The organism is Acidovorax sp. GW101-3H11 (genome assembly GCF_001633105.1).
GTDB lineage: Bacteria > Pseudomonadota > Gammaproteobacteria > Burkholderiales > Burkholderiaceae_C > Acidovorax.
In genome coordinates, this window is record NZ_LUKZ01000012.1 from 286090 (window position 1) to 342530 (window position 56441).

Genomic DNA, 56441 nt, shown 5'->3' on the forward strand with positions numbered 1-56441 from the left:
GCTCGCGGTTCATGAACTTCTTCTCCAGCAGCACCTCGGGCTCCCAGCGGGGCGGGTGCGCAAACCGCGCGCGCAGCGCCTCGGGCGTCTGCGCCGCCGCAGGCACGGCGGGCAGGTGCGCGTCCACGCCCACCACCGGCACCAGGCGGGGGTCGAAATCAGGCAGGCTGGACAGCGGCGCAACCACGGACGAAACGGCGGGGGCGGGAGAAGAGGCGTTCACTCAAAAATTTCGGTTCGGGTTCAGGTTCGGATTCAACAGACCAAAAAAACAAAAAGCCGCTACAGGCTGACGCTGTAGCGGCTTGTCAGGGCAGGCCCTCGCCTTGCTGGGATTAAGCAGCGGTGGCGGCAGCAACCTTGACGCGTTGTGGCAGCTTTTCCTTGATACGTGCCGACTTGCCGCTGCGCTCACGCAGGTAGTACAGCTTGGCACGGCGCACGTCACCGCGGCGCTTGACTTCGATGCCGGCGATCAGCGGGCTGTAGGTCTGGAACGTACGTTCCACGCCTTCGCCGCTGGAGATCTTGCGCACGGTGAAGCCGCTGTTCAGGCCGCGATTGCGCTTGGCAATCACCACGCCTTCGTAGGCCTGCACGCGCTTGCGGGTACCTTCCACCACGTTCACGCTCACGATGACGGTGTCACCAGGGGCGAATTCGGGGATGGTCTTGTTCAAGCGGGCGATTTCTTCCGCTTCCAGGGTCTGGATCAGGTTCATGTTTGATGTCCAACGATCTTGTCCGCGCCAAAAATGGCTGCGTCGGGATTGACGGTTCAGTGTTTTGCGGGAGGAATCCCTGTCAAAACGGCCGGCCAGAGGATCGAAAAGCCTTTGATTATAACAATTCAGGCGAGCTTGGCCAATACGGCCTCATCGGCCGGGGCCAAACGCCCCGCCTGGCGCGCCGCGTCGATGAGATCGGGGCGGTGGCGGGCCGTGATGGCCAGCCGCTGGTCGCGCCGCCAGCGCTCGATCTGCGCATGGTGCCCGGACATCAGCGGTGCAGGCACCTGCTGCCCCGCCCATTCTTCCGGCCGCGTGTAGTGCGGACAGTCGAGCAGGCCATCGAGCGCGGGGTTGAAGCTGTCGAGCTGGTGGCTGCCTTCGTCGTTGAGCACGCCGGGCTGCAGCCGGGCCACCGCATCCAGCAAGGCCATGGCGGCGATTTCACCGCCCGAAAGCACAAAATCTCCCAGGCTCAGCTGCACATCCACATGCGCGTCGATGAATCGCTGGTCAATGCCCTCATAGCGGCCACACAGCAGCACGGCGCCCGCGCTGGCAGACCAGCGCTCCATGGCAGCATGGTTGAGCGGTGACCCGATCGGCGAAAAGAGCACCAGCGGCGCCCGGCCCTCTTCCGGCTCGGCCCGCTCAACACGGATGGCCGCAAGGCACCGCTGCAGCGGCTCGGCCATCATCACCATGCCAGGGCCGCCCCCAAACGGGCGGTCATCCACCCGACGGTAGTTGCCCTCGGCATGGTCGCGCGGGTTCCACAAGCGCACATCGACCTGGCCACTGGCGTAGGCGCGGCGCGTTACGCCGCTGGCCAAAAAGGGCGCGAACAGCTCAGGGAACAGGGTGATGATGTCAAAGCGCATGGTGCGTGCAGGGCGCAGGGGAGCGGCGTTCGGTCAGTAGTCCGGTTGCCAATCGACCGTGATGCGCTTTTCGGGCAGATCCACCTTGTCCACAAACGCCGAGACAAAAGGAATCATGCGCTCTTGCGCCTTGCCGTCCTGTTCGTAGGCCAGCACCAGCACAGTCTGGGGGCCGGTGGACATCAGCTCCTGTACCTGCCCCAGCGCCACGCCTTCGCGATTGACGACCGACAGGCCGATCAGATCGACCCAGTAGAACTCGTCTTCCGAAGTGGAAGGGAAACTCGACCGGGGCACAAAGATGCGCGCGCCGCGCAGGGCCTCGGCGGCATTGCGGTCATCAATGCCCTGCGCCCAGGCCACCACGGTGTCGGAATGGTCCTTGGCCTGGCGGATGGACAGCAGCACCGTGCCGGCAAATGCCTTGGCACCCCGCTCGGACGGCTGCAGGTACCAGCGCTTGGACGCAAACAGCGCTTCGGGGCTGCTGCTGTGGGACAGCACCTTGAACCAGCCCTTGACGCCCCAGGCATCGGCAATGCGCCCCACTTCAACGGCATCGGGCGGCAGCTCTGCGGGTTCGAGGGTCAGGGGAGTGGTGGCCATGGCGGGGGGATTCCAGAATAGGAAAAGGGCGGGTTCCGCCAGACAAGCCGACGGAACCCGCCCTTTTCAGGGAGCTTTAAGCAGCCTTCTTGGCGGCTTGCTTGATCAGGCGGTCCACCGTGGGGGAGGACTGGGCGCCAACGCCCACCCAGTAAGCCAGACGGTCTTGCACGATGCGCAGGCCTTCTTCGGTTTCCTTGGCGGTGGGGTTGTAGAAGCCGATGCGCTCGATGAAGCGGCCGTCACGGCGCACGCGCTTGTCAGCAACGACGATGTTGAAGAAAGGACGGCCCTTGGAGCCGCCGCGGGAGAGTCGAATGACGACCATGATTTATCCTTCGGGTGGTGAACTCCGGCAACATTTGCCGAAAGCCACAGTGTTCGCAACCATATTCGCAACGCTTGAGACACGCGACATGGCCACCCGGCCAGCGACACGCTGCAAAGCCCGCGATTATATCCATTTCCTCCAAAATGCCCACCATCCGTCCCAGCACCGACAGCGATATCCCTGCCATTACCGCCATTTACCAACACCACGTGCTCCACGGCACGGGTACGTTCGAGATCGATCCCCCCTCTGAAACCGACATGGCGGGCCGCCGCGCCGACGTGCTGGCGCGTGGCCTGCCCTGGCTGGTGGCCGAGCAGGACGGGCAGGTGCTGGGCTTTGCCTACGCCAACTGGTTCAAGCCGCGCCCGGCCTACCGTTTTTCGGCCGAAGACTCGATCTACGTGGCCGATAGCGCCCGTGGCATGGGCCTGGGCCGCCAGCTGCTGGCCGCGCTGGCCGTGCAGGCCGAAGCCGTGGGCGTGCGCAAGCTGCTGGCGGTGATTGGCGACTCGGCCAACGCGGGCTCTATTGGCGTGCACCGGGCGCTGGGGTTTACCGATGTGGGCGTGATGCGCTCGGTGGGCTGGAAGTTCGGCGCATGGCGCGACATCGTACTGATGGAAAAGACCCTGGGCGCAGGCGACACCACCTCCCCCGAATGACACGATGCCCCGCATGAAAAACAAGACCCTGGCGGCCTGGCTCGCGTTTCTGGGTGGGCCGCTGGGCCTGCACCGCTTTTACCTGCACGGCATGTGGGACCTGATCGGCTGGCTGCTGCCGCTGCCCACGGCGCTGGGGGTCTACGGTATCCAACGCGTGCAGCAGTTTGGCCAGGACGACCACACCAGCTGGATGCTGATCCCGCTGCTGGGCTTCACCATCGCGGGCTGTGCGCTGCAGGCCATCCTGTTTGCCCTGAAGACGCCCGAAGCCTGGAACGCCCGCTACAACCCCCACGCTGCACCCGACGCCGCGCCCGGCCGCACAGGCTGGATCACGATTGCCGCCATCGTGGCGTCGCTGATGATTGGCACGGCGGTGCTGATGGCCAGCATCGCGTTCAGCTTTCAGCGCTACTTCGAGCACCAGATTGAAGAAGCCCGCAAGATTTCTCAATGAAATCGGGGCCTTGCGCCTGATGGATAAGCGCAAGCAGCTATAAAAAATATAGCGATTGGCGACTGACAATTGCCAATTTGCAATTTGCAATTGGCAATCCACCATCCGCTGGCAACCAGCGGATGGTGGCAGGCCGTCAGAAGATCTGCAGGCTGATCCAGTAAGCCACGGCGGCCACAAACGCGCTGGCCGGGATGGTCAGAATCCACGCCCAGACAATGTTGCCCGCCACGCCCCAGCGCACGGCGCTGGCGCGCTGTGTGGAGCCCACGCCCACGATGGCGCCGGTGATGGTGTGGGTGGTGGACACCGGAATGCCCAGCGTGGTCGCGAGGAACAGGGTGAGCGCCCCGCCCGTTTCGGCGCAGAAACCGCCCACGGGCTTGAGCTTGGTGATCTTCTGGCCCATGGTCTTCACGATGCGCCAGCCGCCGAACATGGTGCCGAGACCGATGGCCACGTAGCAGCTCACGATGGTCCAGGTAGGCGGCGATGCATCGGTGGCCGACGAGTACCCGGTGGCGATCAGCAGCAGCCAGATGATGCCGATGGTCTTTTGCGCATCATTGCCGCCGTGGCCCAGGCTGTAGGCCCCGGCAGACACCAGCTGCAGGCGGCGGAACCACTTGTCCACCTTGCTCGGGCGCGTGCGCCGGAAGATCCAGGCCACAGCCACCATCATCAGCGACCCGAGCGCAAAACCGAGCAGCGGCGAGACGAAGATGAAGGCCACCGTCTTGAGAATGCCGGTGGACACCAGCGCGCCCGCCCCGGCCTTGGCAATCACCGCGCCCACGATGCCACCGATCAGCGCGTGCGAGGAGCTGCTGGGGATGCCGTAGTACCAGGTGATCACGTTCCAGGTGATGGCCCCCACCAGGGCACCAAACACCACATGCGTGTCCACAATGCCGGGCTGCACGATGCCCTTGCCCACGGTGGCGGCGACGCTCAGGTGAAAGACAAAGATCGCCACGAAGTTGAAGAACGCCGCGAACAGCACCGCCTGCGCGGGCTTGAGCACGCCGGTGGAGACCACCGTGGCGATCGAATTGGCGGCGTCGTGGAACCCGTTCATGAAGTCGAACAGGAGCGCCAACGCCACGAGCAGAACCACAACCCACAGGGCCGTCTGTATGGTTTCCATGCTGGTCAGCCTGCGGGGTTCAGGAGTTTTCGAGGACGATGCCCTCGATGCAGTTGGCCACGTCCTCGCACTTGTCGGTGATCGTTTCCAGCAGCTCGTAGATGGCCTTGAGCTTGATCACCTCGCGCACATCGGGCTCTTCGCGGAACAGCTTGCTCATGGCGCTGCGCATCACGCGGTCGGCGTCGGATTCGAGCCGGTCGATCTCTTCGCAGGTCTTGAGCGCGGCCTCGGCCACGGCCGGGTCGGCGATCTTGTCGAGCAGCTTCACGGCATCGCGCAGACGCTCGCAGCACTTGAGGCTCAGGTCCGTGAGGCGCGTGATCTCTTCCGTCATGTGGCGCACGTCGTACAGCGCCATGGTTTCGGCCGAGTCCTGGATCAGGTCGGCCACGTCGTCCATGGTGTTGATCAGCGTGTGGATCTGTTCGCGGTCGATGGGGGTGATGAAGGTCTTGTGGATTGCCTTGTTCACCTCGTGGGTCACGCGGTCAGCGGCTCGCTCGGCGTTGTCCACGTCCTGGTTGTACTTGTCGCGCAGGTGCGGATCACTGTAATTGGCCACCAGCTGCGAGAAGGCCCGTGCCGCCTCGACGATGCGATCCGCATGCTGGTTGAACATTTCGAAAAAATTGCCTTCGCGTGGCAACAGCTTGGCAAACAGCATGGGAGAGGCTCCTGGAACGGGATCGAATTTTGAAAAAAGGCAAAGCCATGACAGAACCATGACTTTTTCGTGACCCGGGGAGTTTAACCGTCCACCCCCGACGGGCCGATGCCTGCGCAGCATGCGGTCATGCGCCGGGGCAACCCCCTGGCGCGCGCGTGCGGCTCAGGCGCTGCGGAAGATGAAGTACACCGCCCCAACCAGGCACAGCCCCGCCCAGAGGTAGTCCCACTTGAGCGGCTGGCCCATGTAGAACACCGCAAACGGCACAAACACCCCCAGCGTGATCACCTCCTGCATGATCTTGAGCTGCCCCACATTGAACTGCGTGTAGCCGATGCGGTTGGCAGGCACCTGCAGCAGGTATTCAAACAGTGCGATGCCCCAGCTCACCAGCGCAGCGGTGTACCAGGGCGAAGACGCCAGGCTCTTGAGGTGCCCGTACCAGGCAAAGGTCATGAAGACGTTGCTGGCAATGAGCAGCAACACGGTCTGGAGCGAAACGGGCAGGGATTGGAGGGTGGACATCGACGGCCTCGGTCAGGAGGGGCTGGACAAGGGCTGAATTATGAACAAAAAAGGCACTTTGCGCGCGACAGGTATGCGCTTTAAGCTATCAATACAATAGCAAACATCGACTTCCCCACTTGCAGGGGCCAGAAAAAAAGGCACTGCCCGAGGAGGCAGTGCCTTTTTGTTTCCCCAGGTCCTGCGCCCTTTTTTGTCAGGCGGCAGGCGGGGCCAGTCGGGGCCGGTGGTTCGCTTTATTCGCCCAGGTAGGCAGCGCGCACCTTGGGGTCGTTCAGCAGCTGCTGGCCGGGGCCGGTCATGGTGATCAGGCCCGACTCCATCACATAGCCACGGTCGGCAATCGCCAGCGCACGGCTCGCGTTCTGCTCCACCAGCACGATGGTCACGCCCAGGGCGTACACGTCGCGCACCACTTCAAAGATCTTGTCCACCATGATGGGCGAGAGGCCCATGGAAGGTTCGTCCAGCAGCAGCACCTTGGGCTGGCTCATCAACGCGCGGCCCATGGCCAGCATCTGCTGCTCGCCGCCGGACATGGTGCCGGCCAGCTGGTCCTTGCGCTCGCGCAGGCGCGGGAAGATGGTGAACATCTTCTCGATGTCGGCCAGGATGCCCGCCTTGTCCTTGCGGATGTAGGCGCCCATCTGCAGGTTCTCGGTGATGGTCATGCGCGCGAACACGCCACGGCCTTCCGGCACCATCACCAGGCCCTCTTTGACCAAGTCCCAGGCGCCCTTGCCCTTGATGCTCTTGCCCAGGTATTCGATGTTGCCATCGTTCATGCTCAGGGTGCCGGTGATGGCCTTCATGGTGGTGGTCTTGCCCGCACCGTTGGAGCCGATCAGCGAGACCAGCTCGCCTTCGCGCACTTCGAAGTCCACGCCCTTGACGGCCTGGATACCGCCGTAGGCCACCTTCAGGCCCTTGACCTGCAGCAGTACCTTGTTGGATTTTTCGGCCATTCTCAATGTCCTCCGGTGCCCAGATAGGCCTCAATCACTTTTTCGTTCTTCTGCACTTCGGCAGGGTTGCCTTCGGCGATCTGCTTGCCGTAGTCGAGCACGGTCACGCGGTCGCACAGGCCCATCACCAGCTTCACATCGTGTTCGATGAGCAGGATGGTGCGGTTGTCGTTGCGGATGCGGTCGATCAGCTCGCGCAGCTGCACCTTTTCGGTGGCGTTCATGCCGGCGGCGGGTTCGTCCAGCGCAATCAGTTGCGGATCGGTGGCCAGGGCGCGGGCGATTTCGAGGCGGCGCTGGTCGCCATAGCTCAGCGTACGCGCCTTGTAGTCGGCAAACTTGCCAATGCCCACATAGTCCAGCAGCTCCTGGGCACGCTTGGCAATGGCGGCTTCTTCGGCCTTGAAGCCCTTGGTGCGGAACACCGCGCCAAACAGGCCGGAGCCGGTGCGGATGTGGCGGCCGACCATCACGTTCTCCAGCGCCGTCATTTCGGCAAACAGGCGAATGTTCTGGAAGGTGCGCGCAATACCGGCCTTGGCCACTTCGTGCACGGCCGTGGGTTCGTAGGGCTTGCCCGCCAGTTCGAAGGTGCCCGCGTCGGGGGTGTACAGGCCGGTGATCACGTTGAAGAACGTGGTCTTGCCCGCGCCGTTGGGACCGATCAGGCCATAGACCTGGCCGCGCTTGATGGTGATGCCCACGTCGGACAGGGCCTGCAGGCCGCCGAAGCGCTTGGAAATACCGGCGACCTTCAGCACCACTTCATTGGATTTCTCTGTCATTGCTAACTTTCGGTGGTGTTCTGCTTCAGGTCTTCTGCGTCAGGCTCTTGCCGTGCTCAGGCGACGGCCACAGACCACGGGGGCGCAGCAGCATGATGATGATCATGGCCAAGGCAATCAGCAGCTGGCGCAGGATGGCGGAGTCCAGGCGACCGTCCGTCATGGCCTGCAGCGGGCCCGCCACATAGCGCAGCACTTCGGGCAGGGCCGACAGCAGCACGGCGCCCAGGATCACGCCGGGGATGTGGCCGATACCGCCCAGCACCACCATGGCGACGATCATGACCGACTCCATCAGGCTGAAGGACTCGGGCGACACGAAGCCCTGGAAGGCACCGAACATCGCACCCGACACACCACCGAACGAAGCGCCCATGCCAAAGGCCAGCAGCTTCATGTTGCGGGTGTTGATGCCCATGGCCTTGGCGGCGATTTCGTCTTCACGGATGGCCATCCAGGCGCGGCCGATGCGCGAATCCTGCAGGCGATAGCAGATGATCACGGAGACCACCACCAGCACCAGGAACAGGTAGTAATAGAGCGTGACGGAGTTGATATCGAAGCCGAACACCTCCAGGCGCTTGCCCAGGTCCAGGCCAAAGACCTTGACCGAGTCGATCTGGCCCAGGCCCTTGGGGCCGTTGGTCAGGTTGACGGGGTGGTCCAGGTTGTTCAGGAAGATGCGGATGATTTCGCCGAAGCCCAGCGTCACGATGGCCAGGTAGTCCCCGCGCAGCTTGAGCGTCGGCGCCCCGAGCATGGCGCCGAAGAACGCCGCCAATAGCGCCGCCACCGGTATCACGATCCACAGCGAGGTGTGCAGCCCGTTGGGGAACATGGCGGCAAACGCCGCAAAGTTGTCCGCAAGGTGCGGCGAGGCCATCAAGGCAAACAGGTAGGCGCCCACGGCGTAGAACGCCACGTAGCCCAGGTCGAGCAGGCCGGCGTAGCCGACCACGATGTTCAGGCCCAGGGCCAGCAGCACATACAGCAGGGCCAGGTCGGCAATGCGCACCCAGGCGTTGCCGAAGGATTGCAGGATCAGCGGCAGCACCAGCAGCGCGACGGCGCCGATGATCCAGTTGGTTTTGGTGTTCTTCATGGTGTGAGGCTCCTCAGGCGCGATCCGCCACACGCTCACCCAGCAGGCCCGAGGGGCGCAGCGTCAGGATGATGATGAGCACGATGAACGCAAAGATGTCGGTGTAGTGGCTGCCCAGCAGTCCGCCCGTGAGCGTGCCGATGTAGCCCGAGCCGATGGCTTCGATGAGGCCCAGCAAAATGCCGCCCACCACCGCACCGGCCAGGTTGCCGATGCCACCGAACACGGCCGCCGTGAAGGCCTTGAGACCCGGCAGGAAACCCATGGTGTGCTGGGCCGTGCCGTAGTTGGATGCATACATGATGCCGGCGATGGCCGCCAGCACGGCGCCGATGATGAAGGTGGCCGAGATCACCATGTCGGGCTTCACGCCCATCAGGGACGCCACACGGGGATTTTCTGCCGTGGCCCGCATGGCGCGGCCCAGGTTGGTGTGGTTGACCAGGTAGACCAGCGAGGCCAGGGCCACCGCCGTCACGCCCAGGATCAGGATCTGCGTGGGGGTGATGAAAGCGCCACCGATCTCAAACGGCGAGCTGGGCAGCATCGTCGGATAAGGTTTGTAGTTGGGCTTCCAGATGATCATGGCCAGCGTCTGCAGCAGGATCGACATGCCGATGGCAGTGATCAGCGGCGCCAGGCGTGGACTGCTGCGCAGGGGGCGGTAGGCCACTTTTTCGATCACGAAGTTGAGGGTTGCAGCGACCACGCAGGCAATGATGGTAGCGAGCAGCAGGATGACCCAGCCGGGGGCGCCGGGCATTGCGCCCTGCATCATTCCTATACAACTCCAGCTGGTGAGAGCCCCGATCATGAGCACCTCGCCGTGGGCGAAATTGATGAGTTGAATAATGCCGTACACCATCGTGTAGCCCAAGGCTATCAAGGCGTACATGCTGCCGAGAACCAGACCGTTGATGATCTGTTGCAGCAAAATGTCCATAAGAGAAGTCCTTCGTTTGTGACGCACCCACCGCTTAGGCACCGGAATCGGTACAGCCTTGTGGGCCCGACTGCCATCTAGCAAAAAACCCGCCAGGCATTCAACTGTGCGGGTTTGTGGACGGGATTGTAGCGAGTAGTCTTCTCTGCCCCCACCCGCGCCGGGCGGGGTTTTCCCTCGGGTTTTCGTCCCATCAGCGCGCCACGCACTTCATAAGGAAAAATGATCCACGCAGGATCATTGATGTGCAAACTTATTACCGCATTCATGCAAAATCAGCATAAAGCGGCAAATACACCCGGCATGGGCCCTCTCCAGGCCTGCGGCCTCACCCCCCCTCGCCGGGGTCTAGGCCATCGCCCGCTGCGGCATTGCGTACACGCAACTCGCGCAATTTCTGTGCAATCTTGATTTCGAGCCCGCGCTCCACCGGCTGGTAGAAACCGGGCTCCGGCATGCCCTCGGGCAGGTAGTTTTCGCCTGCGGCAAAGCCGCCCGCTTCGTCGTGGGCGTAGCGGTAGCCCTTGCCGTAGTCGAGCTGCTTCATGAGCTGCGTGGGTGCATTGCGCAGGTGCATGGGCACGGGCCGGGTGCCGTCCTGCTTCACCCACGCGCGCGCCGCGTTGTAGGCCTTGTAGACCGCGTTGGATTTGGGCGCCACGGCCAGGTACACCACACATTCGGCCAGCGCCAGTTCGCCCTCGGGGCTGCCCAGGCGCTCGTAGACCTCGCTCGCGTCCAGCGCCAGGCGCAGGGCGCGCGGATCGGCCAGGCCAATGTCCTCGCTGGCCATGCGCACCAGGCGGCGGGCCATGTAGCGCGGGTCGGCACCGCCGTCCAGCATGCGCACCAGCCAGTACAGCGCGGCGTCGGGGTCGGAGCCCCGCACCGACTTGTGCAGCGCGCTGATGGTGTCGTAGAACTGCTCGCCGCCCTTGTCGTAGCGGCGCATGCGCTCGCCCAGCACCTTGAGCAGCCACACGTCGGTGATTTCGGCGAGCTTTTCCTGCGCGGCCGCCATGGCCAGCGTCTCCAGCGTGTTGAGCAGGCGGCGCGCGTCGCCATCGGCGTAGGCCACCAGGCGGTCAATTGCTACGCTTTCGATAGCTGGAAAGTCTTTTTCATCGCGCGCAAGGGCCACAATTTGCTTCAATTCCTCTTCCGACAGCGGCTGCAGCACGTAGACGGCGGCACGCGACAGCAAGGCGGAGTTGACTTCGAACGAGGGGTTCTCGGTGGTGGCGCCGATGAAGGTGAACAGGCCCGATTCGACATGGGGCAGGAAGGCGTCCTGCTGGCTTTTGTTGAAGCGGTGCACTTCATCGACAAAAACGATGGTGCGCTGCGATTCGTGAATGAGCGAGCCCTGCGGTCCCGCGTGCAGCCCGTCGCGCGCGGCCTGGGCCTTCTCCACGGCCTCGCGGATGTCCTTGACCCCGCCCAGCACGGCGCTGATGCTGATGAACTGCGCATCGAACGCATCGGCCATCAAGCGCGCGATGGTGGTCTTGCCCACGCCCGGCGGGCCCCAGAGGATGCAGCTGTGCGGGCGTCCCGATTCAAACGCGAGCCTGAGCGGCATGCCCGGGCCCAGCACATGCTGCTGGCCAATCACCTCGCCCAAGGTGCGGGGCCGCAGGCGCTCGGCCAGGGGCTGGTGGGTGGAGGCCTGCGCCGCTGGGGAGGTGGAGGCACTGCGTGTGGCCATGGTGGAGTCGGTCCTGTCTACATCACGCTTATCAGGCAAAACTGCCCTTTGCGCCTGACCAGCTTGCGCTGGTAGCTATACTATTTATAGCAAATCACTGCTTCACCACGTCCGCCCCGGCAGGCGGCTTGAACTGGAAGCTGCTGGCGGGCAACGCCGCATTGGCCTGCATGCCGGTAAAGCGGATGAGCGAGCGCTGGCTAAAGCTGTCCAGGATATCGAGCGCCGTCAGCTGTTCGCCCGCAAAACCCACACGCACGCTCTTGAGCTGGCCGTCCTTGGCCTTGGGGCTGGCCAGCACCCACTGCAGGCCGTCCGCATCGGGGGCGGCCTCCAGCGTGAATTCGGCCTTGAGCGCCGACAAGTCTGGCGCCGACGCCAACAGCGCAGCGGGCGTGCTGCCCAGCGCCTGCGACTGGGAGCGCTGCGTGACCTGGTTCAGGTCTACGTCGTACAGCCACAGCGTTTGCCCGTCGGCCACGATGGTCTGCTCAAAAGGCTTCTTGTAGACGAACTTGAAACGCCCGGGGCGCTGGAATTCGAAGCTGCCGCTTGACTGCTTGGTGCGCGCGGTCTGGCCCTCTTTCGGGGGCGAGGTCACGGTCTGGGTGAAGTCAGCCTTGCCCGTCTGGGTGCCTTTCATGAAGGATTCCAGGCTTTTCAGGCCGTCAGCGCTTGCTGCGCTTGCCGCAGCAGCTATCAAAATTGCAGTAGCGATCTTTTTCAACAGAAACTCCTGTGGGGTGCGGGCCGGGCGTGCCGCCCGGTCCTTCATTCGCTGCGGTTGGGTACCAGCACTTCGCGCTGGCCGCTGGCCGTGAGGCCGCTGACCAACCCGGCTTTCTCCATGTCTTCCAGCAGCCGCGCCGAGCGGTTGTAGCCAATGCGCAGCTTGCGCTGCACGTACGAGATGCTGGCCTTGCGGTCCTTGAGCACCACTTCGACGGCCTGGTCGTACATGGGGTCCTTCTCGCCGCCTTCACCACCAGCGCCGTCCCCTGACAGATCGCCGTCACCATCCACAGTTCCGCCTTCGAGCACACCCTCGATGTAGTCCGGCTCCCCTTGTTCCTTGAGGTAGCTGACGACACGGTGTACTTCTTCGTCCGACACAAAGGCGCCATGCACCCGGATCGGCAGGCCCGTGCCGCTGGCCATGTAGAGCATGTCGCCCATGCCCAGCAGCGCCTCGGCGCCCATCTGGTCGAGGATGGTGCGGCTGTCGATCTTGGAGCCCACCGAGAACGCGATACGGGTGGGGATGTTGGCCTTGATCAGGCCGGTGATCACGTCCACGCTGGGGCGCTGGGTGGCCAGGATCAGGTGGATACCCGCCGCACGCGCCTTCTGCGCCAGGCGGGCGATGAGTTCTTCGATCTTCTTGCCCACCACCATCATCAGGTCGGCCAGCTCGTCGATGATGACCACGATGTGCGGCAGGCGCTGCAGCGGCTCGGGCTCCTCGGGCGTCAGGCTGAAGGGGTTGTAGATGAACTCCTCGCGCGCCTTGGCTTCGTCGATCTTGACGTTGTAGCCCGCCAAATTTCGCACGCCCAACTTGGACATGAGCTTGTAGCGGCGCTCCATCTCGGCCACGCACCAGTTCAGGCCGTGGGCGGCCTGCTTCATGTCGGTGACCACGGGCGCCAGCAGGTGCGGAATGCCTTCGTAGACCGACATTTCCAGCATCTTGGGGTCGATCATCAACAGGCGCACATCCCGCGCCTCGGCCTTGTACAAGAGCGACAGGATCATGGCGTTGATCCCCACCGACTTGCCCGAGCCCGTGGTACCGGCCACCAGCACGTGCGGCATCTTGGCCAGGTCGGCCACCACCGGGTTGCCCACGATGTCCTTACCCAGGCCCATGGTGAGCATGCTCTTGGCCTCGTGGTAGACCTGCGAGCCGAGGATCTCGGACAGGCGGATCGACTGGCGCTTGGCATTGGGCAGCTCCAGCGCCATGTAGTTCTTGCCGGGGATGGTCTCCACCACGCGGATGGACACCAGGCTCAGCGAGCGCGCCAGGTCCTTGGCCAGGCCCACGATCTGCGAGCCCTTCACGCCGGTGGCGGGCTCGATCTCGTAGCGCGTAATCACCGGGCCGGGCATGGCCGCGACCACGCGCACTTCCACGCCAAAGTCCTTGAGCTTTTTCTCGATGAGGCGGCTGGTCATCTCCAGCGTCTCGGGCGCCACGGTCTCCTGGCGCTGCTGCGGGCCATCGAGCAGGTCTACCAGGGGCAGCTTGCTGTCGGGCATCTCGGTGAACAGGGGCTTTTGCCGCTCTTTCACCACACGCGTGCTTTGGGGCACGTCCACCAGCACGGGTTCGATGATCTGGATGGGCTCGGGGTGGTGCACCTCGCTCTCGGTGCGCTCTTCCAGCACCACCACCTCGCGCTCGCGCGCGGCCTTGCGGCCCACGGCCACGTCCTTGGCCACCTCGCGTTTTGCCAGGCGAGATTGCACCAGCGCATCGATGCGCCCCCCCAGAAACTCCGCAACATGGCCCCACGAAAAGCGGAACACCAGCGCAGCGCCCAGCACGGCCAGCACAATGGCCAGCAGCCCCGAGCCGGTGAAACCCAGCCATTTCACACTGGCGGGCCCCGTGAGGTACCCCAGCACACCACCGGCATGGCCCGGCAGGAAGGATTCAAACCGGTACAGCCGCGACCATTCCAGGGCCGTGCTGGAACCCATCAACACCACCAGGCCCAGCCAGAACGTGGCCCGGCGTACCAGCGGGCTGGCAGCCCCGGCCACAGCTTCGCCACCGCGCATCCAGCGCGCCAGCGACGACAACCAGGCACGCACACCCGCCGCCACACACAACCACACCGAAAAGCCCATCGCAAAATAGCTGCCGTCAGCCAGCCAGGCCCCCAGCCGCCCCGCCCAATTGGCCACCGCGCGCGCATCCCGCGCGCCTGAGGTGGACCAGGCCGCGTCCTGGGCCGAATAGCTGACCAGCGCCAGCAGCCAGAAAACCAGGGCCAGCAGGCCCACCAGCAGGCCAATCTCATGGCCAAAACGGGCAGCGCCCGTGCGGGGCGGCGACTTGGCCGCCGCCGATGCATTCAAGGTATTGAGGGAATAGGTCATAAGCGTGCCGGGCGAGCTTACCCCAAGCATCCCGGGACCGTGGGCTTGGCCCGCCGCAGGGCGGTACCGTCAGCCCAGCGCGTTAAGCCGGTCGCGCAGCAGCGTGGCGCCGCTCGGGAGCACCTCGATGAAACCACGCTCCTCCAGGTCCTTCATCACGCGGCTGACCATCTCGCGCGAGGCGCCCACCATCTTGGCCAGGTCCTGGCGCGATATCTTGTCCTTGATCACCTGCTGCCCCTGGGCATCGGGCACGGCAAAGTCCAGCAGGGCATGGGCCACACGGCCATACACATCCAGTAACGCCAGTGACTCAATCTTGCGATCGGCATGGCGCAGGCGCTTGACCAGGCCACGCATCACCACCAGCGACATGGAGGCGTTCTCGGTCAGGCAACGGGCGAACTCGGTGCGGCCCAGCATCAGCACGTCGGTCTGCACCTCGGCCCGCACTGTGGCGGAGTGGGGTTCGTTGTCGATGATGCTCATCTCGCCCAGGTAGTCGCCCTGCGCCAGGGTGGCCAGGATCACCTCGCGCCCCCGGCTGTCCGAGGTCATCACCCGGGCCCGGCCCGTGAGCAGGATGAACAGGGCATTCGACTTCTGCCCCTGCTCGACCAGGGCCTCGCCACGCTTGAAACGGCGCTTGATCACCGCGCCGCTGATCACCTCGGCCTGCGCCACCGTCAGCAGCGAGAACAAGGGCACCCGGCGCAGCAGGTCCAGGTTGGACAACATCGTGGACATGCAGACATCTCCTTTCAGGGGTGCGGCTCAACCGGCGCCGCAACGGGTTATCAATCGCTTCTTACAATCGCCGTGATTGAAAAACGGGCTGCATGCAGCCGCATCCGCCAGTTGATACTCGGCGGCTCAACCCCCAGCTTTCCCAACAGCGCCCCGTGTAGCGGGCGCAAAACACAGGCTTTTACCATGTCCACCACCCAACACGCGAAAGTTCTGATCCTTGGCTCGGGCCCTGCGGGCTACACGGCGGCCGTCTATGCCGCCCGCGCCAACCTGAACCCGGTGCTCATCACCGGCATGGCCCAGGGCGGCCAGCTGATGACCACGACCGAGGTGGACAACTGGCCCGCCGACGTGCACGGCGTGCAGGGTCCGGACCTGATGCAGCGCTTTCTGGAGCATGCCGAGCGCTTCAAGACACAAATCATCTTCGACCACATCAACAAGGTCGATTTCAGCAAGCGCCCCTTCACCCTCACCGGCGACAGCGGCACCTACACCTGCGACGCGCTGATCCTGGCCACCGGCGCATCGGCCAAATACCTGGGCCTGCCCTCCGAAGAGGCCTTCATGGGCAAGGGCGTGTCGGGCTGTGCCACCTGCGACGGTTTCTTCTACCGCGAGCAGGATGTCTGTGTGGTGGGTGGCGGCAACACCGCCGTGGAAGAAGCGCTGTACCTGTCGAACATCGCCCGCAAGGTCACGCTGGTGCACCGCCGCGACAAGTTCAAGGCCGAGCCCATCCTGGTGGACAAGCTCCACGAGAAGGTCGCAGCGGGCAAGATCGAACTCAAGCTGTTCAACACGCTCGACGAAGTGCTGGGCGACAACACGGGCGTGACCGGCATCCGTATCAAGAGCACCAAGGACGGCAGCACCGAAGACATCAAGCTGCAGGGCTGCTTCATCGCCATTGGCCATGCACCCAACACCGAGATATTCCAGGGCCAGCTGGAGATGGAGAACGGCTACATCATCACCCAGGGCGGGCTCAAGGGTTTTGCCACCCAGACCAGTGTGCCCGGCGTGTTTGCCGCAGGCGACGTGCAGGACCATGTGTACCGCCAGGCCATCACCAGCGCAGGCACGGGCTGCATGGCCGCGCTGGACGCGCAGCGCTTCCTGGAACAAGAAGCTTGATGAGTAGCAAGGCCCCCACGCTCCGCCGCTGCGCGGGTCGCTGCCCCCCAAGGGGGCTTTTTTGTCTTGGGGCGGCCCGTCGACAAAAATCGGGCAGCAGGCTATAATCTGCGGCTTTGCTGAATTCGGCCCGTTCTTGCGGTGCCTGAAACCAAGCAAATCGGGTTACCGCCACCCTTTCTGGCGAGGTGAGGCCGCAAGCCAACCCGGGAAATTGATCCCGGGACCCAGCAAACGGCCGTTAAAAGTATCGGAGTGTCCTCATGGCACGCGTCTGCGACGTAACGGGCAAGAAGCCCATGACCGGGAACAACGTTTCCCACGCCAACAACAAAACCAAGCGCCGGTTCCTGCCGAACCTGCAATACCGCCGTTTCTGGGTCGAGACCGAAAACCGCTGGGTTCGCCTGCGTGTTTCGAGCGCTGCCCTGCGTTTGATCGACAAGAACGGTATCGACTCGGTGCTCGCAGACCTGCGTGCCCGTGGCCAGGCTTAAGGAGTAGCACCATGGCAAGCAAAGGCGGACGCGACAAGATCAAGCTGGTGTCCTCGGCGGACACCGGTCACTTCTACACCACCACCAAGAACAAGAAGACGATGCCTGAAAAGATGTCGATCATGAAGTTCGACCCCAAGGCTCGCAAGCACGTCGAGTACAAGGAAGCCAAGCTGAAGTAATTCGGCGCCGCTCCCTCCAAAAACCGCCCTTTCAGGGCGGTTTTTTTATGCCTGCAGCAACAGCAACAACGACCTGCCTTCGGGCGGGCGACCTCAGCAACTTCAGGCCACCTTGCGCGGAACAGGCAGCTCCGCCACCTGGGCAGCCAGCAAGCCACCCAGCGTGCGATAGCCCGCCTCCACCTCGGCAGTGAACGGCATGCCGCAGCTCAGCCGCAGGAAATGCTCATACCGTCCCGTGTTGGAGAACATAGGGCCCGGGGCCACGCGGATGCCGTTTTGCAAGGCTTCGTCGTACAGGCGTGTCGAGGAAATGCCGATGGGCAGCTCCAGCCACAGACTCAGCCCACCCGGCGGCAAGCTCAGGCGCGTGCCTGCAGGGAAGTAGCGCGCCACGGCCCGCGCCGCCTGTTCGCGCTGGATGCGCAGTTGCGCCCGCATGCGGCGCATGTGGCGCTCGTAGGCCGGGGAATCCACGCTGCGCGCGGCCAGCAGTTGCGACCAAGTCTGCATGTTGCGCGTGCGTGCGAACTTGATCATCTGCACCCGCGCCTGCCAGCGGCCCGCACTCATCCAGCCCTGGCGCAGGCCAGGCGCAAAGCTCTTGCTGAGCGATGCGCAGTAAATCACCTGACCCGCATCGCCCGGCCGGTCCCAGGCCTTGGCAGGGCGCAGCACGTGGGGGGACTCCACAAACTCGCGGTAGATGTCGTCCTCGATGAGCGCCAGCCCATGCTCCACACACAGGGCCACCAGGCGTTCCTTGTGGGTGTCGGGCATCACGCTGCCCAGGGGCATCTGCAGGTGGGGCACCACCACCACGCCCTTGAGCCGGGGCTCATTGCGCGCGGCCAGTTCCAGCGCCTCCAGCGACATGCCGGTGTGTGGACTGCTCGGAATCTCCAGCGCGCGCAGCCCCCGCACCTCGATGGCCTGCAGGATGCCAAAAAACGTGGGCGACTCCACAGCAATCACGTCGCCCGGCTCGGCCACCGCATCGAGCGCAAGGTTCACAGCTTCAGAGTTGCCGTGCGTCGCACCAATGTCGGCAGGCGCCACACACACGCCAAAGGTGAGCGCATGGCGCGCCATGGCCTGCTGGAACTCCGGATGCGTGGTCGGCGCCGAGGGGCCATACACCAGGATATCGGGCTGTTCCCGCAGCAGGCCATGGGCCAGCCGGTTGAGCGCAGGCGCATCGAACAGGCTGGGCGAGGGCATGGCGCTGCCCAAGTCCAGCGGCAAAGGGCCGGCACGGCGCGCCTTCTCCAGAAAGCCCGAAATACGCTCGTTGATGCCCGCGAAGACGCGCGGATCCTGGGCCAGGGGCTCATGCAGGTCGGGCTCGCGCGCCCCGGGCAGCGCCAGGCCACCCGGCTCCCGCACAAAGTACCCCACCCGCTCGCGGGCCTCCACACACCCCTGGGATTCGAGCTGGCGCAGCACCTGCAGCGCCGTCGTCAGGCTCACCTGGTGCCGCTGGCACAACTCCCGCACCGAAGGCATGCGCATGCCGGGTGTGAGGCTGCCTGCGGCGATCGCCTGTTCATACAAGGCCGCCAGCTGGCGGTAGATCGGGACTTCACGGGGCTCGGAGGAATGTGACATGGCGTGGTGCGCCGCTGTGGGATGGGCTTGGCAGCAGGTCCGAGCATCGTGCACGAACACCGCTGGCGGGTACAGATACAGGAAAGGGGATCAAGCACCATAACAGCATTCAAAAAATCAACACTGTTCTGCCCTTCGGTGCTGGCGCCTGTACCTGTTGAACAGTAGCGGCTTTTTCTACGCTAATGCCTTCGCTGCAGCCCTTTCCTTTGTTCACCCGGAGCCCCTGCACCATGTCCACGCACAGCACCACCACGCCACCCCTCACCCAGCATCTCGCCCCCGGCCAGGGCATCTGGATATGCCTGCACCCCGGCAGCACACTGCGCACCACGCGGGGCGACGTGGCTGTCCACTGGGGCCCCCAGGCCTGCGGACAGGCATCGCAGACACCACCACCGCCACCCACCTTGCTGAAGGCCGGGCAGCACCTGCCGTGGAACGGGCAGGCGCAGGCCGCCTGGATCCAGTTGCACAACCCCCGGGACTGCCCCGCCGAAATCCAGCTCATGGAAGCCGCGCCCGCACCAGGGCTGTGGCAAAAGATCTGGCACGGGCTGCGCGCCGCCCTCCAAAGCCCCCGGAAAGTCGCCAAAGACTCCGGCCATGGCAGCGCGTTGCACGCTGCCCGATAAGCGAGACCCCCCAAAGAAAAAGGCCTTGCCAAGCGGCAAGGCCTTTGTGTGGTCAGGGCAAACCGCTTCAGGCCTGCGCCGCCCGCAGCCGCAGCGAGAACTCGCGCAGTGCGGAAATCCCGCTTTCTTCCGCCCGGCGGCACCAGGCCTGCAGGTCGGCTGTGAGCTGCTCACGCGATTGCGAGGTGTTCAGCCACAGCTGGCGCAGTTCTTCGCGCATCGTCACCATCTTGTCGAGCGCGGGGTGGGCCGCGCGGGCCTGGGCCAGTTGTGGCAGAGCGACGGCCGGAATCTTTTCGGCATCGCGGGGCAGCCAGCGCTTGGCGGCCTTGAGCACCGAGACATCCGCCTGGCGCGCCTTGAGCGCGGCGATCTCTTCCTTGCACGCCTGGCGCACACCCCGGGCATAACCGGCCATGACCTCGTAACGATTGGCGATCAGGGCCTCAAGCGTCTTTTCGTCGGCCACCGCCTTCACGTCGCCCAGCTGCAGCTTGGGCGGCACCTTCTTGACCGTGGCCCAGCCCACCTTTTTCATCAGGCTGATGTAGGCCCAGCCGATGTCGAACTCGTACGGCTTGACCGAGAACTTGGCCGATGTGGGGTAGGTGTGGTGGTTGTTGTGCAGCTCTTCGCCGCCAATGATCACGCCCCAGGGCGAGAGGTTGGTGCTCGCGTCCTGCGCTTCGAAATTGCGGTAGCCCCAGTAGTGGCCGATGCCGTTGACCACACCGGCGGCCCAGAACGGAATCCACAGCATCTGCACCGCCCAGACGGCTGCGCCCACCGCGCCGAACAGCGCCAGGTTAAGCACCAGCATCAGGCCCACGCCCTGCCAGCCAAAGCGGGTGTAGACGTTGCGCTCCATCCAGTCGTCGGGCGTGCCGTGGCCGAACTTCTTCATGGTCTCCAAGTTCTTCGACTCGGCCCGGTACAGCTCGGCGCCGCGCCACATCACGGTATCGAGGCCGCGCGTCTGCGGGCTGTGCGGGTCGTCCACGGTTTCACACTTGGCGTGGTGCTTGCGGTGGATAGCCACCCACTCCTTGGTGACCATGCCCGTGCCGATCCACAGCCAGAAGCGGAAGAAATGCGAAGGAATGGCGTGCAAGTCGAGCGCGCGGTGCGCCTGGGCACGGTGCAGAAAAATCGTGACCGCCGCAATGGTGATGTGGGTCGTCGCCAGGGTGTACAACACGATTTGCCACCAAGCCAGGTTCCACAGCCCATGGCCCAGCCAGTCAATGGCAGCGTTCAGCACAGCCCAATCGGGTAACAGCATATTCAACAAAAGCCTTACTACAAAGAACCCGCTCATCAGCGAAGCAGGCCACCCATTTTAAAGTGACACCCCTTTGAAAAACAGGGGGCATCCCTAGGATTTACGCTGATTTAGAGGGCATTCTCAGCTCATCTGTCGCCAACTGGTCATATCCCCAAGTTGGTGCAGACGAACCCGCCCTTCAGCGCTTGCGGGTCCAGACGGCCGCAAAGAAGCCGTCGGTCTGGTGCACATGGGGCCACAGGCGCAGATAACCACTGCCAGACGCGCCCCCGCTGCACAGGCCCTGGGCGCCTTCGACCTTGAGCTGCGCCAGCAGTTCACCCGCATCGAGCAGCTCAAAATCCGGGTGCGCGGCGCTGAAGGCTTCGGCGATCGCTTCGTTCTCCTCGGGCAGGATGCTGCAGGTGGCGTACACCAGCCGCCCGCCCGGCTTGAGCAGGCGTGCTGCACTGGCCAGGATGGACGTCTGCTTGGCAGTCAGTTCCTCCACCGCCTTCGGGCTTTGGCGCCACTTGAGGTCGGGATTGCGGCGCAGGGTGCCCAGGCCGGAGCACGGCGCATCCACCAGCACGCGGTCGATCTTGCCCGCCAGGCGCTTGACGCGATCGTCGCGCTCGTGCGCGATCGCGGCCGGGTGCACGTTCGAGAGGCCACTGCGCGCCAGGCGCGGCTTGAGCGCGTCCAGCCGGTGGCCCGACACGTCAAACGCATACAGCCGCCCGGTATTGCGCATGGTCGCGCCCACCGCCAGCGTCTTGCCGCCCGCGCCCGCACAGAAGTCCACCACCATCTCGCCGCGCTTGGCATCCAGCAGCAGGGCCAGCAGCTGCGAACCCTCGTCCTGCACCTCGATGGCACCGCGGGTGAACGCGTCCAGCTTGGTCAGCGCGGGCTTGTCGTCAATGCGCAGGCCCCAGGGCGAATACGGCGTGGGCAGGGCCTTGATGCCGGCCTTGGCCAGCTCTTTTTGCACATCGGCGCGCTTGTCCTTGAGCGCGTTGACGCGCAGGTCCAGCGGCGCGCTCTGGGCCAGGCTGCCCACCAGGGGCCAGAAGCCATCGCCCAATTGGTCCTTGAGGGGCTTGACCAGCCATTCAGGCACGTTGTGGCGGTGGCGCTCCATCAGGTCGTCCACCGTGACGGCATCGCACTGGTCCAGCCAGTTCTTTTCCTGGTCTGTCAGTGCACCTTTGAGGAAATCGCGGGGGCCGTAGAAGCCCAGGATGGCCAGACGGCGCTCCTTGGGGCCCGAGCCCGAAGGCGCCATGTGGTCAAACAGCAGCTTCTTGCGCAGCACGGTGTAGACCGTTTCGGCCAGCGTGGCACGCTCGCGGGGCCCCAGGCCCCGGTTGTCACGAAAAAAACGCGACACCACCGCATCGGCGGGGTGTTCAAACGTGAGGGTGAGCCTGACCAGTTCGGCGCAGGCGTCGAGAAGAACTTTGGGATGCATCCCCCGATTGTCCCACCCTGAAGCCCCCCTGAGTCGCCTTCGGCGCCTTCCCCCAGAGGGGGACGCCCCCAGCGCGGCGGGGCGGCCCTTGCGCGGGGACACTGGCCTGGGTCGCGCCAGTGGCAAAGACCTGCATCGTGGGGTTGAATCCGCCCAACCGCACGGATCTGAGCCCCCTCACCGCGTATAGATGGGCTCGAACGCCGAGCGCTGGATCTCCTGCAGCGTGGGCGATTCGCCCGCCCACAGCACCAATGCGGGGCCGGGCAGGCTCAGGTTGCGCTCCAGCGCACGGCACAGGTGGTAGCGGCTTTCGTCGTCCATGCCCGGCAGTTCCACAAACACCAGGTAGGCCCTGCGCTGCGGGTGTTCGCGCAGGTTCTTGCGCACCAGCCAGCAGCGGGTCAGGGGGGCGCAGCGGGCCAGTTCGGCCTGCAGTTCGGCCAGCTCGAAAGAACTCAGGTCATTGCGTGTGGTCTGGCTGAAGAACGAGGTGCCCGACAGCTCCTCCCAGGCCCGCTCTTCCGACTCCTGGGCACGTTCCAGGCGCTTGCGCCACTGTTTGAACGCGGCGGCGTCGTGGTCCAGCCCCAGGCGCGGGGTTTCCAGCTCGGCCAGCGCCGTGCGTGCGGCCCAGTAGCGGTCGCTGCTGCCGGCCTCCCACACCCGGTTTAGCAGCGCCAGCTTGGCTTCGCGATCGCCTTCGGGCAGGCAGGGCACCAGCCCGCGCAGGGCGGCCGGGTAATCGGTGCTGCGCTCCAGCGCCAGCTCGTACAGGGCGCGCACATCGGCATGCGGGTCCAGGTGGCGCTTGAGGCGGGCCAGCTCCACCAGATCCGCAGCGCTGCTTTGCGCCGTGGAGGCACCCAGGGCCTCGGCGCGGGCGCGCACGCGGCCCAGCCAGGCATGGTGCTGCTTCCACTCGGTGGCGTTGTCGCGGCACCATTGCTTGTCGAAATGGGTCACCCAGCGTTTGGCATCAGGGCCCAGCAGGGCCAGGGCGTTGCCACGCGACCAGTCCGGAACGGTGGGCGCCGCATCCAGCGCCTCCATGCGGTCGCGCAGGCCGGGGTGGGTGTCGTCCACGCTGCTCAGGCGCTTGAGCGCCTGGCGCAGCGCATCGTTGGCAAACACGGCGTCGGGGGCCTTGGCCAGCTGGCGGCGCATGCTGCGGTAGGGGCCCACCGGCACCGGGTTGTCGGCCGCCACACACCAGTGGTTGCCCCAGAACTCCGCCTGCAGCCAGGCGCCCCGGATCTCGATCTCGGCCAGGGCGGCGGCCGTCACGTCGCGGCCCAGCAGCTTGCCCGCAATGCGGTCTGCCTCGTATTCGTCCTGGCGGGCCAGTGCAAAGGTCTTGGCCGAAAAGCGCGGAAAGTACCAGCGCATGAAGGCCTGGGTGGCAGCCGCTACCGGGCCTTCGTCGTCGGCCAGGCTGTGATTCAGGCGCATCCACGACAGGCGTGTGCGGTAGATCCAGGCGGCAAACCGGCCATGGTCGCCGCGCAGGTGCCCGTATTCATGGGCCAGCACGGCCAAAAAGCGCGGCCTGTCCAGCGCCATCAGCAGGGGCAGGCCAATGCTCAGGTGGTTGACGGCGCCGCCCAGCAGGCCAAAACGCGGCAGCTGCTGGATGCTGGCGTTGAATTCGTCGGTGAGGGTGACCTTGTGGAGCGGCGGCCCCTTGATCTTGCGGCGGATGCGCGCCAGGGCTTCGAACAGGTCGGGCGCGTCCAGCGCCGTCACTTCCACCCCGGCGGGCTCGTCAAACCGCACCCACAGGGCCCGCAGGCTGACCCAGAGCAGCCCGCCCGCCCCCAGCAGGGCCCACACCAACGCAAAACGAAAGCGGCCCTGCAGCAGCTGCGGCACCACCCACATCAAAATACCCACGGCCAGCGCCAGGCACCCCAGCACCCACGCATAGCCCAGCGCCGCAAACGCCGCCACGCTGCGGCGGTACGCTCGGCTGTTGTCGGCACTGGCATGCTCACTCATGCGCACCAGATGCACAAAATCTGCCTGATCCACGGACGTCCCTCACTCTTGCTTGATTTTTATCAGCCGCCATCCTAACCACTCGCGCCCCCGCCCCACCACCATGACCGACGACGACCTGCCTGCACTCATCCACACGCCCCCGGGGCTGTACCGCCACTACAAGGGCATGCTTTACGAGGTGATCGACACCGTGCGCCACAGCGAGACGCTGGAGCCCATGACGCTGTACCGCGCGCTGTATGGCCAGCGCGGCCTGTGGGTGCGCCCCGCCGCCATGTTTGAAGAGCAGGTGCTCATCGACGGCGTGCTGCGGCCCCGTTTTGAAAAATGCGAGGGGGAAAAGCCCGTCGATTGAAGCCGGCCGGGGCCGGGCCACCGCGTGTCGCGCGCACAGGCGGCGCAGCGCCGGGCGCAATCCATGCCGCAGCGGGGGTGGGTACGACCCGACCAGGAAATCAGATGCGTGCCGAAAATTGAGGAAAACCACCTTCTCCGCGCAACCACATTGATTTTTTAGCTATACAAAATATAGCAAACAAATCCCCTGGGCTCTAAAGCGCCTGCGCCTGCACCAGCGCCCGCACGGCGCGGGGGTAGATCACATGCTCCTGGGTCAGCACCCGGGCCGCCAGCGTCTCGGCCGTGTCGCCTGGCAGCACCGGCACCACGGCCTGGTCCAGGATGGGGCCCACATCCAGCTCGGCCGTCACCTGGTGCACCGTCACGCCCGCAAACTTGCAGCCTGCATCAATCGCGCGCTGGTGCGTGTGCAGCCCGGTAAAGGCGGGCAGCAGCGAAGGGTGGATGTTGATCAGCCGCCCCGCATAGTGCGCCACAAACCCCGGCGTGAGGATGCGCATGAACCCGGCCAACACCACCAGGGCGGGCTGGTGGCGGTCGATGGTAGCGGCCAGCTCGGCATCAAACGCCTCGCGGCTGGCAAAGGCCTTGTTGTCCAGCGCCTCGGCGGCGATGCCCTGCTCGCGCGCAAACACCAGCCCGGCGGCGTCCGGTTTGTTGCTGATGACGGCCGCCACGCGGGCGCCGTAGCGCTGGGCCCAGTTCTCCTGCTGCGCAGTTCGGACGATGGTGGCCATGTTGGAGCCGCCGCCAGAGATCAGAATGACGATGTTCTTCATAAATTGCCACGGATTATCCCAGCCATGCCTTTTGATCCTGCGACCCGCCCCCTCACCCCCCACGAAGCCCGCGTACTCGCCACCCTGATGGAAAAAGCCCGCACCGTGCCCGACAGCTACCCCATGTCGCTCAACGGCCTGGTCACCGGCTGCAACCAGAAAACCAGCCGCGACCCGGTGATGAACCTGAGCGACGCCGAGGCCCAGGAGGCGCTGGATTCGCTCAAGCTGCTGACGCTGGCGTTTGAGAGCAGCGGCAACCGCACCACGCGCTGGGAGCACAACTTCCAGCGTGGCGTGGGCGTGCCCGAGCAATCGGCCATGCTGCTGGGCCTCTTGATGCTGCGCGGCCCGCAGACGGCGGGCGAGCTGCGCATCAACGCCGAGCGCTGGTACCGGTTTGCCGACATTTCCTCGGTCGAAGCGTTTCTGGACGAGCTGCAGGAGCGCAGCGCCGAAAAAGGCGGCCGGCTGGTGGTGCAGCTGCCCCGCGCACCCGGCGCGCGCGAGCAACGCTGGGCGCACCTGATGTGCGGGCCGGTGGACACCAGCAGCAGCCACGCCCCCCAGCCGGGCACCGGCGCCGCAGGGCCGTCCCCCGCCCTGCAGGCCCGCGTGGACGCGCTGGAGGCCGAGGTGGCCCGCCTCCGCGCCACCGTGCAGCGGCTGTGCGCAGAGCTGGGCATGGCCGCAGAGCCCGGGGCGATGTCGCCACCCGGACAGGAATAAAACGAACGACCGTGCTACAAACAGGACTTCTCAGGAGACAAGCCGCATGGATCTCGCATTCACCCCCGAAGAACAGGCCTTCCGCGACGAAGTTCGCGCATGGGTTCACGCCAACCTGCCCCAGGACATCTCGCACAAAGTGCACAACGCCCTGCGCCTGACCCGTGCAGACATGCAGGGCTGGGCCAAGATCCTGGGCAAAAAGGGCTGGCTCGGTTTTGGCTGGCCCAAAGAGTTTGGCGGCCCCGGCTGGACGGCCGTGCAAAAGCACCTGTTTGAAGAAGAGTGCGCGCTGGCTGGCGCGCCGCGCATCATCCCCTTCGGCCCCGTGATGGTGGCCCCGGTGATCATGGCGTTCGGCAATGCCGAGCAGCAAAAGCGCTTTTTGCCCGGCATCGCCAGCGGCGAAGTCTGGTGGAGCCAGGGCTACAGCGAACCCGGTTCGGGCTCGGACCTGGCCAGCGTCAAGACCCGCGCCGAGCGCGTGGGCGACAAGTACATCGTCAACGGCCAGAAAACCTGGACCACGCTGGGCCAGCACGGCGACTGGATGTTCAACCTGGTGCGCACCAGCAACGAAGGCAAGCCGCAGACCGGCATCTCCTTCCTGCTGCTGGACATGAAGTCCAAGGGCGTCACCGTGCGCCCCATCAAGCTGCTGGACGGCGAGTGCGAAGTGAACGAGGTGTTCTTCGACAACGTCGAAGTGCCCGCCGAAAACCTGATCGGCGAAGAGAACAAGGGCTGGACCTACGCCAAGCACCTGCTGAGCCACGAGCGCACCAACATCGCCGACGTGAACCGCAGCAAGCGCGAACTGGAGCGCTTGAAGCGCATTGCCAAGACCGAAGGTGTGTGGGACGACCAGCGCTTCCGTGACCAGATCGCCCTGCTTGAAGTGGACATCGTGGCGCTGGAAATGCTGGTGCTGCGCGTGCTGTCGGCCGAGAAGAGCGGCAAGAACTCGCTCGACATCGCGGGCCTGCTCAAGATCAAGGGCAGCGAGATCCAGCAGCGCTATGCCGAGCTGATGATGCTGGCCGCTGGCCCGTTCAGCCTGCCCTTCATCGAAGAGGCCATGGAGGCCGGCTGGCAAGGCAACTTCCCCGGCGGCGTGACCGCCAACGCGCCGCTGGCATCCACCTACTTCAACCTGCGCAAGACCACCATCTACGGTGGCTCCAACGAAGTGCAGCGCAATATCGTGGCTCAGACCGTCCTCGGCTGATCCCAAGTTCCAGGAGACAAGAACATGGATTTCGATTTTTCTGACGACCAGGAACAACTGCGCGACGCCGTGCGCAAGTGGGTGGACAAGGGCTACACGTTTGAGCGCCGCCGCGCCACCGTGGCCGCTGGCGGTTTTGACCGCGCCGCCTGGGGCGAGCTGGCCGAGCTGGGCCTGACCGCGCTGACCGTGCCCGAAGCCCACGACGGCATGGGCCAGGGCGCCATCGACGCCATGGTGGTCGCCGAGGAGTTGGGCCGTGGCATGGTGCTCGAGCCCATCGCCCAGGCCTTTATCGCCAGCAGCGTGCTATCGCACTGCGCCCCCGCCGACGTGCAAAGTGCCTGGCTGCCTCGCGTGGCCAGCGGTGAAGCGCTGGTGGTGCTGGCCTACCAGGAGCGCAAGGCGCGCTACCGCCTCGACGTTTGTGAGGCAAAAGCGGCCTCTGCGCCCGCTGGATATGCCGTAACAGCTACAAAAAGCATAGTAGCCGCTGGCGACCAGGCCGACGCCTTCATCGTGCCTGCGCAGCTGGACGGCAAGATCGCCCTCTTCCTCGTGGAACGCTCAGCCGCTGGCGTCACCACACGCGGCTACGTCACACAAGACGGCAGCCGCGCTGCCGAAGTGCAGCTGGCCAATGCGCCTGCCACGCTCATCACCACCGACGGCCTGGCCGCGCTGGAACTGGCCGTGGACACCGGCATCGCCGCCACCTGCGCCGAAGCCGTGGGCGTGATGGACAAGACCGTGGCGCTCACCGTCGAGTACATGAACCAGCGCAAGCAGTTTGGCGTGTTCATCGCCAGCTTCCAGGCGCTGCGCCACCGCGTGGCCGACATGAAGATGCAGCTGGAACTGGCCCGCTCGATGAGCTACTACGCCAGCCTCAAGCTCGGCGCCCCTGCGGCCGAACGCCGCGCCGCCATGGCCCGCGCCAAGGTGCAACTGGGCCAATCGATGCGCTTCGTAGGCCAGCAGTCGGTGCAACTGCATGGCGGCATCGGCGTGACCGACGAATACATCGGCAGCCACTATTTCAAGAAGCTCACGCAGCTGGAGATGACTTTTGGCGACACCCTGCACCACCTGGGCGAGGTGTCGGCCCGCATGCAGGACACCGCTGGCGTTTTTGCATAAACCGGGGCTGTCACGCACTTGTGCAATGCTCGTGGGCTGACCGGCTCACGGGCATTTTTTCTTTCAGGAGACCTTCCGATGAATACGCTGTGGCTGCAACGCCGATCCCTGCTTCTCGCCACCGCTGCTGCGGCAGCCACTCTGGCCCTCGCCGGTTGTGCCACCCAGAGCCCCGGCCTGGCCGAGGCACCTCCCATCGTTTTTGTGCACGGCAATGGCGACACCGCCGCGCTGTGGCAGACCACCGTGTGGCGCTTCGAATCCAACGGCTGGCCGCGCGAGCGCCTGCACGCCATCGACCTGCCCTACCCGCTCTCTCGCGATGACGACACCAAGCCCCAGGCGGGCCGCACGTCCACCGCAGAACACATGGCCTACCTCCAGGCCGAAGTGGACAAGGTGCTCAAAGCCACGGGCGCAAGCAAGGTGGTGCTGGTCGGCAACTCGCGCGGCGGCAATGCCATCCGCAACTACATCTACAACGGCGGTGGCGCTGCAACCGTGAGCCACGCCATCCTGGGCGGCACCCCCAACCATGGCGTGTGGGCCACCCCCGGGGTGCGCGAAGGCAGCGAGTTCTCGGGCACGGGCCCGTTCCTCAAGGGCCTGAACGCCCCCAAAAACGCCGCTGGTGACGAAGTCAGCGGCCCGGTGAAATGGATGACCATCCGCTCGGACAACAACGACAAGTTCGCCCAGCCCGACGGCCTGTGGATCGGCCAGAAAGGCACGCCCACCAATGTGACCGCAGCCGGGCCCGAGCTGAAGGGCGCCACCAATGTGGTGATCCCGCGCATCGACCACCGCGAGACCTCGTACTCGCCCGCCGCGTTTGAAGCGACCTACCGCTTCATCACCGGCAAGGCCCCGCAGGCCACCACCATCGCGGCAGAAAAGCAGGTGGTGCTGAATGGCAAGGTCACCGGCCTGGGTGTGGACCCGGCCGACGCGAAGACCGGCAACTTCAGCAACAACCTGCCGCTGGCAGGCGCCCAGCTGGAGGTCTATGCCACCGACGCCGCCACCGGCGCCCGCAGCGGCCCGCCACTGCTGCGCAAGACCGTGGGGGCCGACGGCGCGTGGGGGCCGTTGACCATCCAGCCCGGCACCCCCACCGAGTTCGTGATTGCAGCGCCCGGCTACGCCATCACCCACATCTACCGCAGCGGCTTCCCCCGCAGCAGCCACCTCATCCACCTGCGCGCAGAACGCATGGCCGACGCGGACAAGGCTGCCGAATCCATCGTCACCCTCACCCGCCCCCGAGGCTACCTGGACCCGGCGCGCGACAAGATGTTGCTGGATGGGGCGGCACCGGCGGGTGTGCCTGCGGGCGCAGGGGTTGCGACGGCCAAGGTCAAGCCCTCGGGCGGCGTGCGCAGCATTGCGGGCGAATTCAATGGCGAGCGGGTGGTGGGACAAACCTGGCCCGCCGCAAGCGGCCACCTGGTGTTTCTGGAATTGACTTACTGAAGTTATAGGCGCAGCTCGGAGCCTGTGCTCCGTGCAGCACGCCACCAAGAGCGGTCAAGACAGCCCTTATGGCTAGGCGCTCCGTCGCAGACAGTACTGAAACGGAGCAACGACGCCAGCGGGGTCGTCTTGGCCGCTCTACGCCAAAAGACGCGAGGACTTGGGGACGTGGGCCATCAGAAAATCCATCTGATCGGCCAGGATGCGCCGGTTGCGCAGGATGAAATCCTCCCACAGGCTGGGCACGTAGGGGGTGTAGAGCAGCGGCATGTGGGCCTGCTCGGGTGTGCGCGGACCCTTGCGGTGGTTGCAGGGGCGGCAGGCCGTCACCACGTTCATCCAGTGGTCCTGCCCGTTGCGGGCAAAGGGCACGATGTGTTCGCGCGTCAGGTGTTCTTCGTGGAAGTGGCCGCCGCAGTAGGCGCACACATTGCGGTCGCGGGCGAAGAGCTTGCTGTTGGTCAAGCTGGGCTTGAGCTCGAACGGATTGATGCTGGGCACGCCCTTGGTGCCGATGATGCTGTTGATGGCGATCACCGACTGTTCGCCTGATATGGCGTTGTGCCCCCCGCGGAACCGGGCGATCTGGGCGCCGGACTCCCAGCGCACTTCCCCAGCGGCGTAATGAATCACCGCCTGTTCGAGCGAAATCCACGATTGGGGCAGCCCTTGGGCTGACAGCTTCAAGACCTTCAAAACACGCCTCCTGGAACACAAAGTACACAAGGATCGGAACGCAGATGTCTCGCGGGCAGCCCTGCGCGGGGCCAGCCGTGGGTCACAATATACTCCGTTTTCATGACAAATTGGCGTCCTGCGCTTGATGGACCTGCGCATGCTGCTATCAAAAAGATAACAACCCGATGAAGATCTTTCGCGGCTTCCACCACCCTGGCATTGCCAATGCCTGTGCGCTGACCATCGGCAATTTCGATGGCGTGCACCGGGGCCATCAGGCCATGCTGGCCCTGCTGAACAGCGAGGCTGCACACCGGGGCGTAGAAAGCTGCGTGCTGACGTTCGAGCCGCACCCGAGGGACTACTTTGCAGGGGTTCACAACAAGCCGGAACTCGCCCCCGCGCGCGTGGGCACCCTGCGCGACAAGCTGACCGAGCTGGCGCGCTGCGGTGTGCAGCAGACCGTGGTGCTGCCTTTCGATGCCCGGCTGGCCGCCCAGTCGCCCGAAGCGTTCATCGACGAAGTGCTGGTGCGCGGCCTGGGCGCCCGGTATGTGCTGGTGGGCGACGACTTCCGCTTTGGCCGCCAGCGCGCAGGCGACTACGCGATGCTGGATGCGGCGGGGCAAACCAAGGGCTTTGACGTGGCGCGCATGAACAGCTACGAAGTGCATGGGTTGCGGGTATCGAGTTCCGCCGTGCGCCAGGCCCTGGCCGCAGGCGACATGGAAGCCGCTGCACGCCTGCTGGGGCGGCCCTACACCATCAGCGGCCATGTGGTGCATGGCCGCAAGCTGGGGCGTGAGCTGGGCGCCACCGCTGGTGGGGCCGGCGACGGCTTTCGTACCCTGAACCTGCGGTTTGCGCACTGGAAGCCCGCTGCCAGCGGCATCTTTGCGGTGCTGGTGCATGGCCTCGCCGCCGGGCCTTTGCCGGGTGTTGCCAACCTGGGCGTGCGCCCTTCGCTGGACCCGAACGACGTGAACGGTGGCCGTGTGCTGCTGGAAACCCATTGCCTGCAGTGGCCTGCCGATCTGGGCCCTGAGGGGGCGTACGGTAAAATCGTGCGCGTGGAACTGCTACACAAACTGCACGACGAGCTGAAATACGACGGTCTGGACGCCCTGACACAGGGCATCGCCAAAGACTGCGCCGATGCGCGTGCCTACTTTGCCTCGGCCCAGGCACACAACCACACCGAAACCCGGCGCCAGACCACCCGCGACCGAATTTGAGGGAGCTGCTTCGCGCAGCGCCCGCCTGACGGGCCCGTCATCTTTAGCGCTCCAACCCCGTTTTTGCTCCGGGCCTTGCCCCGGAATGCCCCGTTTTTAAGGCTCCCTCATGTCCGACGACAACGCCAGCACTCCCTCCACGGACTACCGCAGCACGCTGAACCTGCCCGACACCCCCTTCCCCATGCGCGGCGACCTGCCCAAGCGCGAACCGGGCTGGGTGAAGGAATGGGAAGACCAGGGCACCTACAAGCGCCTGCGCGACGCGCGCCGGGGTGCCCCCAAGTTCATCCTGCACGACGGCCCGCCCTATGCCAACGGCCAGATCCACATGGGCCATGCGGTCAACAAGATCCTGAAGGACATGATCACCAAGGCGCGCCAGCTGGAAGGCTTTGACGCGCTGTACGTGCCCGGCTGGGACTGCCATGGCCTGCCGATCGAAAACGCCATCGAAAAGAAGCACGGCCGCAACCTGAGCCGCGATGACATGCAGGCCAAGAGCCGCGCATTTGCTACCGAGCAGATCGAGCAGCAGATGGTGGACTTCAAGCGCCTGGGCGTGCTGGGCGAATGGGACAACCCCTACAAGACCATGAACCCCGCCAACGAGGCGGGCGAAATCCGCGCCTTCAAGCGCGTGATGGAGCGCGGCTTTGTGTACCGGGGCCTCAAGCCTGTCTACTGGTGTTTTGACTGCGGTTCGTCGCTGGCCGAGTTCGAGATCGAGTACCAGGACAAGAAGAGCACCACGCTGGACGTGGCCTTCAAGGCGCACGAGCCCGCCAAGCTGGCCGCTGCCTTCGGACTTCCTTCACTGGCCAAGGACGCGTTTGTGGTCATCTGGACCACCACCGCCTGGACCATTCCGGCCAACCAGGCGCTGAACCTGAACCCCGAGATCAGCTACGCGCTGGTGGACACGGGCGAGCGCATCCTGCTCGTGGCCGAGCCGCTGGTGGCGTCGTGCCTGGAGCGCTATGGCCTCACGGGCAGCGTGATCGCCACCACCCTGGGCAAAAACCTGGGCGGCCTGGAATTCGAACACCCGCTGTACGACGTGAAGAGCGAGGACGGAACCCAGGGTTACAAGCGCCTTTCGCCTGTGTACCTGGCCGACTACGCCACGGCCGATGACGGCACGGGTATCGTGCATTCGTCGCCCGCCTACGGCCTGGAAGACTTTAACTCCTGCCGCGCGCACGGCATGGCGCTGGACGACATCCTGAACCCCGTGCAGGGCAACGGCACCTACGCGGCGGACTTCCCGCTGTTCGGCGGCCAGCACATCTGGAAGGCCGTGCCGGTGATCATCGAAGCCCTGCGCAACGCAGGCCGCCTGATGACCACCAAGGACATCACGCACAGCTACCCGCACTGCTGGCGCCACAAGACACCCGTGATCTACCGCGCCGCCGCACAGTGGTTCATCCGCATGGACGAAGGCGAAGGCGTGTTCACGAAGCCCGGCATGAAGCCGGCCAAGACGCTGCGCCAGATCGCGCTGGACGCCATCGAGCACACCAGCTTCTACCCCGAGAACGGCAAGGTCCGCCTGCACGACATGATCGCCGGGCGGCCCGACTGGTGCATCTCGCGCCAGCGCAGCTGGGGCGTGCCCATCCCGTTCTTTTTGCACAAGGACTCGGGCGAGCTGCACCCGCGCACCATGGAGATCATGGACCAGGCGGCCGATATCGTCGAGAAGGGCGGCATCGAGGCCTGGAGCCGCGTGACGACCGAAGAAATCCTGGGTGCTGACGACGCACCGCACTACACCAAGAGCACCGACATCCTCGAAGTGTGGTTCGACTCCGGCTCCACCTTCAGCCATGTGCTGCGCGGCACGCACCCCAACGTGCACCATGACACGGGCCCCGAGGCCGACCTGTACCTGGAAGGCCATGACCAGCACCGGGGCTGGTTCCACAGCTCGCTGCTGCTGGCCTCGGCGCTGGAAGGTCGCGCACCCTATCGCGGCCTGCTGACCCACGGCTTCACCGTGGACAGCCAGGGCCGCAAGATGAGCAAGTCGCTCGGCAACGGCATCGACCCGCAAGAGATCAACAAGAAGCTGGGCGCCGAGATCATCCGCCTTTGGGTGGCCGCGAGCGACTACTCGGGCGACATCGCGGGCGACGAGAAGATCCTGGCGCGCGTGGTGGACGCCTACCGCCGCATCCGCAACACGCTGCGCTTCTTGCTTGCCAACGTGAGCGACTTCGACCCCGCCAAGGACGCGGTGCCGTTCGAGCAGATGCTGGAGATCGACCGCTACGCGCTCACGCGCGCCTCCGAGTTCCAGGCCACCGTGCTCGCGCACTACAAGGTCTACGAATTCCACCCCGTGGTGGCCAAGCTGCAGCTGTACTGCTCGGAAGACCTGGGTGGCTTCTACCTGGACGTGCTCAAGGACCGCCTGTACACCACAGCGCCCAAGAGCCTGGCCCGCCGCAGCGCGCAGACCGCGCTCTACAACATCACCCACGCCATGTTGCGCTGGATGGCGCCCTTCCTGTCGTTCACGGCCGAAGAGGCCTGGAAGGTGTTTGGCAGCTCCGACTCCATCTTCCTGGAGACCTACGGCAATGTGGCTGGCGTTGGGGCCGGTGCCGACGAAGGCCTGCTGGCCAAGTGGGCGCGCCTGCGCGAGATCCGCGACGTGGTGAACAAGGAAATCGAGACCCTGCGTGCCGATGGCAAGGTGGGCTCGTCCCTGCAGGCCGTGGTGCAACTCACCGCAGCACCAGAAGACCACGCGCTGCTGGCCAGCCTGGGCGACGACCTGAAGTTCGTGTTCATCACATCCGCTATCGAATTAGTAGCTGGAAACGAGCTACAGATCCGCGTGAACCCCAGTTCTGATGCCAAATGCGAGCGCTGCTGGCACTACCGCAGTGACGTGGGCAGCGATGCCGCACACCCCACCATCTGCGGCCGCTGCACCAGCAACCTGTTCGGCAGCGGCGAGCGCCGGGGCCACGCGTAATGGCGAGCACCACCGCACGCAACGGCCCGCGCATCTGGGTCTGGCTGGCCTGGGCTGTGGTTCTGCTGGTGGCCGACCAGATCACCAAGACGCTGATCCTGGACAACTACCGGCTGGGCGACTCCACAGTCATCACCAGCTTCTTCAACATCGTGCGGGCGCACAACACGGGTGCGGCGTTCTCGTTCCTGGCCAATGCCGGGGGCTGGCAGCGCTGGCTGTTCACGGGCATCGGCGCGGTGGCCACAGTCTTCATCGTGTGGCAACTGCGCGCACACCCGGGGCAAAAGCTGTTCTGCTTCTCGCTGGCCAGCATCCTGGGCGGCGCGGTGGGCAACGTGGTGGACCGCCTGATGCATGGCTACGTGGTGGATTTTCTGGACTTCCACTGGGACTTCCTCTCGGGCATCTTCCACGGCGGGCATTTCCCGGCCTTCAACCTGGCGGACATGGCCATCAGCGTGGGCGCGGTCTGCCTGATCCTGGATGAGCTGCTGCGGATGAGGCGCGAGCGCTGACGTAGCCCCCCAACACTTCACGCACACCACGGCCCGCAGCACGCGGGCCGTTTTGTTTTTGCTTTTTGCTTTTTGCTTTTTGCTTTTTATTTTTTGCGCCACGGCGCTGCGGGCATGCCAACACAACGCCCCCCTGCCCCAGCATGGACATCTGCGCCGACGCTATGGAATCAGGAGTATGCTTATATGTCAGTTTTGTGACAAACCAGTGTGCGCGGTTCTTGCGTGTAGCGTGGGAGCCGACAGCCGCACAGGCCAACGGGTCACCGCAACCGCGTCCACGCGCCGCACAATGGGGTCATGAACGCAGTACCGGCTCCGAGGGAGCCGGGCAGAAGTCTGCGCAGGTCACAAGAAGAAGAAACAACGGGTTTTCATGAAGCATCTCCTCAATCTCCTGGCAGCCGTGGCGCTGCTGATCTGGGGCACCCACCTGGTGCGCACCGGCATCCTGCGGGTCTTCGGCGCCAACCTGCGCCAGCTCATCGCGCACAGCGTCAGCAGCCGGTTCACGGCGGTCCTGTCAGGCATCGGCGTGACGGCCGTGGTGCAGTCCAGCACGGCCACCGCACTCATCGTGTCGTCCTTTGTGGGCCAGGGCCTGGTGGGCCTGCCCGCCGCGCTGGCCGTGATGCTGGGGGCCGACGTGGGCACCAGCGTGATGGCGGTGGTGTTCTCGATGGACCTGTCGTGGCTCTCGCCGCTGTTCATCTTTGTGGGCGTGGTGCTGTTCATCTCGCGCAAGGACACCGCCGTGGGCCGTGTGGGCCGTGTACTGATCGGCCTGGGGCTGATGCTGCTGGCGCTGCGGCTCATCACCGAGTCCACCACCGTGCTCACCCAGTCGCCCACCGTGCGCACGCTGCTGGGCGCGCTCACCAGCGACCTGCTGCTGGAGATCTTCACTGGCGCCGTGCTGGCCATCGTGGCGTATTCGAGCCTGGCCACGGTGCTGCTCACGGCGGCGCTGGCGGGCTCGGGCGGTATTCCGGCCGACGTGGCGCTGGGCCTGGTGCTGGGCGCCAACCTGGGCAGCGGCGTGCTGGCGGTGCTGACCACCATGAAGGCCAATGTGCAAACGCGCCAGGTGCCGCTGGGCAACCTGTTCTTCAAGATCATTGGTGTGGTCATCATGACGCCACTCACCGGGCTGTGGCTGCAGCATGTGCGGCCCTATGTGCCCGAGACCGCTGCACTGGTGGTGCTGTTCCACCTGGCTTTCAACGTGGTTGTGGGCATTGTCTGCATTGGCCTTACCGGCACCGTGGCCCGCACCGTGCAGCGGCTGCTGCCCACCGAAAAAACCCAGGCTGCCGCAGGCACCCGCCCCCAGCACCTGGACCCCTCGGCCCTGGCCACGCCCTCGCTGGCCATCTCGTGCGCCGCACGCGAGGCCCTGCACCAGGCGGATGTGGTCGAGTCCATGCTGCTGGGCCTGCAAAAGGTGATCCAGACCGACGACCTGCAGCTGGCCGAAGACCTGCGCAAGCTTGACGACGAGGTGGACGGCCTGTACTCGGCCATCAAGTACTACATGACCAAGATCTCGCGCGAGGCCCTGGACGAGCGCGAGGGCCGCCGCTGGGCCGACATCATCAGCTTCACGATCAATATGGAGCAGATCGGCGACATCATCGAGCGCGTGCTGATCGACATCGAGGACAAGAAGATCAAGAAGGGCCGCCAGTTCTCCGAAGCGGGCATGGAAGAGATCAACGAGCTGCACGCCCGCCTGATCGACAACCTGCGGCTGGCGATGAGCGTGTTCCTGAACGGCAGCGTGCGCGATGCACAAAAGCTGCTGGAGGAAAAAGCCCGCTTCCGCGACCTGGAGCATGCGTATTCGGCCACCCACCTGGCGCGCCTGTCCGACAACACGGTGCCCAGCATCGAAACCAGCTCGCTGCACATCGACCTGATCAGCGAACTCAAGCGCATCAACTCGCTGCTGTGCTCCGTGGCCTACCCCATCCTTGAATCGGCCGGAGCACTGGCGCCCAGTCGGCTCAAGACGATGGTGGACCAGGGCTGAGAAAAAAGGGGCAGGACACCGGCTGGCGCCCGCCCGGGCCCTGTGAGAAGCAGGGCCGCGCCAGCGCTAGCGCAGCAGGGCCAGCACACCCTGCGGCAGCTGGTTGGCCTGGGCCACCATGGCCGTGCCAGCCTGCTGCAGGATCTGCGAGCGCGAGAGGTTGGCAGTTTCTGCGGCAAAGTCGGCGTCAAGGATGCGGCTGCGCGAGGAAGACAGGTTTTCGGACGTCACCTGTAGGTTGCTGATTGAGGTTTCGAAGCGCGATTGCAGGGCACCGAGCTTGGCGCGTTCGCCGTTGATGAAGGCCAAGGCAGAGTCCACGGTTTTCAGCGCGTTGGTCGCATTGCTGAACGTGGTCACGTCCAGAGCCGCCACGGTTTGAAGCCGAGACCCGCCAGTCTGAAACTGGTTGGTAGTGGAGGTCAACGCAAAGGACTTCTCGGAGTCGAGGGTGATGTAGCCCCCCACAGATATCTGGAAATCCAAGCCGGGTGTGGCCAGTACTTGAGCCCCTCCCACCGCATTTCCTGCAGCGTCATAGCCCTGCACCCACACGTCCCCGGCCGAATCTGCGCCGGTGGGAAACTCTCCTACGGCGATGTTGTTGCCCGAACTGTTGCGCAGGATGACCTGAGAACCATCGCTGCTCAACGAGGCCGTGATCCCGGTTTTGGAAGACTGGTCATTGATGGCAGCCACCACGGGGGAATAGCGGTCATTGCCCGTGGTGGAGGTCAGGGTGAATGAAATACTCACTGGGGACCCCACGTTGTCCCCTTCGAGGAAGAAGCGGTAGGCCCCCGTGTTGTTCATGTCATACAGACGCGCTTCGGTGCTCGCAGTGGCCGTCACCCCGGTGGTGGCCTTCAAGGCATTGATGCTGTCCGCTGTTGCCTTGGCCACTGCAGTGGAAGCCACTGAAACAGTGCCCGTACCCAGGTAACCACTGAGGGCTACAGTCCCTGCGGAGACACCATTGACCGGCGCACTACCGAGTCCTTGACCATTCGCCCCTGCGCCCGCGCCATTGGACGCAGCGTTCTGGTTATTGCCATACACGCTGGTGCGCAGGTTGGCGGTGGCCGCCACGATGGTCTGGTTGGCATTGGCACCCACCTGGAACTGTTGTGTGCCAAAGGTGCCGTCCAGCAGCTTGGAGCCGTTGAATTCCGTGGTTTGCGAGATGCGGTCCAGTTCGGACACCAGCTGGCCGACTTCCTGTTGCAACGCCTGGCGGTCGCCCGCACTGTTGGTGGCATTGGCCGACTGCACCGCCAGCTCGCGCACCCGCTGCAGGATGTCGCCGGAGGCCTTGAGCGCGCCTTCAGCCGTCTGCGCCAGGGAGATACCGTCATTGGCATTGCGAACCGCCTGGTTCAGGCCGCGGATCTGGCTGGTGAAACGCTCAGAAATGGCCAGTCCCGCAGCGTCGTCCTTGGCGCTGTTGATGCGCAGGCCCGACGACAGGCGCTGGATGGAGGTGTTCAGCGAGGTCTGGCTCATGCCCAGGTTGCGCTGGGCGGTGAGCGAGCTGATGTTGGTATTGATCGTTGCAGCCATGTTGATTGCCCGCCCAGTCCGCTCGCTAGAGTTTTCGTGTTGTTGTGTGGCGCGCAGCACAGGCAGCGCTTGACCATGTTTCGGCCAGGCCTGAGCGAACTTGAGGTGCTTTTCGCGGCGCTGCGGGTATCCCCGGCCCCCGCATCTTGCGAAATACGGGGTTTGGGTACGTGGGCCCCGCAGAGAAAAAACCGTCAGGCCGCCACGCCCGCCCCCTCCTCTGCCAGCCCCGTGTACTGCAGCAGCCCCGCCACCAAGGCATCAAACGTATGCCTGCAGCGTGGGCTGTTGCGCAGGTCTTCGTGCATCACCACCCAGGTGTCCAGCGCGGCATTGAACTGCTGTGGCAGCACCCGCACCAGCTGCGGCGTGCGCCGCGCCAGTTCCACCTGGCATATGCCAATGCCGCCGCCCGCGCGGATCAGTGCCAGCTGGACCAGGTCGCTGTCGCTGCGCAGGGCAAAACCTTCGCGGCGCCATGGGGGAAGCGCCTTGCGGGCGGCGCGGATGAACGGGGTTTCCTGGTCGAAACCGATCAACCGGTGGTGCGCCAGGTCGAGCAGCGATGTGGGCGTGCCCTGCGCCTGCAGGTAGCTGGCGTGGGCATGCAGGCCCAGCGCCACCACGCCCACGCGGCGGGCAATGAGCGCCTCCTGGCGGGGCTCGGTCATGCGGATGGCGATGTCGGCCTCGCGGTGGAGCAGGTCCTGCACGCGGTTGCTCAGGGCCAACTCCACGGTGAGCCCTGGGTGCCGGGCCTGCAGCTGGGCCAGCAGCGGGGGCAGCACCTCCACGCCCATCACCTCACTGGCCGTCACACGCACGGTGCCCCGCACGCCCTCACCATGGCCGCTGGCGGCCCGTGCCAGGGCAGCGGCCGAATGCTGCATGGCCTCGGCGTAAGGGCGCAGCGCCTGCGCGGCGTCCGTGGGCAGCAGGCCTTGCTGCGAGCGGGTGAACAGGGTGAGCCCCAGGGCGTGTTCCAGCGCGGCGATGTGGCGGCCCACCGTGGGCTGGGTCACACCCAGGGCCCGGGCGGCGCCCGACAACGAACCTTCGCTGAGCACCCCCAGGAAGGAGCGGTACAGCTCCCAGCCGATCGATTCTGCAGGGGGTTGAGTCATACATAAATGTATAGCCTCACTTCTATTTTCAGCAATTTCTTTTTGAAGGGCCGCGCTCCACACTGGCACCCATCAACACGGCAACGGCCACATCCACGGCCACACAAGGAGCACTTTCATGGAACAAGGCAACAAGGTTCTGGTTCTGGGCGCCACCGGCGGCATTGGCGGCGAGGTGGCACGCCAGCTGCGCGACCGGGGGTGGGAGGTGCATGCGCTGCACCGGGGTGTGGCGCAGGCCCGCGAGCAGCGCGAGGGCATGACCTGGGTGCGTGGTGACGCGATGCGCCGAGAGGACGTGGTGGCCGCCGCCGCAGGCTGCGACGTGATCGTGCACGCGGTCAACCCACCCGGTTACCGGCGCTGGGGCGAGCTGGTACTGCCGATGATCGACAACACCATTGCTGCGGCCAAGGCCACCGGGGCCACGGTGGTGCTGCCCGGCACGGTCTACAACTATGGGCCCGATGCCTTCCCGGTGCTGCGCGAGGATGCACCGCAACAGCCCCACACCCGCAAGGGCGCCGTGCGGGTGGAGCTGGAGCGCCGCCTGCAACAGGCCACCCAGCCCCACCCGCTGGGCCCGGGCACCTGCCGCGTGATCATCGTGCGGGCGGGCGACTACTTTGGCCCCCAGGTGGGCAACAGCTGGTTTGCGCAGGGCCTGGTGCGGCCGGGCCAGCCTGTGGCCAGCGTCAAGCAGCCCGGCCGCCCCGGCGTGGGCCACCAGTGGTCCTACCTGCCTGATGTGGCACGCACCATGGTGCTGCTGCTGGAGCGGCGCGCTGAGCTGCCCGCGTTTGCGCCCTTCCACATAGCGGGACACTGGGATGCCGACGGCACGCAGATGGCCGACGCCATCGGCCGCGCCGTGGTGCGCAGCGGCGGCGCGGCGCCCCGGGTGCAGGCGTTTCCATGGTGGCTGGTCACGCTGGCATCGCCGTTTGTGGCGACCTTGCGCGAGCTGCGCGAAATGCGCTATCTGTGGCAGCAGCCGGTGCGCATGGCCAACGACCGCCTTCTGGCTGTGCTGGGCACCGAGCCCCATACCCCGCTGGATGTGGCGGTGCAGGCCACGCTGCAGGGGCTGGGCTGCCTGCCTGCAGCGCCGCTCACTGCCCCAGGTAGCCCGCGATCACCAGGCCAGCTTCCAGCGTGAACAGGCCCTGGGCCACCTGCGTGCGCAGCGCATCCAGCGGCAGCAGGTCAAAACGCTCGACCTCGTCATCCTGGTTGTGGGGCTCCATGCCCTCGGGAACCTGGGCGCAGAACCAGTCGATGCGCTCGCGCATGTAGCCCGCGCCGCCGCCCTCGCGGCTCGGGCGGCTGAAGTCCACATGGCCGCCGTGGCGCAGGCCCTGCAAGGCCTCCACCCGCAGGCCTGCTTCTTCCCAGGTTTCGCGCGCCAGGGCCTGGGGCAGCGAGTCGGCGGCCGAGACCATGCCGCCCATCAGCGTGTCCCACAGGCCGGGGTTGTTGGGTTTGGTCATGGAGCGCTTTTGCACCCACATGCGGCCATCGGGCGCCAGGCCCACCAGGTGCACGGCGCGGGTGGTGACGCCCAGCACCCGCACAGCGCCACGCTCCACCGTGGCCACCACCTCACCGGCGGGGCTGCACACGGCCAGTTGTTCGTTGCGCCAGGGGCCACACAGGTCTGCGTCGCGCAGGGCTGCGGCCAGGGTGTTGAGCGCCTCCGTGGCCGCGCCCATCGGCACATCCAGGTGCCAGGCGGGCGCGCCAAAATGCTCATTATTTGATAGCTTAAAGCGCTTATCCAGCAGGCGGTGGAGGCCGATTTGGTTCAAAAAACCTTCCGCCACCGATCCCACCACCTGCCCGGCCACCAGCAGCGGCTGGCGCGGCTGGGCCGGCGGCTGCTGCGCCGACGCGCGTGCGCCCGCCAGCCAGTGCTCGAACGCGGGGTTCTGCACGCCGGTGTTCACAGCGTGAGGATGGTGCAACCCGTGGTCTTGCGCGCCTCCAGGTCCCGGTGGGCTTGCTGAACCTCGGCCAGGGGGTAGCGCTGGTCGATGTGGATCTTGACCTGGCCGCTGGCCACCACGGCAAACAGGTCGTCGGCCATGGCCTGGGTGGCTTCGCGCGTGGCGATGTGGGTGAACAGCGTCTGCCGCGTGACATAAAGCGAGCCCTTGGCACCCAGGCTGCCCGGCGCAAACGGTGCCACCGGGCCCGAGGCGTTGCCGAAGCTGGCCATCAGGCCGAAGGGCCGCAGGCACTCCAGCGACTTGTCCCAGGTGTCCTTGCCCACCGAGTCGTAGACCACCTTCACGCCCTTGCCGCCGGTGATCTCCTTCACGCGGGCGGCGAAGTCCTCGGTGCTGTAATTGATGGCATGCGCGGCGCCGTTGGCCAGGGCCAGCTGGCACTTGGCGTCCGACCCCGCCGTGCCGATGAGCTGCAGGCCCAGGGCCTTGGCCCACTGGCTGGCGATCAGGCCCACACCACCGGCGGCGGCGTGGAACAGCACAAAATCGCCGGGCTCCAGCCCTTCCACCGGGCGCGTCTTTTTCAGCAGGTACTGCACCGTCAGGCCCTTGAGCATCATGGCCGCGCCGGTCTCGAAGCTGATGGCGTCGGGCAGCTTGCATACGCACTTGGCGGGCATCACGCGCACCTCGCAATAGGCGCCCGGCGGGTTGCTGGCATAGGCGGCGCGGTCGCCCACCTGCAGGTGCGTGACGCCTTCGCCCACGGCCTCGATCACGCCCGCGCCTTCCATGCCGATGGTGGCGGGCATGGTGAGCGGGTACAGGCCGGTGCGGTGGTACACGTCGATGAAATTGAGGCCGATGGCGTGGTGGCGGATGCGGACCTCGCCCGGGCCGGGGTTGCCCACGGGCACATCGACAAGGTGGAGTTCTTCGGGTCCACCGTGCTGGCGGATCTGGACGGCGAGGGTCATGGGTGGCTCCTGTAGCGATCGAACAAACGAAAGAATGGAAGGGAAGTACGGCCCAGGCCGATACCCACCAAAACGGCGGCCATCCTGCCACGAATCGGCGGACCATGCCCGCCACCCTGCGTGGCTGTCCGGCACTTCTGAGAGCCTGTTCAAGGTCTTTTTGGAGTCGCACAAGTACCTTGCCGGGATGGGATGCTAGGCGCGGTGCGCAGCCGATAGCCCGTGCTATCGGCAAGCGCCGCAACGCCGCAGACCGCCCGGCAAGGCACTTGCCCGCAGGGTTGGAGTGAAATCGGGCGATTGGACGCCCCGGCTGCTTGCACGGGCATGAGCCCATGCGGCACACCCGAAGCATCCACTCATCCCGATTGCACTCCAATGCGATCTCCAAAAAGACCTTGAACAGGCTCTAGGGGCGTTGCCACCGCATGCTGCAGCGCAGCGCGCGCACCGTTACAGTGCAGCCCCATGACTCACAAACTCACACCCGGCACGGCCGTGCTGCTGGTGATTCCGCCCCTGCTGTGGGCTGGCAACGCCGTCACGGGGCGGCTGGTGCATGACCTGATTTCCCCCGCCGCTCTCAACTTCATCCGCTGGGTGCTGGCCTTTTTCATCCTGCTGCCGCTGGCCCACGGTGTGCTGCGCACAAACAGCCCGCTGTGGCCGCACTGGCGCCGCTATGCGCTGCTGGGGCTGCTGGGCATTGGCCTGTACAACGCGCTGCAGTACATGGCGCTGCAGACGTCCACGCCCATCAACGCGACGCTGGTGGGTTCGAGCATGCCGGTGTGGATGCTGGCCGTGGGGGCGCTGTTTTTTGGCGCGGCCGTGACGCGGCGCCAGGTGGTGGGTGCGCTGCTGTCGGTGTGTGGCGTGCTGCTGGTGCTGAGCCGGGGCGAATGGGCGCAGCTGCTCGCGTTCCGCCTGGTGCCGGGCGATCTGTTCATGCTGCTGGCCACCATTTCGTGGGCGTTCTACAGCTGGCTGCTGGCGCGCACCAGCGAGCCGGGCAGCATCCGGGGCGACTGGGCGGCCTTCCTGATGGCGCAGATGGTGTTTGGCCTGGCCTGGTCGGGCAGTTTTGCCGGGGCCGAGTGGGCCACCGGCCACACGCACACCACCTGGGGCTGGCCGCTGGTGGCCGCGCTGGCCTTCATTGCCGTGGGCCCTGCGGTGCTGGCCTACCGCTGCTGGGGTGTGGGCGTGCAGCGGGCGGGGCCTGCGGTGGCGGGCTTTTTTGTCAACCTCACGCCGCTGTTTGCGGGGCTGCTGTCGGCCGCATTTCTGGGCGAAACGCCCCAGGCGTTCCACGGCGTGGCGTTCGCGTTGATCGTGGGCGGGATTGTGGTGTCTTCGCGACGCTGAGGCCTGTCGATTTATTGATAAAAATCGGCCTTACCGCGCGCCCATAATGCATTTGTAGCTATAAATAATATAGCAATCACTGCACTCCATAGCCCCTCACCCTCCCCCTCAACTGGGCAGATCGATGTCTTCGGCGGTGGTGGTGACCGGCTCCAGCAGCGCCTCCAGCTCCGCCACGGGGACGGGCCGCCCCATCAGGTAGCCCTGGAAGTAGGTGCAGCCGTACTGGGCCAGCAGCTTCTTTTGCGCCTCGGTTTCCACGCCTTCGGCGATCACGTCCAGCTCCAGGTTGCGCGCCATGCCCAGGATGGTCTGCACGATCACGTCGTCGGTGTGCCGCACGCCCAGGTTGTGCACGAAGGACTGGTCGATCTTGAGCTGGTCCAGCGGCAGCCGCGTGAGGTAGGCCAGCGACGAGTAGCCGGTGCCGAAGTCGTCCACCGAGAAGCGCACGCCCTTGGTCTTGAGCGTGCCGATCTTGGCGATGGTGTCATCCACGTTGTCCAGCACCAGCGATTCGGTGAGTTCAAGCTTGAGCAGATGGGGGCGCGCGCCGGTTTCGCGCAGCACCTCGACCACCCGGGCCACAAAGTCACGCTGGCGGAACTGCCGCGCGCTCACGTTGACCGAGAGCTGCAGGTGCTGCAGGCGCGGATTGCCCTGCCAGGCGGCGAGCTGCTCGCAGGCGGTGCGCAGCACCCAGTGGCCCATGGGCACGATGAGTTCGCTTTCTTCCGCCACGCCGATGAAGGCCCCCGGCGCCACCAGGCCCCGCTCGGGGTGCTGCCAGCGGATCAGCCCCTCGGCGCCCACCATGCGGCCATCCAGGTGGAACTGCGGCTGGTAGTGCAGCACAAACTGCCGCGCCGTGAGCGCCGCCTGCAGGTCGGCTTCGAGCTGCGCGCGCAGGCTAATGCTGATCTGCATCTGCGGATCAAAAAAGCACAGCGCGTTGCGCCCCTGCGACTTGACCTGGTACATGGCGATGTCGGCCTGCTTGAGCAGATCGACCGACGACTGGATCGCGCCGCCCATCAGCGTGGCGCCGATGCTGGGCGTGCTGTGGTGGGCATGCCCCCCGAGCGTGTAGGGCACGTTGAGCTTGCGCAGGATTTTTTCGCCCACGCGGCGGACATGGGCGCCCGCCTCTTCGCTGCTGGCCGACAGGTCACTCAGCATCACCACAAACTCGTCGCCGCCCAGCCGGGCCACGGTGTCCTCGCGCCGCACGCAGGTCTTCAGGCGCTGGGCCACCTGGCGCAGCAGCATGTCGCCCACCTCGTGGCCCCGGGTGTCGTTCAGGGTCTTGAAGTGGTCCAGGTCGAGGAACAGCAGGGCCCCATACTGCCCGCTGCGCGCACTGGAGGCGATGGCCTGCTGCATGCGGTCCATGAGCAGGCGGCGGTTGGGCAGGTTGGTCAGTGGGTCGTAGAACGCCAGGTTCTCGATCTCGGCACTGGCGCGCCGCAGGGCCGTCACGTCGTGGTAGCTGATGACCAGGCCACCGTCGGGCGTGGGGCGCTCGGTGATCTGGATGGTGCGACCGTTGGAAAAAACCTGTTCATGAGGTTCGTTCTGCGGCTGCTTTTGCCGCAGCAGCCGCTGCTCCACCCAGCGCGCATGCTCTTCGTCGGCCAGCCGGGGGTGGTGGTGCTTGACGGTTTCCTCGATCACCGCACGAAAGGGCAGCCGGGGGGCGACGATGCCCCTCAGCCACGGGAAGATCACCTCGAACTGGCTGTTCCACTGCACCACGCAGTTGTTCTTGTCGAGCAGCAAGAAGCCGCTGACCATGGACTCCAGCGCCTGGTCGAGCGTGGCCTTGGACTGCGCAATGGCCACGCGGGCCTGCGAGAGGCGGTCCAGATAACGAAAAGCCAGCCCCCCCGCCGCCAGGATCATGGCCACAAACACCAGCGCGGTCAGCCCGATCGCGTCGCGCTGGTCACGCCAGCTGCTCAGTGCCTCGTGCAGCGGAATGCTCGCGGAGATCCGCAGGTCCTGGTACAGGATGGGACGGAAGACCACCAGGGCAGGAGCCCCCGTGAGGCGCGCCGGGGCCTTCCACTCCTGGCCCAGGTCGGCCAGCTCGGCCAGCGGCGGCGCCAGCGTGGGGGCGATGACCTCCTCGCGGCCCGGCACGCCCAGCAGCAGCTGCCCGCCAGCCCGCTCCAGCGTGACCTGCAGGCCGCTGATATCTACGCCCTGGAGCAGCACCGCGCTCAGCGCGCCCACCGGCAACTCGGCCACGGCGGCCACGCGCGTGTTGTCGGCCAGGCGCAGGTGGCGCGCGAAATACAGAACCCGTTCGGAGCTGGCAAAACTCACCACCGGGGCGCTGACCATCAGGGTGGACACCGACTGCTCCAGCACGGACTCCAGAAAGCCTGCCGGCAGTTGCACGGCCAGCGCGCCACCGGCCGGATCGGACGACGCCATGGTCTTTCCCGTGGTGTCCAGCAGCGCCACATAGCGCACCATCAGGTTCTGCCGGGTGGAGCCGCGCAAACGCTGACTGGCCGATTCCGCATCGAGCCAGGGCGCGGTCATGTTCGACAGGTTGAGCAGCTCGTCCATGCTGGCCAGCAGCACGTCCACCGTCAGCAGCGAGCGGTTGAGCGCCGCCTCGGCCCCCGCCACAAAGCGGGTGGCCTGGGCCTCGCTGTCGTTGAGCGCCACCTTGCGGGCGTTCCAGGCCACAGCGGCTGCCACGATGGCCACGGCCACCACAAACACCACAACCGCAGCCCCGACAAAGGCCTTGATGCGCAGTGGTGTGATGGGTTCTCTCATTGATTTATTTGACAGGCGCGGCCAGCAAGCCACGCGCGGGGCCAATCGTCTGGTTCCAGGCCTGGGCACAGCGCGCGCCGCAGCGCTGCACCCAGCGCGGCAGCACGGTGGAGGCCAGGATCTCCTGGCGGCTGCGCTCATCCTGAGGCGAAGCAGGCACCACCACCATCGCACCCTTGGTGCCGCCGGTGCAGGTGGGCGCGCCCCGGTTGCAGGCCAGGCCTTCGGCGGTTTCGCGCTCGGACTCGGCCCAGATGGCGGACTCCAGCCGGGGCAGCTCGCGCTTGAGCAATTCGCGCAGGTCGGCGGGCAGGCCCGCCCAGGCCGCCTGGTTGGCGCCAAAGATGGCCAGGCCCCAGGTCACGGGCAGGGTGTGCACATGGGAAGTGAGTGTGGGCAGGCCCAGCATGTTGCCCGACATGGTGCCCGTGATAGCGCATTCGGTATTGCCCGCCGTCAGGCTGGGCACGATCTGCGAGAAACTGGTCAGCACCGGCACACCGCCCAGTGCGCCCACAAAGTCGGCCTGCGTGGAGGACGAAACCCGAACGCGGCGCCCCGACAAATCAGACAGCGTACGCAGCGGCTTCTTGCAGAACACCACCTGGGCTGGGTAGACATAGATCGCCAGCGCCTCCACCCCATGCTGCTCGCGCAAGGCCTTTTCCAGGTAGGGGCGAAAGGCACCCAGGGTGGCCTTGAGGGTGGTGATGTCGGGGTTCAGGCCCGCCAGGTCGGGGGCGGTGTACTCGGGGTACTGCGAGGTGAATGAACTCATCAGCGTGGTGCCAAACGGCACCACGCCCAGTTGCAACAGGCGCAGCATTTCGTTGCCGGGCACCCCCGCCCGGTCAAACGGCACGATCTCTGCCTGGAACCTGCCACCACTGAGGCGGGACAGCTCTTTGCTCCAGAAGGGTTCCTCCTGGCGCGTGTACTGGTTCACACCCGCCAGCCCACCCACCACCCGCAGCTTGTACGGCGCAGCAGCGCTGCTGCCAGGGGGATCGGCCGCATGCACCCCGCCCCATGCAACCAGCGCTGCACACAAGAGCAGTGCCTGGCGGCGAAGGTGGGAGGTCAAGGTGCGGGGGGTGGTGAACATGGCAAACAATGGCGAGCAGTATTCCACCAATTTTTCAGCCCCCAAGGCAAATTGTCGGCAAAACGCCACGCGTGAGCCTTTGAGAGAACTGGTGCGTGGCATGGGGCCTGGTAGCTGCAGCAACCCTGTCACTCGCCGCCCTGTGCCGTCAGAAGGTGCCCGGGTAGGCGCCACCATCGGCCAGCACGTTCTGGCCGGTCATGTAGCCCGCCTGCTGGCTGCACAAGAAGGCGCAGATCGCCCCAAACTCTTCGGCCGTGCCATAACGGCCCGCCGGAATCTGCGCCTGCTGGACGGCACGCACATCCTCCACGCTTTTGCCCGCCTTGCCTGCAGCCGCCGTCACGGTGGCCGCCAGGCGGTCGGTGTCGAACTTGCCAGGCAGCAGGTTGTTGATCGTCACGCCCCGCGCCGCGATCTTGCTGCGCGACACGCCCGCCACAAACCCTGTGAGGCCACTGCGCGCGCCGTTGGACAGGCCCAGGATGTCGATGGGCGCCTTCACCGCACTCGACGTGATGTTGACGATGCGGCCAAAGCCCCGCACGGCCATCCCATCCACCGTGGCCTGGATGAGTTCGATGGGCGTGAGCATGTTGGCATCCACTGCCTTGATCCAGGCATCGCGGTTCCAGTCGCGGAAGTCACCGGTGGGTGGCCCCCCGGCATTGGTCACCACCATGTCGAAATCCCGCCCCGGGCCCCCCGCCACGGAGAACACGGCCTCGCGCCCGACAGGGGTCGTGATGTCTGCTGCCACGGCCAGCACTTTGGGCGTCTGAATTTCAGACTCCTTGAGCCCCTTTGCGCGCGCCTGGCTTGCGCATTCAGCTATCAAACGGGTAGCAGCCTGATCGAGTGCCTCGGCATTGCGGGCGTTGATGACCACATGGACGCCCTCGCGCACCAGCGCCAGCGCACAGCCATAGCCCAGCCCCTTGCTGGCGCCACACACCAGCGCCCATTTGCCTGCGATACCCAAATCCATAACAATCTCCGGTTACGGTGCTGCACCCCGCAGCCCTGGCAAATCATAAGTGGAGAGTTGCAAGATGAAATGGCTGCACCGTGACGCACTGGCCACTTGGTTGGCTGGGGCCGCACTGGCCCTGGTGGCGGGCGCCGCGCCTGCCCAGGAAGCTGCCGTGGTCAAACGCGCCACGCAGCTGCGCGACAGCCCCGCGGACAACGGTGCCAGCGTGGCCCCGCTGGAGGCCAACACGGTCGTGACACGCAGCAGCGAGCGCAAGGGCCCCTGGACCAAGGTGAGCACTCCCCAGGGCGCCACGGGCTGGGTGCACATGTTCGACCTGGGGCCCCAATCGGGCGCGGCTGCAGCCAGCAACAACACAGCCACCGGCGGCCTGCGGGGGCTGGGCGGCCTGTTCGGCGGCAACAGCGGCATAACCACTACAGCAACCTCCACAGTGGGCATTCGCGGCCTGGACGCTGAAGACATTGCCAAGGCACAACCCAACCCGGCCGCTGTGGGCAGGGTTGAAGGCATGCGGGTGAACGCCGACCAGGCACGCCAGTTCGCCAGCTCCGCGTCGCTGCAGGCGCGGGACGTGCCCGCCATGGCGCAGCCCGCCCTGCCGTCCGGGGGGACCGGCAGCCGCTCCGGCGGCAGTTCCGGCAACCCTTCGGACCCCAACTACAGCCCGAACTGAGGAGATGAACATGCACCGGAATTTCGGCTGGAAACGTTGTGCAGGGGTGGCCGCCCTGCTGACTGCCCTGGCGGCGGTCCCCCTGGCGGCCCACAGCCAGAACGTCATGAACAACCTGCTGAACTCCCTGGGCGGCGGACTGGGCTCAGCCATCACGGGCGGCAAGGCCGCACCGGCCGCGCAAGGGGACGATCTGATCAGCCTGCTGACCCAGTCGCTGAACAACATCGACGAGCCCAAGGAGATCGAGATCGGCCGCCAGTTGGCCGCCCTGCTGCTGGGCGCCAAGCCTGCCCACCCGGACATGGCGCTGCAACGCTACGTGAACCGCCTGGGCCGCTGGATCAGCCTGCAATCGCCCCGCCCCGGGCTGCCCTGGACCTTTGTGGTGCTGGATGATGCCGGGTACAACGCCTTCGCAGCACCCGGCGGTTATGTGTTTGTGACCAAGGGCCTCATCGACCGCTGCGCCGACGAGTCCGAGCTCGCGGGCATCCTGGCGCACGAGATCACACACGTGACCGCCAAGCACCACCTGCAGGCCATCCGGCAGAGCGCCATGGCAGGTGTGGGCACCCAGCTGCTGGCCTCGCAGATCCGCACCAGCAACGTGGCGGGCCAGCTTGTCAAAGACCAGCTGCTGTCGCTGTTCCGCACGGTCTACACCAAAGGGCTGAGCCAGTCCGACGAGTTCGAAGCCGATCGCAGCGGTGTGGCCATGGCGGCCAAGGCCGGGTTCGACCCGTACGGGCTGGTGTCGGTGCTGCAGCAGCTGCGCACCGTCACACCAGACAACCCGATGTTCACGCTGACCATGTCCACCCACCCTGCCGCCCAGGCCCGCCTGGACTACCTGGAGCAATCCATGGGCCGACAGCTTGATGGGCTGGGGGGCTCCCGGGCGACGATTGCGCAGCGCCTGGGCGGTGGTGGTGGAGGCGGTGCACCAGCCGCCCCCGCACCTGCCAACCGGCCGGCGCCCGCAACAAAAAAGGCGGGTTGAGGAGGCGCCAGTACCCTGCTGCCAGGGTGCGGCGGCCTCGCTTCAAGCCCCCGGGCGGCGCGCCAGGCGGGTGAACACAAAGATCCCCGCCACCACCAGCGCCGTGCCCGCCGCCACCCAAACGGTGAAGGGCTCGCCCAGAATCCACACCCCCATCAAGATGGTGGACAGCGGCCCCACCATGCCCGCCTGGGCGGCCATGCCCGCACCAATGCGTTCGATGGCCATCATCACCATCAACACCGGCGCGGCCGTGCACAACGTGGCGTTGAGGACAGACAGCCAGATCACCTCTGGCGCCACCACGGCAGCTTCCAGGGGCCGCAGCACCACAAACTGCACCAGGCAGCACAGACAGGCCACAGTGGTTGCCAGCCCCACCAGGCGCAGGGAGCCGAGGCGTTGCACCATCTCGCCGCTGTAGACCAGATAGATGGCGTAACTCACGGCGCTCAGAAACACCAGCAGCGCCCCCCAGGCCACGTTGGGGCCCTGCAGATTGGCCTCATGGCCAAACACCAGCACCACGCCGCAGTAGCTGACCAGCATGCCTGCAGCCTGCGCCCAGCGGATGCCACGGCCATACAGCAACCAGCCCAGCAGCACGACCAGCGTGGGGTTGAGGTACAGGATGAGCCGCTCCAGGCTGGCGCTGATGTAGGCCAGCCCGGCAAAGTCCAGAAAGCTCGCCAGGTAGTAGCCCGTGACCCCGAGGCCCAGCACGCCCAGCCAGTCCTTGCGGCTCAGGGGCGGCTTGCCCCGGCTGGCCCACCAGGCCATCACGGCGAAGATGGGCAGCGCAAACAGCATGCGGTACATGATGAGCGTGACCGCGTCCACGCCGTGGCGGTACGCCAGCTTGACGATGATGGCCTTGCCACTGAACGCGATGGAGCCCGCCAGCGCCAGCAGCAGGCCCGACGCCATGTGCGCCTTGGCAGTAAGTGCTGGGGTGGGGTGCTGCGGGGATGGAGAGGGGGCTGACGACACGGGGCCTCGATTTTTGTCAGAACAAGCGCGGGCGGAACACACTGCTCACACGCTGATCGCGAGCCGTCGAGTGTGACAGGCATCCCCCACCGGCGCCATCGAAGCTCTGTGTGGGCACCCCCTTCATCAACGATGGCCAGAAGTGACGCAGGCCCCACACCGCACCATCTCACCACCACCCCATCGCGCGGTTGGACGGCTCAGCCGTGCTTGAGAAACACCTTGTGATGCAGGCGCCGCAGCGACCACCACACGCCCACGGCCACCACGGGGATGGCAATGGCCGCCGTGGTTTCGGGCGACAGGGGCCAGCCCAGCTTTTGAGCGCCTTTGGCCAGGTAGCTCACCAGGCCCACGATGTAGTAGGTGATGGCCGCCACGGACAACCCCTCCACGGTGGACTGCATCTTGAGCTGCAGGTCCTGGCGGTGGTTCATGGTGGCCAGCAGCGCCTGGCTGCTTTGCTGCTGCTCGATCTCCACACGGGTGCGCAGCAGGTTGCTCATGCGCGAAACACGCTGCGAGAGTGCGTCCTGGCGGCGCGCAGCCCACTCGCAGGTGCTGCGTGCGGGGGTCAGGCGCCGGTCCATGAACTCGCGGATGGTCTGCATGCCCGCCAGGCGCGATTCGGCAATGTCTTCAATGCGCTTGTCCAGCAACTCGAAATAAGCACTGCTGGCCGAAAACCGCGAATGCGAGGCGGCATATTGGCTCTCCACCTGCCCGGCCAGCCGGGTCAGGCGGTCCAGCAGGACTGGTTCGTCGTCGCGGTTGGCGGTGCGGATGGCGTTGGCCAGCTCGGCCAGCTCACGCTCGGCAAAGGCCAGCACACTGGCTGCTTCGCGGGCGGCAGGCAGGCCCAGCAAAGCGGCCATGCGGTAGGTTTCAATCTCCAGCAGGCGCTGCACCAGACGCCCCAGGCGCCTTGGCGTCATGCCCCCTGCCAGCAACACCATGCGCGAAAAACCGTCCGCATGGATCGCAAAGTCGGTATAGACCTCGCCATGGCCATCGGCCACGGTGGAGGCCACCAGCGTGTCCTCGTGCAGCACATGTTTGACCAGCGAACCCGAGCCAAAAGTGTGCGTCGGCAACACCCACAGGTTCAGGCTGCACAAACACTGCCCGGGCAGGGCGGCCAGCCAGTCGCGGGGCACGGCCTCCATGGCGCTGGCGGGCTCGCGCTCGCCAAAAGCCTCCATGGGGGCGGGCACCATGAAGGTCCAGGTGACGAACTCGGTGTGCAGCTCCCAGCGCATGCGAAAGGCGCCCAGGTCCATCCGCAGGTGGGTGGTGTGGGCATCGGGCAGGGCCATGTGGTGGTCGCGCAAAAGCGCGGCAACATGGGCGCGGCTCGCCTCGCGCCCAGCCGCATCGGCCAGCATCACGATGTGTGCAATGGCCAGGGGGGCATTCATCGCCTCGGGCGGGCGGGCGTGGATTTCGTTGTGCAGCATGGCCCGGTGGGGGTGCTGCGCGGGATGGAATGGTGTGGGCATGCGGACCTCTGCCTGCGATTGTGTACCGGCGGCAGCTGCAACAAACGAATGCCTCTGCCCAAAAAACAACGGCACCCGAGGGTGCCGTTGTTCAGTCAGGGAAAGCAGGAAGCCCGAGGGCGATCAATCTTCCACAAATGCTTCTTCGCGCTTGTTCTTCACGGCAGGCAGCAGCACGATGATCAGCAGCAGTGCCGCAGCCGCCAGCAGGCCCGCCGACAGCGGACGCGTCACGAACACGCTCCAGTCACCGCGCGAGAGCAGCAGCGCGCGGCGCAGGTTTTCTTCCATCATCGGGCCCAGGATGAAGCCCAGCAGCAGGGGTGCAGGCTCTGTACCCAGCTTGTGGAAGATATAGCCAATCAGGCCGAAGATACCCACCATCCAGATATCGAAGGTGTTGTTGTTGGTGGAGTACACACCCACTGCGCAGAACAGCACGATGGACGGGAACAGCCAGCGGTACGGCACCGTGAGCAGCTTGATCCAGATGCCGATCAGCGGCAGGTTCAAAACGATCAGCATGGCATTGCCGATCCACATCGAAGCGATCAGGCCCCAGAACAGCTCAGGGTTGCTGGTCATCACCTGGGGACCAGGCTGGATGTTGTGGATGGTCATGGCGCCCACCATCAGCGCCATCACGGCGTTGGGTGGAATACCCAAGGTCAGCAGCGGGATGAACGAGGTCTGCGAGCCCGCGTTGTTGGCCGACTCAGGAGCCGCCACGCCACGGATGTTGCCCTGCCCAAAAGGCACTTCGCCGGGTTGCAGCTTGGTCTTCTTTTCCACCGTGTAGGCGGCAAAAGCGGCCAGCAATGCACCGCCACCAGGCAAGATGCCCAGGGCAGCGCCCAGCGAGGTACCACGCAAAACGGCAGGAATCATGCGCTTGAAATCGTCCTTGGTGGGGAACAGGCCTTCCACCTTGGCAGTGAACACTTCACGGTCTTCGTCGGGACGCGAGAGGTTGGCAATGATTTCACCGTAGCCGAACACGCCCATGGCGATGGTCACGAAGCCAATGCCATCGGTCAGTTCAGGAATGTCGAAGCTGAAGCGCGCCACACCCGAATTCACGTCGGTACCCACCAGGCCCATCAGCAGACCCAGCACGATCATGCCCACCGCCTTGAGCAGGGAGCCCGAGGCAAGCACCACGGCGCCGATCAGACCCAGCACCATCAGCGAGAAATACTCGGCCGGGCCAAACTTGAAGGCGACTTCGGTCAGCGGCGGTGCGAAGGCCGCCAGAATCAGCGTGCCCACACAACCGGCAAAGAACGAGCCCAGGCCGGCAGCCGCCAGCGCTGGCCCCGCCCTGCCCTTGCGCGCCATCTGGTAGCCGTCGATCACGGTCACCACCGACGACGACTCGCCCGGCAGATTCACCAGAATGGCGGTGGTGGAACCACCGTACTGCGCGCCGTAGTAGATACCGGCCAGCATGATCAGTGCGGCCACAGGCGGCAGCGCATAGGTGGCGGGCAGCAGCATGGCGATGGTTGCCACGGGGCCAATGCCGGGCAAAACGCCAATCAGCGTACCCAGCAGACAGCCGACAAAACAGTAGATCAAGTTCTGGAACGTGAAGGCCACGCCAAAACCGAGCGAGAGGTTGTTAATCAAATCCATGGTCGGTGCTCCTGCTCAACCCGTGATGAAACTGGGCCACACGGGGAACTGCAGCTTGAGCGCCCAGACGAATGCCACATAACTGCCAATGGCCAACACGGTGGCCAGCACGAACACGGCCTTGGCGTTGAACTCTTGCCCGGCCAGGCTGGCAATGAAGGTCAGCGCATAGATGCCCACGATGAGCCCCATGGCCGGAACACCGAGGCTGGGCAAACCACCCAGCAGGATGCCGAACGCGAAGTTGGCAGCCAGGATGAAGAACAGCGGCTTCCAGGCCCACTTGCCGATCTTGTCGCCATCCTGGGTTTCCACCGTGACTGCCTTGAAAGTGATCACGCTGCCGATGATGGCGAGCAGGATACCCAGCAACAGTGGGAAATAGCCGGGGCCCATGCGGGCACCACTGCCGACGTTGTACGTGGTTGCACCCCACGCAAACGCCACTCCGACACCCATGAACATGAGGCCGGAAAAAAAGTCTTTTTGACTCTTGATTTTCACGAATTGTCTCCTAGGCGGAAATCTTGACTGCGCGATTGTGCGTGCAAGCACGGCCCGCGCGAATGTGGATTCCACCTACATCCAGTAACGCCCCATGGCCGCACCGCGCGAACAAAGCATCGCGCACGGGCCACAAGCCGCCCCGGGGAGACGCCTGAACGGCGCAGGGCGCACTACTCCAGCGGTGGAGTGGCAGCGATCACCTCGTCCATGGTGGTCAACCCCTCGGCCACCCGCAGCGCCCCCGCCAGGCGCAGCGGGCGCATGCCATCCTGCACCGCCTGGCGGCGCAGGTTGTCGATGGATGGGGACTGGGTGATCCGGTCCTTGAGTGCCTCGCTCACGGTCAGCAATTCATAGAGCCCCATGCGGCCACGGTAACCGCCCATGCGGCAGTCCACACAACCCACGGGTTTGTAGGGCTGGTAGGCGCCATTGATCTTCCAAGGCTTGACGACCTCGGCCAATGCATCGCGCGATGCCGTTTCGTCACGCTGCTTGCACTGCTTGCACAGCGTGCGCACCAGCCGCTGGGCCAGCACGCCCAGCAAGGTGGCGTTGAGCAGGTAGGGCGGCACCCCCAGCTCCATCATGCGGGTGATGGCACTGGGTGCGTCGTTGGTGTGCAACGTCGAAAACACAAGGTGCCCCGTGAGCGCGGCCTGGATGGCCATCTCTGCGGTCTCCAGATCGCGGATTTCGCCCACCATGATGATGTCCGGGTCCTGGCGCATCAGCGCACGCAGGCCCTCGGCAAAGTTGAAATCGAGCTGCGGCTGCACTTGGGTCTGGTTGAAGCTTGGCTCGATCATTTCGATCGGGTCTTCCACCGTGCTCACGTTGACCTCTTCGGTCGCCACGCGCTTGAGCGTGGAGTACAGCGTGGTGGTCTTGCCCGAGCCCGTGGGCCCTGTCACAAGGATGATGCCGT

General features: G+C 65.4%; 53 protein-coding genes (2 of these 53 only partly in view). 19 read left to right on the forward strand and 34 right to left on the reverse strand.

Going from position 1 to position 56441, the window contains the following annotated elements:
* From A1D30_RS13870 to rpsP, 5 genes are all read right to left on the reverse strand, one after another.
* Positions 1–223, reverse strand: partial view of a CoA pyrophosphatase gene (locus A1D30_RS13870; protein WP_242421887.1) — the start only. 500 nt of this gene lie to the left of the window's left edge; only the first 223 of its 723 coding nucleotides appear in the window; it begins with the start codon at positions 221–223; the stop codon falls past the left edge of the window.
* A 112-nt stretch (positions 224–335) separates the two neighbouring features.
* A complete protein-coding gene (gene rplS / locus A1D30_RS13875) occupies positions 336–722 on the reverse strand; it encodes a 50S ribosomal protein L19 (protein WP_063461298.1) in 387 nt (128 codons plus the stop codon).
* A 128-nt stretch (positions 723–850) separates the two neighbouring features.
* The gene (gene trmD, locus A1D30_RS13880; RefSeq protein WP_063461299.1) at positions 851–1609 is read right to left on the reverse strand and encodes a tRNA (guanosine(37)-N1)-methyltransferase TrmD; all 759 of its coding nucleotides are present in this window, start codon (positions 1607–1609) and stop codon (positions 851–853) included.
* Between the two features lie 33 nt (positions 1610–1642).
* Positions 1643–2215, reverse strand: coding sequence for a ribosome maturation factor RimM (gene rimM, locus A1D30_RS13885; RefSeq protein WP_063461300.1), 573 nt, complete (start codon positions 2213–2215; stop codon positions 1643–1645).
* Positions 2216–2291: 76 nt separating this feature from the next.
* A complete protein-coding gene (rpsP, locus tag A1D30_RS13890) occupies positions 2292–2543 on the reverse strand; it encodes a 30S ribosomal protein S16 (RefSeq protein WP_063461301.1) in 252 nt (83 codons plus the stop codon).
* Positions 2544–2689: 146 nt separating this feature from the next.
* Here rpsP and A1D30_RS13895 point away from each other — a divergent pair, with 146 nt between their 5' ends.
* Both A1D30_RS13895 and A1D30_RS13900 read left to right on the forward strand, forming a co-directional pair.
* The gene (locus tag A1D30_RS13895) at positions 2690–3211 is read left to right on the forward strand and encodes a GNAT family N-acetyltransferase (protein ID WP_063461302.1); all 522 of its coding nucleotides are present in this window, start codon (positions 2690–2692) and stop codon (positions 3209–3211) included.
* A gap of 13 nt (positions 3212–3224) precedes the next feature.
* On the forward strand, positions 3225–3671 hold the full coding sequence (locus A1D30_RS13900; protein WP_063461303.1) for a TM2 domain-containing protein: 447 nt from the start codon (positions 3225–3227) through the stop codon (positions 3669–3671).
* Positions 3672–3807: 136 nt separating this feature from the next.
* Here the strand turns inward: A1D30_RS13900 and A1D30_RS13905 are convergent, their stop codons facing one another.
* From A1D30_RS13905 to A1D30_RS13955, 11 genes are all read right to left on the reverse strand, one after another.
* Positions 3808–4818 carry an inorganic phosphate transporter gene (locus tag A1D30_RS13905; protein ID WP_063461304.1) on the reverse strand — a complete coding sequence of 337 codons (1011 nt, stop codon included), beginning with the start codon at positions 4816–4818 and terminating at the stop codon, positions 3808–3810.
* A 19-nt stretch (positions 4819–4837) separates the two neighbouring features.
* On the reverse strand, positions 4838–5485 hold the full coding sequence (locus A1D30_RS13910) for a DUF47 domain-containing protein (protein ID WP_063461305.1): 648 nt from the start codon (positions 5483–5485) through the stop codon (positions 4838–4840).
* A gap of 165 nt (positions 5486–5650) precedes the next feature.
* Positions 5651–6013: a DMT family protein gene (locus A1D30_RS13915; RefSeq protein ID WP_063461306.1), complete on the reverse strand. Its 363-nt coding sequence runs from the start codon at positions 6011–6013 to the stop codon at positions 5651–5653.
* 236 nt (positions 6014–6249) lie between these two features.
* The gene (locus A1D30_RS13920) at positions 6250–6978 is read right to left on the reverse strand and encodes an ABC transporter ATP-binding protein (protein WP_063461307.1); all 729 of its coding nucleotides are present in this window, start codon (positions 6976–6978) and stop codon (positions 6250–6252) included.
* A 2-nt stretch (positions 6979–6980) separates the two neighbouring features.
* On the reverse strand, positions 6981–7763 hold the full coding sequence (locus A1D30_RS13925; RefSeq protein WP_063461308.1) for an ABC transporter ATP-binding protein: 783 nt from the start codon (positions 7761–7763) through the stop codon (positions 6981–6983).
* A gap of 25 nt (positions 7764–7788) precedes the next feature.
* Entirely contained in the window at positions 7789–8865 is a 1077-nt protein-coding gene (locus A1D30_RS13930; protein WP_063461400.1) for an ABC transporter ATP-binding protein, read from the reverse strand.
* 13 nt (positions 8866–8878) lie between these two features.
* Positions 8879–9808 (reverse strand): branched-chain amino acid ABC transporter permease, encoded by a 930-nt coding sequence (locus tag A1D30_RS13935; RefSeq protein ID WP_063461309.1) that lies wholly within the window; start codon positions 9806–9808, stop codon positions 8879–8881.
* A 328-nt stretch (positions 9809–10136) separates the two neighbouring features.
* The gene (locus tag A1D30_RS13940) at positions 10137–11516 is read right to left on the reverse strand and encodes a replication-associated recombination protein A (RefSeq protein ID WP_063461310.1); all 1380 of its coding nucleotides are present in this window, start codon (positions 11514–11516) and stop codon (positions 10137–10139) included.
* 94 nt (positions 11517–11610) lie between these two features.
* Positions 11611–12243, reverse strand: a complete 633-nt coding sequence (lolA, locus tag A1D30_RS13945) for an outer membrane lipoprotein chaperone LolA (RefSeq protein WP_063461401.1) — start codon at positions 12241–12243, stop codon at positions 11611–11613.
* 44 nt (positions 12244–12287) lie between these two features.
* The gene (locus tag A1D30_RS13950) at positions 12288–14624 is read right to left on the reverse strand and encodes a DNA translocase FtsK (protein WP_063461311.1); all 2337 of its coding nucleotides are present in this window, start codon (positions 14622–14624) and stop codon (positions 12288–12290) included.
* A 69-nt stretch (positions 14625–14693) separates the two neighbouring features.
* Positions 14694–15371 (reverse strand): cyclic nucleotide-binding domain-containing protein, encoded by a 678-nt coding sequence (locus A1D30_RS13955; RefSeq protein WP_063461312.1) that lies wholly within the window; start codon positions 15369–15371, stop codon positions 14694–14696.
* A 186-nt stretch (positions 15372–15557) separates the two neighbouring features.
* Between A1D30_RS13955 and trxB the strand changes: the two genes are divergently transcribed.
* From trxB to rpmG, 3 genes are all read left to right on the forward strand, one after another.
* Positions 15558–16511, forward strand: coding sequence for a thioredoxin-disulfide reductase (gene trxB, locus A1D30_RS13960; RefSeq protein ID WP_063461313.1), 954 nt, complete (start codon positions 15558–15560; stop codon positions 16509–16511).
* A 263-nt stretch (positions 16512–16774) separates the two neighbouring features.
* The gene (gene rpmB / locus A1D30_RS13965) at positions 16775–17008 is read left to right on the forward strand and encodes a 50S ribosomal protein L28 (protein WP_010463481.1); all 234 of its coding nucleotides are present in this window, start codon (positions 16775–16777) and stop codon (positions 17006–17008) included.
* Between the two features lie 11 nt (positions 17009–17019).
* Positions 17020–17190: a 50S ribosomal protein L33 gene (gene rpmG / locus A1D30_RS13970; protein ID WP_063461314.1), complete on the forward strand. Its 171-nt coding sequence runs from the start codon at positions 17020–17022 to the stop codon at positions 17188–17190.
* A 102-nt stretch (positions 17191–17292) separates the two neighbouring features.
* Here rpmG and A1D30_RS13975 read toward each other — a convergent pair whose 3' ends face one another.
* Positions 17293–18798 (reverse strand): PLP-dependent aminotransferase family protein, encoded by a 1506-nt coding sequence (locus tag A1D30_RS13975; RefSeq protein WP_063461315.1) that lies wholly within the window; start codon positions 18796–18798, stop codon positions 17293–17295.
* Positions 18799–19031: 233 nt separating this feature from the next.
* Here A1D30_RS13975 and A1D30_RS13980 point away from each other — a divergent pair, with 233 nt between their 5' ends.
* Positions 19032–19433 carry a hypothetical protein gene (locus A1D30_RS13980; protein ID WP_131798464.1) on the forward strand — a complete coding sequence of 134 codons (402 nt, stop codon included), beginning with the start codon at positions 19032–19034 and terminating at the stop codon, positions 19431–19433.
* 67 nt (positions 19434–19500) lie between these two features.
* Here the strand turns inward: A1D30_RS13980 and A1D30_RS13985 are convergent, their stop codons facing one another.
* The 3 genes from A1D30_RS13985 to A1D30_RS13995 all read right to left on the reverse strand — a co-directional run bounded on the left by A1D30_RS13985 (position 19501) and on the right by A1D30_RS13995 (position 24202).
* Positions 19501–20715, reverse strand: coding sequence for a fatty acid desaturase (locus A1D30_RS13985; RefSeq protein WP_063461317.1), 1215 nt, complete (start codon positions 20713–20715; stop codon positions 19501–19503).
* 181 nt (positions 20716–20896) lie between these two features.
* On the reverse strand, positions 20897–22171 hold the full coding sequence (locus A1D30_RS13990) for an RsmB/NOP family class I SAM-dependent RNA methyltransferase (RefSeq protein WP_063461318.1): 1275 nt from the start codon (positions 22169–22171) through the stop codon (positions 20897–20899).
* Positions 22172–22348: 177 nt separating this feature from the next.
* Complete coding sequence (locus A1D30_RS13995; RefSeq protein WP_063461319.1) at positions 22349–24202, reverse strand: M48 family metalloprotease; 1854 nt, start codon at positions 24200–24202, stop codon at positions 22349–22351.
* A 70-nt stretch (positions 24203–24272) separates the two neighbouring features.
* Between A1D30_RS13995 and A1D30_RS14000 the strand changes: the two genes are divergently transcribed.
* Positions 24273–24527, forward strand: a complete 255-nt coding sequence (locus A1D30_RS14000; protein ID WP_063461320.1) for a DUF1653 domain-containing protein — start codon at positions 24273–24275, stop codon at positions 24525–24527.
* Positions 24528–24723: 196 nt separating this feature from the next.
* Here the strand turns inward: A1D30_RS14000 and purN are convergent, their stop codons facing one another.
* Positions 24724–25311 (reverse strand): phosphoribosylglycinamide formyltransferase, encoded by a 588-nt coding sequence (gene purN, locus A1D30_RS14005; RefSeq protein ID WP_063461321.1) that lies wholly within the window; start codon positions 25309–25311, stop codon positions 24724–24726.
* 24 nt (positions 25312–25335) lie between these two features.
* Here purN and A1D30_RS14010 point away from each other — a divergent pair, with 24 nt between their 5' ends.
* From A1D30_RS14010 to A1D30_RS14025, 4 genes are all read left to right on the forward strand, one after another.
* Positions 25336–26040: a YceH family protein gene (locus A1D30_RS14010; protein WP_063461322.1), complete on the forward strand. Its 705-nt coding sequence runs from the start codon at positions 25336–25338 to the stop codon at positions 26038–26040.
* A 46-nt stretch (positions 26041–26086) separates the two neighbouring features.
* Positions 26087–27268: an acyl-CoA dehydrogenase family protein gene (locus tag A1D30_RS14015; protein ID WP_063461323.1), complete on the forward strand. Its 1182-nt coding sequence runs from the start codon at positions 26087–26089 to the stop codon at positions 27266–27268.
* Positions 27269–27292: 24 nt separating this feature from the next.
* Positions 27293–28408 carry an acyl-CoA dehydrogenase family protein gene (locus A1D30_RS14020; protein ID WP_063461324.1) on the forward strand — a complete coding sequence of 372 codons (1116 nt, stop codon included), beginning with the start codon at positions 27293–27295 and terminating at the stop codon, positions 28406–28408.
* A gap of 78 nt (positions 28409–28486) precedes the next feature.
* Positions 28487–29881 (forward strand): alpha/beta fold hydrolase, encoded by a 1395-nt coding sequence (locus A1D30_RS14025; RefSeq protein ID WP_063461325.1) that lies wholly within the window; start codon positions 28487–28489, stop codon positions 29879–29881.
* A gap of 138 nt (positions 29882–30019) precedes the next feature.
* Here the strand turns inward: A1D30_RS14025 and A1D30_RS14030 are convergent, their stop codons facing one another.
* On the reverse strand, positions 30020–30577 hold the full coding sequence (locus A1D30_RS14030; RefSeq protein WP_063461326.1) for an HNH endonuclease: 558 nt from the start codon (positions 30575–30577) through the stop codon (positions 30020–30022).
* 167 nt (positions 30578–30744) lie between these two features.
* Here A1D30_RS14030 and A1D30_RS14035 point away from each other — a divergent pair, with 167 nt between their 5' ends.
* The 4 genes from A1D30_RS14035 to A1D30_RS14050 all read left to right on the forward strand — a co-directional run bounded on the left by A1D30_RS14035 (position 30745) and on the right by A1D30_RS14050 (position 37333).
* A complete protein-coding gene (locus tag A1D30_RS14035) occupies positions 30745–31794 on the forward strand; it encodes a bifunctional riboflavin kinase/FAD synthetase (RefSeq protein ID WP_063461327.1) in 1050 nt (349 codons plus the stop codon).
* Positions 31795–31903: 109 nt separating this feature from the next.
* Positions 31904–34783 (forward strand): isoleucine--tRNA ligase, encoded by a 2880-nt coding sequence (gene ileS / locus A1D30_RS14040; RefSeq protein WP_063461328.1) that lies wholly within the window; start codon positions 31904–31906, stop codon positions 34781–34783.
* A complete protein-coding gene (gene lspA, locus A1D30_RS14045; RefSeq protein ID WP_063461329.1) occupies positions 34783–35301 on the forward strand; it encodes a signal peptidase II in 519 nt (172 codons plus the stop codon). The genes ileS and lspA overlap by 1 nt, the downstream gene beginning before the upstream one ends.
* Before the next feature lie 376 nt (positions 35302–35677).
* Positions 35678–37333 carry a Na/Pi cotransporter family protein gene (locus A1D30_RS14050; protein ID WP_063461330.1) on the forward strand — a complete coding sequence of 552 codons (1656 nt, stop codon included), beginning with the start codon at positions 35678–35680 and terminating at the stop codon, positions 37331–37333.
* 66 nt (positions 37334–37399) lie between these two features.
* On the opposite strand, the gene A1D30_RS14055 is transcribed toward A1D30_RS14050, so the two are convergent.
* On the reverse strand, positions 37400–38893 hold the full coding sequence (locus A1D30_RS14055; RefSeq protein ID WP_063461331.1) for a flagellin: 1494 nt from the start codon (positions 38891–38893) through the stop codon (positions 37400–37402).
* A 194-nt stretch (positions 38894–39087) separates the two neighbouring features.
* Positions 39088–40017, reverse strand: a complete 930-nt coding sequence (locus tag A1D30_RS14060) for a LysR family transcriptional regulator (protein WP_063461332.1) — start codon at positions 40015–40017, stop codon at positions 39088–39090.
* 118 nt (positions 40018–40135) lie between these two features.
* Between A1D30_RS14060 and A1D30_RS14065 the strand changes: the two genes are divergently transcribed.
* Complete coding sequence (locus A1D30_RS14065; RefSeq protein WP_063461333.1) at positions 40136–41176, forward strand: SDR family oxidoreductase; 1041 nt, start codon at positions 40136–40138, stop codon at positions 41174–41176.
* On the opposite strand, the gene A1D30_RS14070 is transcribed toward A1D30_RS14065, so the two are convergent.
* Both A1D30_RS14070 and A1D30_RS14075 read right to left on the reverse strand, forming a co-directional pair.
* Positions 41130–41963 (reverse strand): NUDIX domain-containing protein, encoded by an 834-nt coding sequence (locus tag A1D30_RS14070; RefSeq protein ID WP_082836453.1) that lies wholly within the window; start codon positions 41961–41963, stop codon positions 41130–41132. The two genes, A1D30_RS14065 and A1D30_RS14070, sit on opposite strands and share 47 nt — an antisense overlap.
* Positions 41960–42943 (reverse strand): quinone oxidoreductase, encoded by a 984-nt coding sequence (locus A1D30_RS14075; RefSeq protein ID WP_063461334.1) that lies wholly within the window; start codon positions 42941–42943, stop codon positions 41960–41962. Before A1D30_RS14075 ends, A1D30_RS14070 begins: the two co-directional genes overlap by 4 nt.
* A gap of 468 nt (positions 42944–43411) precedes the next feature.
* On the opposite strand from A1D30_RS14075, the gene A1D30_RS14080 reads away from it, so the two are divergent.
* Entirely contained in the window at positions 43412–44311 is a 900-nt protein-coding gene (locus A1D30_RS14080) for a DMT family transporter (protein ID WP_063461335.1), read from the forward strand.
* Positions 44312–44419: 108 nt separating this feature from the next.
* Here the strand turns inward: A1D30_RS14080 and A1D30_RS14085 are convergent, their stop codons facing one another.
* The 3 genes from A1D30_RS14085 to A1D30_RS14095 all read right to left on the reverse strand — a co-directional run bounded on the left by A1D30_RS14085 (position 44420) and on the right by A1D30_RS14095 (position 49197).
* Positions 44420–47104 carry an EAL domain-containing protein gene (locus A1D30_RS14085; protein ID WP_063461336.1) on the reverse strand — a complete coding sequence of 895 codons (2685 nt, stop codon included), beginning with the start codon at positions 47102–47104 and terminating at the stop codon, positions 44420–44422.
* A 4-nt stretch (positions 47105–47108) separates the two neighbouring features.
* On the reverse strand, positions 47109–48188 hold the full coding sequence (locus tag A1D30_RS14090) for a TRAP transporter substrate-binding protein (RefSeq protein WP_242421888.1): 1080 nt from the start codon (positions 48186–48188) through the stop codon (positions 47109–47111).
* Positions 48189–48357: 169 nt separating this feature from the next.
* Positions 48358–49197, reverse strand: coding sequence for an SDR family oxidoreductase (locus A1D30_RS14095; RefSeq protein ID WP_063461337.1), 840 nt, complete (start codon positions 49195–49197; stop codon positions 48358–48360).
* Between the two features lie 64 nt (positions 49198–49261).
* Between A1D30_RS14095 and A1D30_RS14100 the strand changes: the two genes are divergently transcribed.
* Both A1D30_RS14100 and A1D30_RS14105 read left to right on the forward strand, forming a co-directional pair.
* Positions 49262–49879 (forward strand): SH3 domain-containing protein, encoded by a 618-nt coding sequence (locus A1D30_RS14100; protein ID WP_063461338.1) that lies wholly within the window; start codon positions 49262–49264, stop codon positions 49877–49879.
* A gap of 10 nt (positions 49880–49889) precedes the next feature.
* Positions 49890–50882 (forward strand): M48 family metalloprotease, encoded by a 993-nt coding sequence (locus tag A1D30_RS14105; protein ID WP_242421889.1) that lies wholly within the window; start codon positions 49890–49892, stop codon positions 50880–50882.
* 42 nt (positions 50883–50924) lie between these two features.
* Here the strand turns inward: A1D30_RS14105 and A1D30_RS14110 are convergent, their stop codons facing one another.
* The 5 genes from A1D30_RS14110 to A1D30_RS14130 form a co-directional block, all read right to left on the reverse strand.
* On the reverse strand, positions 50925–51809 hold the full coding sequence (locus A1D30_RS14110; protein WP_063461340.1) for a DMT family transporter: 885 nt from the start codon (positions 51807–51809) through the stop codon (positions 50925–50927).
* A 263-nt stretch (positions 51810–52072) separates the two neighbouring features.
* Positions 52073–53371, reverse strand: coding sequence for a DUF3422 domain-containing protein (locus tag A1D30_RS14115; protein ID WP_063461404.1), 1299 nt, complete (start codon positions 53369–53371; stop codon positions 52073–52075).
* Positions 53372–53494: 123 nt separating this feature from the next.
* Positions 53495–55006, reverse strand: a complete 1512-nt coding sequence (locus tag A1D30_RS14120) for a tripartite tricarboxylate transporter permease (RefSeq protein ID WP_063461341.1) — start codon at positions 55004–55006, stop codon at positions 53495–53497.
* Between the two features lie 15 nt (positions 55007–55021).
* Complete coding sequence (locus A1D30_RS14125) at positions 55022–55510, reverse strand: tripartite tricarboxylate transporter TctB family protein (RefSeq protein ID WP_063461342.1); 489 nt, start codon at positions 55508–55510, stop codon at positions 55022–55024.
* A 173-nt stretch (positions 55511–55683) separates the two neighbouring features.
* Positions 55684–56441: the 3' end of a GspE/PulE family protein gene (locus A1D30_RS14130; RefSeq protein ID WP_063461343.1), read on the reverse strand. It continues 1036 nt past the right edge of the window; only the last 758 of its 1794 coding nucleotides appear in the window; its start codon lies off the right edge, out of view; the stop codon is at positions 55684–55686.

What these genes read in the sequence shown, in the direction of transcription:
- purN (WP_063461321.1), bottom strand. Translation starts at nt 25,311, where the DNA reads ATGAAGAACATCGTCATTCTGATCTCTGGCGGCGGCTCCAACATGGCC.
- A1D30_RS14000 (WP_063461320.1), top strand. Translation starts at nt 24,273, where the DNA reads ATGACCGACGACGACCTGCCTGCACTCATCCACACGCCCCCGGGGCTG.
- A1D30_RS13920 (WP_063461307.1), bottom strand. Translation starts at nt 6,978, where the DNA reads ATGGCCGAAAAATCCAACAAGGTACTGCTGCAGGTCAAGGGCCTGAAG.
- A1D30_RS14065 (WP_063461333.1), top strand. Translation starts at nt 40,136, where the DNA reads ATGGAACAAGGCAACAAGGTTCTGGTTCTGGGCGCCACCGGCGGCATT.
- A1D30_RS14115 (WP_063461404.1), bottom strand. Translation starts at nt 53,371, where the DNA reads ATGCCCACACCATTCCATCCCGCGCAGCACCCCCACCGGGCCATGCTG.
- A1D30_RS13990 (WP_063461318.1), bottom strand. Translation starts at nt 22,171, where the DNA reads ATGCATCCCAAAGTTCTTCTCGACGCCTGCGCCGAACTGGTCAGGCTC.
- lspA (WP_063461329.1), top strand. Translation starts at nt 34,783, where the DNA reads ATGGCGAGCACCACCGCACGCAACGGCCCGCGCATCTGGGTCTGGCTG.
- A1D30_RS13900 (WP_063461303.1), top strand. Translation starts at nt 3,225, where the DNA reads ATGAAAAACAAGACCCTGGCGGCCTGGCTCGCGTTTCTGGGTGGGCCG.
- A1D30_RS13980 (WP_131798464.1), top strand. Translation starts at nt 19,032, where the DNA reads ATGTCCACGCACAGCACCACCACGCCACCCCTCACCCAGCATCTCGCC.
- A1D30_RS13975 (WP_063461315.1), bottom strand. Translation starts at nt 18,798, where the DNA reads ATGTCACATTCCTCCGAGCCCCGTGAAGTCCCGATCTACCGCCAGCTG.
- trxB (WP_063461313.1), top strand. Translation starts at nt 15,558, where the DNA reads ATGTCCACCACCCAACACGCGAAAGTTCTGATCCTTGGCTCGGGCCCT.
- A1D30_RS14080 (WP_063461335.1), top strand. Translation starts at nt 43,412, where the DNA reads ATGACTCACAAACTCACACCCGGCACGGCCGTGCTGCTGGTGATTCCG.
- rpmG (WP_063461314.1), top strand. Translation starts at nt 17,020, where the DNA reads ATGGCAAGCAAAGGCGGACGCGACAAGATCAAGCTGGTGTCCTCGGCG.
- trmD (WP_063461299.1), bottom strand. Translation starts at nt 1,609, where the DNA reads ATGCGCTTTGACATCATCACCCTGTTCCCTGAGCTGTTCGCGCCCTTT.
- A1D30_RS13915 (WP_063461306.1), bottom strand. Translation starts at nt 6,013, where the DNA reads ATGTCCACCCTCCAATCCCTGCCCGTTTCGCTCCAGACCGTGTTGCTG.
- rpmB (WP_010463481.1), top strand. Translation starts at nt 16,775, where the DNA reads ATGGCACGCGTCTGCGACGTAACGGGCAAGAAGCCCATGACCGGGAAC.
- rimM (WP_063461300.1), bottom strand. Translation starts at nt 2,215, where the DNA reads ATGGCCACCACTCCCCTGACCCTCGAACCCGCAGAGCTGCCGCCCGAT.
- A1D30_RS14015 (WP_063461323.1), top strand. Translation starts at nt 26,087, where the DNA reads ATGGATCTCGCATTCACCCCCGAAGAACAGGCCTTCCGCGACGAAGTT.
- A1D30_RS13940 (WP_063461310.1), bottom strand. Translation starts at nt 11,516, where the DNA reads ATGGCCACACGCAGTGCCTCCACCTCCCCAGCGGCGCAGGCCTCCACC.
- A1D30_RS14020 (WP_063461324.1), top strand. Translation starts at nt 27,293, where the DNA reads ATGGATTTCGATTTTTCTGACGACCAGGAACAACTGCGCGACGCCGTG.
- A1D30_RS13950 (WP_063461311.1), bottom strand. Translation starts at nt 14,624, where the DNA reads ATGACCTATTCCCTCAATACCTTGAATGCATCGGCGGCGGCCAAGTCG.
- A1D30_RS13930 (WP_063461400.1), bottom strand. Translation starts at nt 8,865, where the DNA reads ATGAAGAACACCAAAACCAACTGGATCATCGGCGCCGTCGCGCTGCTG.
- A1D30_RS14035 (WP_063461327.1), top strand. Translation starts at nt 30,745, where the DNA reads ATGAAGATCTTTCGCGGCTTCCACCACCCTGGCATTGCCAATGCCTGT.
- A1D30_RS14120 (WP_063461341.1), bottom strand. Translation starts at nt 55,006, where the DNA reads ATGGATTTGATTAACAACCTCTCGCTCGGTTTTGGCGTGGCCTTCACG.
- A1D30_RS13895 (WP_063461302.1), top strand. Translation starts at nt 2,690, where the DNA reads ATGCCCACCATCCGTCCCAGCACCGACAGCGATATCCCTGCCATTACC.
- A1D30_RS14100 (WP_063461338.1), top strand. Translation starts at nt 49,262, where the DNA reads ATGAAATGGCTGCACCGTGACGCACTGGCCACTTGGTTGGCTGGGGCC.
- A1D30_RS14050 (WP_063461330.1), top strand. Translation starts at nt 35,678, where the DNA reads ATGAAGCATCTCCTCAATCTCCTGGCAGCCGTGGCGCTGCTGATCTGG.
- A1D30_RS14105 (WP_242421889.1), top strand. Translation starts at nt 49,890, where the DNA reads ATGCACCGGAATTTCGGCTGGAAACGTTGTGCAGGGGTGGCCGCCCTG.
- rpsP (WP_063461301.1), bottom strand. Translation starts at nt 2,543, where the DNA reads ATGGTCGTCATTCGACTCTCCCGCGGCGGCTCCAAGGGCCGTCCTTTC.
- A1D30_RS14010 (WP_063461322.1), top strand. Translation starts at nt 25,336, where the DNA reads ATGCCTTTTGATCCTGCGACCCGCCCCCTCACCCCCCACGAAGCCCGC.
- rplS (WP_063461298.1), bottom strand. Translation starts at nt 722, where the DNA reads ATGAACCTGATCCAGACCCTGGAAGCGGAAGAAATCGCCCGCTTGAAC.
- A1D30_RS14060 (WP_063461332.1), bottom strand. Translation starts at nt 40,017, where the DNA reads ATGACTCAACCCCCTGCAGAATCGATCGGCTGGGAGCTGTACCGCTCC.
- A1D30_RS14055 (WP_063461331.1), bottom strand. Translation starts at nt 38,893, where the DNA reads ATGGCTGCAACGATCAATACCAACATCAGCTCGCTCACCGCCCAGCGC.
- A1D30_RS14075 (WP_063461334.1), bottom strand. Translation starts at nt 42,943, where the DNA reads ATGACCCTCGCCGTCCAGATCCGCCAGCACGGTGGACCCGAAGAACTC.
- A1D30_RS14110 (WP_063461340.1), bottom strand. Translation starts at nt 51,809, where the DNA reads ATGGCGTCGGGCCTGCTGCTGGCGCTGGCGGGCTCCATCGCGTTCAGT.
- A1D30_RS14025 (WP_063461325.1), top strand. Translation starts at nt 28,487, where the DNA reads ATGAATACGCTGTGGCTGCAACGCCGATCCCTGCTTCTCGCCACCGCT.
- A1D30_RS13935 (WP_063461309.1), bottom strand. Translation starts at nt 9,808, where the DNA reads ATGGACATTTTGCTGCAACAGATCATCAACGGTCTGGTTCTCGGCAGC.
- A1D30_RS14095 (WP_063461337.1), bottom strand. Translation starts at nt 49,197, where the DNA reads ATGGATTTGGGTATCGCAGGCAAATGGGCGCTGGTGTGTGGCGCCAGC.
- A1D30_RS13910 (WP_063461305.1), bottom strand. Translation starts at nt 5,485, where the DNA reads ATGCTGTTTGCCAAGCTGTTGCCACGCGAAGGCAATTTTTTCGAAATG.
- A1D30_RS13925 (WP_063461308.1), bottom strand. Translation starts at nt 7,763, where the DNA reads ATGACAGAGAAATCCAATGAAGTGGTGCTGAAGGTCGCCGGTATTTCC.
- ileS (WP_063461328.1), top strand. Translation starts at nt 31,904, where the DNA reads ATGTCCGACGACAACGCCAGCACTCCCTCCACGGACTACCGCAGCACG.
- A1D30_RS13985 (WP_063461317.1), bottom strand. Translation starts at nt 20,715, where the DNA reads ATGCTGTTACCCGATTGGGCTGTGCTGAACGCTGCCATTGACTGGCTG.
- A1D30_RS14085 (WP_063461336.1), bottom strand. Translation starts at nt 47,104, where the DNA reads ATGAGAGAACCCATCACACCACTGCGCATCAAGGCCTTTGTCGGGGCT.
- A1D30_RS13955 (WP_063461312.1), bottom strand. Translation starts at nt 15,371, where the DNA reads ATGTCCACGATGTTGTCCAACCTGGACCTGCTGCGCCGGGTGCCCTTG.
- A1D30_RS13905 (WP_063461304.1), bottom strand. Translation starts at nt 4,818, where the DNA reads ATGGAAACCATACAGACGGCCCTGTGGGTTGTGGTTCTGCTCGTGGCG.